This is a genomic window from Onishia taeanensis (genome assembly GCF_003268885.1).
GTDB lineage: Bacteria > Pseudomonadota > Gammaproteobacteria > Pseudomonadales > Halomonadaceae > Onishia > Onishia taeanensis_A.
Genome location: NZ_QLSX01000002.1, coordinates 327,290 through 384,960 on the forward strand (window position 1 = coordinate 327,290; position 57,671 = coordinate 384,960).

Annotated in this window: 47 protein-coding genes and 3 tRNA genes (2 of these 50 running past the window's edge); 19 read left to right on the forward strand and 31 right to left on the reverse strand. The window is 64.3% G+C overall.

All coding sequences use genetic code 11. The features are described 5' to 3' along the window. The 11 genes from pxpB to BCL93_RS04255 form a co-directional block, all read right to left on the reverse strand. Positions 1 to 17, reverse strand: the 5' portion of a protein-coding gene (pxpB, locus tag BCL93_RS04205; protein ID WP_112053855.1) for a 5-oxoprolinase subunit PxpB. It extends 706 nt beyond the left edge of the window; the window shows 17 of its 723 coding nt (coding positions 1-17); the start codon lies at positions 15 to 17; its stop codon lies off the left edge, out of view. Then, positions 14 to 769: a 5-oxoprolinase subunit PxpA gene (locus BCL93_RS04210; protein ID WP_112053856.1), complete on the reverse strand. Its 756-nt coding sequence runs from the start codon at positions 767 to 769 to the stop codon at positions 14 to 16. The genes pxpB and BCL93_RS04210 overlap by 4 nt, the downstream gene beginning before the upstream one ends. Before the next feature lie 574 nt (positions 770 to 1,343). Then, positions 1,344 to 1,420 (reverse strand) — tRNA-Arg (locus BCL93_RS04215). 87 nt (positions 1,421 to 1,507) lie between these two features. Further along, positions 1,508 to 1,584, reverse strand: a tRNA-Arg gene (locus tag BCL93_RS04220). 56 nt (positions 1,585 to 1,640) lie between these two features. After that, positions 1,641 to 1,733 (reverse strand) — tRNA-Ser (locus BCL93_RS04225). A gap of 264 nt (positions 1,734 to 1,997) precedes the next feature. Next, positions 1,998 to 2,198: a carbon storage regulator CsrA gene (gene csrA, locus BCL93_RS04230; protein WP_112053857.1), complete on the reverse strand. Its 201-nt coding sequence runs from the start codon at positions 2,196 to 2,198 to the stop codon at positions 1,998 to 2,000. Between the two features lie 199 nt (positions 2,199 to 2,397). Further along, positions 2,398 to 3,651: an aspartate kinase gene (locus tag BCL93_RS04235; protein WP_112053858.1), complete on the reverse strand. Its 1,254-nt coding sequence runs from the start codon at positions 3,649 to 3,651 to the stop codon at positions 2,398 to 2,400. A 106-nt stretch (positions 3,652 to 3,757) separates the two neighbouring features. Next, the gene (gene alaS, locus BCL93_RS04240) at positions 3,758 to 6,367 is read right to left on the reverse strand and encodes an alanine--tRNA ligase (protein ID WP_112053859.1); all 2,610 of its coding nucleotides are present in this window, start codon (positions 6,365 to 6,367) and stop codon (positions 3,758 to 3,760) included. A 135-nt stretch (positions 6,368 to 6,502) separates the two neighbouring features. After that, positions 6,503 to 7,000 (reverse strand): regulatory protein RecX, encoded by a 498-nt coding sequence (locus BCL93_RS04245; RefSeq protein ID WP_112053860.1) that lies wholly within the window; start codon positions 6,998 to 7,000, stop codon positions 6,503 to 6,505. 3 nt (positions 7,001 to 7,003) lie between these two features. After that, on the reverse strand, positions 7,004 to 8,065 hold the full coding sequence (recA, locus tag BCL93_RS04250; RefSeq protein ID WP_092523031.1) for a recombinase RecA: 1,062 nt from the start codon (positions 8,063 to 8,065) through the stop codon (positions 7,004 to 7,006). A 116-nt stretch (positions 8,066 to 8,181) separates the two neighbouring features. Continuing rightward, entirely contained in the window at positions 8,182 to 8,724 is a 543-nt protein-coding gene (locus BCL93_RS04255; protein ID WP_112053861.1) for a CinA family protein, read from the reverse strand. Between the two features lie 197 nt (positions 8,725 to 8,921). On the opposite strand from BCL93_RS04255, the gene mutS reads away from it, so the two are divergent. Next, the gene (mutS, locus tag BCL93_RS04260; RefSeq protein WP_112053862.1) at positions 8,922 to 11,531 is read left to right on the forward strand and encodes a DNA mismatch repair protein MutS; all 2,610 of its coding nucleotides are present in this window, start codon (positions 8,922 to 8,924) and stop codon (positions 11,529 to 11,531) included. A 326-nt stretch (positions 11,532 to 11,857) separates the two neighbouring features. Next, positions 11,858 to 12,181 carry a ferredoxin FdxA gene (gene fdxA, locus BCL93_RS04265; protein ID WP_092523025.1) on the forward strand — a complete coding sequence of 108 codons (324 nt, stop codon included), beginning with the start codon at positions 11,858 to 11,860 and terminating at the stop codon, positions 12,179 to 12,181. A 699-nt stretch (positions 12,182 to 12,880) separates the two neighbouring features. Here fdxA and eno read toward each other — a convergent pair. The 12 genes from eno to pilM all read right to left on the reverse strand — a co-directional run bounded on the left by eno (position 12,881) and on the right by pilM (position 30,454). Further along, positions 12,881 to 14,176 (reverse strand): phosphopyruvate hydratase, encoded by a 1,296-nt coding sequence (gene eno / locus BCL93_RS04275; RefSeq protein WP_112053864.1) that lies wholly within the window; start codon positions 14,174 to 14,176, stop codon positions 12,881 to 12,883. A gap of 183 nt (positions 14,177 to 14,359) precedes the next feature. Further along, complete coding sequence (kdsA, locus tag BCL93_RS04280; RefSeq protein WP_112053865.1) at positions 14,360 to 15,211, reverse strand: 3-deoxy-8-phosphooctulonate synthase; 852 nt, start codon at positions 15,209 to 15,211, stop codon at positions 14,360 to 14,362. 9 nt (positions 15,212 to 15,220) lie between these two features. After that, on the reverse strand, positions 15,221 to 16,882 hold the full coding sequence (locus tag BCL93_RS04285; RefSeq protein WP_112053866.1) for a CTP synthase: 1,662 nt from the start codon (positions 16,880 to 16,882) through the stop codon (positions 15,221 to 15,223). A 313-nt stretch (positions 16,883 to 17,195) separates the two neighbouring features. Then, on the reverse strand, positions 17,196 to 18,617 hold the full coding sequence (locus BCL93_RS04290; RefSeq protein WP_112053867.1) for an FAD-dependent oxidoreductase: 1,422 nt from the start codon (positions 18,615 to 18,617) through the stop codon (positions 17,196 to 17,198). Between the two features lie 93 nt (positions 18,618 to 18,710). Continuing rightward, positions 18,711 to 23,162 (reverse strand): glutamate synthase large subunit, encoded by a 4,452-nt coding sequence (gene gltB / locus BCL93_RS04295; protein ID WP_112053868.1) that lies wholly within the window; start codon positions 23,160 to 23,162, stop codon positions 18,711 to 18,713. Positions 23,163 to 23,695: 533 nt separating this feature from the next. After that, positions 23,696 to 24,799 (reverse strand): 3-dehydroquinate synthase, encoded by a 1,104-nt coding sequence (aroB, locus tag BCL93_RS04300; protein ID WP_112053869.1) that lies wholly within the window; start codon positions 24,797 to 24,799, stop codon positions 23,696 to 23,698. A 37-nt stretch (positions 24,800 to 24,836) separates the two neighbouring features. Then, on the reverse strand, positions 24,837 to 25,385 hold the full coding sequence (gene aroK / locus BCL93_RS04305) for a shikimate kinase AroK (RefSeq protein ID WP_112053870.1): 549 nt from the start codon (positions 25,383 to 25,385) through the stop codon (positions 24,837 to 24,839). Then, entirely contained in the window at positions 25,385 to 27,439 is a 2,055-nt protein-coding gene (pilQ, locus tag BCL93_RS04310) for a type IV pilus secretin PilQ family protein (RefSeq protein ID WP_112053871.1), read from the reverse strand. Before pilQ ends, aroK begins: the two co-directional genes overlap by 1 nt. Before the next feature lie 48 nt (positions 27,440 to 27,487). Further along, complete coding sequence (locus BCL93_RS04315) at positions 27,488 to 28,033, reverse strand: pilus assembly protein PilP (RefSeq protein WP_112053872.1); 546 nt, start codon at positions 28,031 to 28,033, stop codon at positions 27,488 to 27,490. 173 nt (positions 28,034 to 28,206) lie between these two features. Further along, on the reverse strand, positions 28,207 to 28,842 hold the full coding sequence (locus BCL93_RS04320) for a type 4a pilus biogenesis protein PilO (protein ID WP_112053873.1): 636 nt from the start codon (positions 28,840 to 28,842) through the stop codon (positions 28,207 to 28,209). Beyond that, entirely contained in the window at positions 28,839 to 29,396 is a 558-nt protein-coding gene (locus tag BCL93_RS04325) for a PilN domain-containing protein (protein WP_112053874.1), read from the reverse strand. Before BCL93_RS04325 ends, BCL93_RS04320 begins: the two co-directional genes overlap by 4 nt. Continuing rightward, positions 29,396 to 30,454 carry a type IV pilus assembly protein PilM gene (gene pilM, locus BCL93_RS04330; RefSeq protein ID WP_112053875.1) on the reverse strand — a complete coding sequence of 353 codons (1,059 nt, stop codon included), beginning with the start codon at positions 30,452 to 30,454 and terminating at the stop codon, positions 29,396 to 29,398. Before pilM ends, BCL93_RS04325 begins: the two co-directional genes overlap by 1 nt. A gap of 246 nt (positions 30,455 to 30,700) precedes the next feature. Between pilM and BCL93_RS04335 the strand changes: the two genes are divergently transcribed. Both BCL93_RS04335 and BCL93_RS04340 read left to right on the forward strand, forming a co-directional pair. Beyond that, positions 30,701 to 33,214, forward strand: coding sequence for a penicillin-binding protein 1A (locus BCL93_RS04335; protein WP_112053876.1), 2,514 nt, complete (start codon positions 30,701 to 30,703; stop codon positions 33,212 to 33,214). A gap of 42 nt (positions 33,215 to 33,256) precedes the next feature. Next, positions 33,257 to 34,117 (forward strand): DUF481 domain-containing protein, encoded by an 861-nt coding sequence (locus tag BCL93_RS04340; protein WP_425339111.1) that lies wholly within the window; start codon positions 33,257 to 33,259, stop codon positions 34,115 to 34,117. Positions 34,118 to 34,202: 85 nt separating this feature from the next. Here the strand turns inward: BCL93_RS04340 and BCL93_RS04345 are convergent, their stop codons facing one another. Together BCL93_RS04345 and rpmE are read right to left on the reverse strand one after the other, a co-directional pair. Next, complete coding sequence (locus BCL93_RS04345; RefSeq protein ID WP_112053877.1) at positions 34,203 to 35,471, reverse strand: malic enzyme-like NAD(P)-binding protein; 1,269 nt, start codon at positions 35,469 to 35,471, stop codon at positions 34,203 to 34,205. A gap of 281 nt (positions 35,472 to 35,752) precedes the next feature. Continuing rightward, positions 35,753 to 35,968 (reverse strand): 50S ribosomal protein L31, encoded by a 216-nt coding sequence (rpmE, locus tag BCL93_RS04350; protein WP_112053878.1) that lies wholly within the window; start codon positions 35,966 to 35,968, stop codon positions 35,753 to 35,755. Positions 35,969 to 36,179: 211 nt separating this feature from the next. Between rpmE and BCL93_RS04355 the strand changes: the two genes are divergently transcribed. The 15 genes from BCL93_RS04355 to ppk1 all read left to right on the forward strand — a co-directional run bounded on the left by BCL93_RS04355 (position 36,180) and on the right by ppk1 (position 52,274). Next, the gene (locus BCL93_RS04355) at positions 36,180 to 38,429 is read left to right on the forward strand and encodes a primosomal protein N' (protein ID WP_112053879.1); all 2,250 of its coding nucleotides are present in this window, start codon (positions 36,180 to 36,182) and stop codon (positions 38,427 to 38,429) included. A 213-nt stretch (positions 38,430 to 38,642) separates the two neighbouring features. Then, positions 38,643 to 40,328 carry an arginine--tRNA ligase gene (gene argS, locus BCL93_RS04360; protein WP_112053880.1) on the forward strand — a complete coding sequence of 562 codons (1,686 nt, stop codon included), beginning with the start codon at positions 38,643 to 38,645 and terminating at the stop codon, positions 40,326 to 40,328. Between the two features lie 3 nt (positions 40,329 to 40,331). Beyond that, entirely contained in the window at positions 40,332 to 41,018 is a 687-nt protein-coding gene (locus tag BCL93_RS04365; RefSeq protein WP_112053881.1) for an SPOR domain-containing protein, read from the forward strand. A gap of 211 nt (positions 41,019 to 41,229) precedes the next feature. Then, positions 41,230 to 41,748: an ATP-dependent protease subunit HslV gene (gene hslV / locus BCL93_RS04370; protein WP_112053882.1), complete on the forward strand. Its 519-nt coding sequence runs from the start codon at positions 41,230 to 41,232 to the stop codon at positions 41,746 to 41,748. 3 nt (positions 41,749 to 41,751) lie between these two features. After that, the gene (gene hslU / locus BCL93_RS04375; RefSeq protein WP_112053883.1) at positions 41,752 to 43,074 is read left to right on the forward strand and encodes an ATP-dependent protease ATPase subunit HslU; all 1,323 of its coding nucleotides are present in this window, start codon (positions 41,752 to 41,754) and stop codon (positions 43,072 to 43,074) included. Between the two features lie 78 nt (positions 43,075 to 43,152). Continuing rightward, positions 43,153 to 43,536: a gamma-butyrobetaine hydroxylase-like domain-containing protein gene (locus BCL93_RS04380; protein WP_112053884.1), complete on the forward strand. Its 384-nt coding sequence runs from the start codon at positions 43,153 to 43,155 to the stop codon at positions 43,534 to 43,536. A gap of 194 nt (positions 43,537 to 43,730) precedes the next feature. Then, a complete protein-coding gene (gene ubiE, locus BCL93_RS04385; protein WP_181463026.1) occupies positions 43,731 to 44,477 on the forward strand; it encodes a bifunctional demethylmenaquinone methyltransferase/2-methoxy-6-polyprenyl-1,4-benzoquinol methylase UbiE in 747 nt (248 codons plus the stop codon). Next, positions 44,477 to 45,139, forward strand: a complete 663-nt coding sequence (locus BCL93_RS04390) for a ubiquinone biosynthesis accessory factor UbiJ (RefSeq protein WP_112053886.1) — start codon at positions 44,477 to 44,479, stop codon at positions 45,137 to 45,139. Before ubiE ends, BCL93_RS04390 begins: the two co-directional genes overlap by 1 nt. Next, positions 45,136 to 46,755: a ubiquinone biosynthesis regulatory protein kinase UbiB gene (gene ubiB, locus BCL93_RS04395; RefSeq protein ID WP_112053887.1), complete on the forward strand. Its 1,620-nt coding sequence runs from the start codon at positions 45,136 to 45,138 to the stop codon at positions 46,753 to 46,755. Before BCL93_RS04390 ends, ubiB begins: the two co-directional genes overlap by 4 nt. 79 nt (positions 46,756 to 46,834) lie before the next feature. Further along, positions 46,835 to 47,176 (forward strand): phosphoribosyl-ATP diphosphatase, encoded by a 342-nt coding sequence (locus BCL93_RS04400; protein ID WP_112053888.1) that lies wholly within the window; start codon positions 46,835 to 46,837, stop codon positions 47,174 to 47,176. A gap of 30 nt (positions 47,177 to 47,206) precedes the next feature. Beyond that, a complete protein-coding gene (gene tatA / locus BCL93_RS04405; RefSeq protein WP_112053889.1) occupies positions 47,207 to 47,476 on the forward strand; it encodes a Sec-independent protein translocase subunit TatA in 270 nt (89 codons plus the stop codon). Between the two features lie 6 nt (positions 47,477 to 47,482). After that, a complete protein-coding gene (tatB, locus tag BCL93_RS04410) occupies positions 47,483 to 47,950 on the forward strand; it encodes a Sec-independent protein translocase protein TatB (protein ID WP_112053890.1) in 468 nt (155 codons plus the stop codon). Then, positions 47,947 to 48,747, forward strand: a complete 801-nt coding sequence (gene tatC, locus BCL93_RS04415; protein ID WP_112053891.1) for a twin-arginine translocase subunit TatC — start codon at positions 47,947 to 47,949, stop codon at positions 48,745 to 48,747. Before tatB ends, tatC begins: the two co-directional genes overlap by 4 nt. A 307-nt stretch (positions 48,748 to 49,054) precedes the next feature. Then, the gene (gene hemB / locus BCL93_RS04420) at positions 49,055 to 50,023 is read left to right on the forward strand and encodes a porphobilinogen synthase (protein ID WP_181463028.1); all 969 of its coding nucleotides are present in this window, start codon (positions 49,055 to 49,057) and stop codon (positions 50,021 to 50,023) included. A gap of 43 nt (positions 50,024 to 50,066) precedes the next feature. Beyond that, positions 50,067 to 52,274 carry a polyphosphate kinase 1 gene (ppk1, locus tag BCL93_RS04425; RefSeq protein ID WP_112053893.1) on the forward strand — a complete coding sequence of 736 codons (2,208 nt, stop codon included), beginning with the start codon at positions 50,067 to 50,069 and terminating at the stop codon, positions 52,272 to 52,274. A 123-nt stretch (positions 52,275 to 52,397) separates the two neighbouring features. Here ppk1 and BCL93_RS04430 read toward each other — a convergent pair whose 3' ends face one another. From BCL93_RS04430 to rho, 6 genes are all read right to left on the reverse strand, one after another. Next, positions 52,398 to 53,549 carry a 3-deoxy-7-phosphoheptulonate synthase gene (locus tag BCL93_RS04430; protein ID WP_112053894.1) on the reverse strand — a complete coding sequence of 384 codons (1,152 nt, stop codon included), beginning with the start codon at positions 53,547 to 53,549 and terminating at the stop codon, positions 52,398 to 52,400. 786 nt (positions 53,550 to 54,335) lie between these two features. After that, complete coding sequence (locus tag BCL93_RS17435; protein ID WP_258395967.1) at positions 54,336 to 54,461, reverse strand: hypothetical protein; 126 nt, start codon at positions 54,459 to 54,461, stop codon at positions 54,336 to 54,338. A 41-nt stretch (positions 54,462 to 54,502) separates the two neighbouring features. Next, the gene (gene folM, locus BCL93_RS04435) at positions 54,503 to 55,216 is read right to left on the reverse strand and encodes a dihydromonapterin reductase (protein WP_112053895.1); all 714 of its coding nucleotides are present in this window, start codon (positions 55,214 to 55,216) and stop codon (positions 54,503 to 54,505) included. Continuing rightward, positions 55,213 to 55,998 (reverse strand): NAD(P)H-flavin reductase, encoded by a 786-nt coding sequence (locus BCL93_RS04440; RefSeq protein WP_112053896.1) that lies wholly within the window; start codon positions 55,996 to 55,998, stop codon positions 55,213 to 55,215. Before BCL93_RS04440 ends, folM begins: the two co-directional genes overlap by 4 nt. 64 nt (positions 55,999 to 56,062) lie before the next feature. Beyond that, a complete protein-coding gene (ubiD, locus tag BCL93_RS04445; protein WP_112053985.1) occupies positions 56,063 to 57,556 on the reverse strand; it encodes a 4-hydroxy-3-polyprenylbenzoate decarboxylase in 1,494 nt (497 codons plus the stop codon). A gap of 103 nt (positions 57,557 to 57,659) precedes the next feature. Further along, positions 57,660 to 57,671 carry the end of a transcription termination factor Rho gene (gene rho, locus BCL93_RS04450; protein ID WP_092522964.1) on the reverse strand. Its footprint extends 1,248 nt past the window's final position, so the window shows 12 of its 1,260 coding nt (coding positions 1,249-1,260); the start codon falls outside the window, past its right edge; the stop codon is at positions 57,660 to 57,662.

The window sequence follows — 57,671 nt, forward strand, 5'->3', positions numbered from 1 at the left end:
AGACGAGGCCGCCTCATGAGGCCGCCTCGATATCCGTGAGGGCCTGGCGAATGGCCTTGACCGCGGCGATCGATTCCGGGTTGTCACCGTGAACGCAAAGGGTATCGGCTTCGAGCACCAGCTCACTGCCATCGGAGGCGGTGAGGGGCGAACCGGTAGCGATTCGCCGGGCCTGGTCGATGATCACCTTGGGATCGTGATGTACGGCCCCGGGCTCGCGGCGGCTGACCAGGCGCCCTTCGGCGTCGTAGGCGCGATCGGCGAAGGCTTCGAGCCACAGGGTGAGGCCGTGCTCGGCAGCCAGGGAGCGAGCCGCCGAGGGATCGCGGGTCGCCATTACCATCAACGGCAAGCCGGCATCGAAGGCCTTGAGGGCGCGCATCACGGCGGCGAGCTTGTCCGGATCGCGCATCATGTCGTTGTAGAGTGCACCGTGGGGCTTCACATAGCCCAGACGCGCACCCTCGGCGCGACACAGCGCGGCCAGCGCGCCGATCTGATAGAGCACCAGATTCTCGATTTCTTCGCTCGAGCAGGCAATCGAGCGGCGACCAAAACCGACCAGGTCGGGATAGGCCGGATGCGCCCCGACGGTAACGCCATGGGCAGCGGCCAGACGAACCGTTGCGCGGATGGTATCAGGGTCCGAGGCATGGAAACCGCAGGCCACGTTGGCCAGGTCGACTACCGGCATGACCTCATGATCGAGCCCCATTTTCCAGGGGCCGAAGCTTTCGCCCATATCGGCGTTGAGCAGCAGTCTGGTCATTGGAGTCCTCTCTTGTTGAATTCTTGTTGTGACAATTTATAGACAATTTATCGTCAAATTACCAGTAAAAGACAGAACAGCTCTAGACGAACACGCTTAGTTTCTGGGGTATGTAGCCTGTCTAAGCCGCCAGCCACAAAGCTCTCGCGCCCGATGGCTCTTGCGGACACCCACGACCGGGCATCACCAGGCGCCGGCCTGGCTCCACAACACTCAGCATGCGCCAAGGCCAGGGGGCATGGATAGGAATTTGGATAGGGATTTGGACAGGACTTTGAATAGCGGCATAGATAAGGCCGCCGTCGATAGCGCGGCCGCCAAGAGCGCACCAGGATAGGCCGATGGTCAGGACCAGGAGAGATAGGCAAAAAAGGCGCCGTTCGCGATTGCGACGACGCCCAAAAGACTCGCTCCGAAAACACTAGGCCAGAGCCACCAGACAGGGCTGGCAACGACGCGGCGATATCAAGAACAATATCAACAAATACGGGGGGGAGGTGGGGGGAGCCCGGACTACCAAAGGATAGCGAGGCCAGAAACACGAAACCCGCCCTCGAGAGGACGGGTTGAAATCTGGCGCGCCCGGGAGGATTCGAACCTCCGACCCTCTGATTCGTAGTCAGATACTCTATCCAGCTGAGCTACGGGCGCGTATTGGGTAGTGCTCGTGTTGGAAGGGCATCAAACTAAGCCACAACCAATACCCAGCGAGAAATTACTTTCACGCGGGGGAGAAGATGGCGCGCCCGGGAGGATTCGAACCTCCGACCCTCTGATTCGTAGTCAGATACTCTATCCAGCTGAGCTACGGGCGCGTGCTTTCGCGTTTCATCTTCGTTGTGCTGATGTTGCTGCGACGGATCGCAGTTAATGGCGGAGAGAGAGGGATTCGAACCCTCGATGAGGCTATAAACCCCATACTCCCTTAGCAGGGGAGCGCCTTCAGCCACTCGGCCACCTCTCCCTCATCAACACGGCGCGTATGTTACCGTTTCTGAAGGTGTTTGTCCAACCCTTCGGGCAACTTTTTTGCGCTTACCGTGATCAGAATACGCCTGAAACCCACAGCGAATGCCGAACCACGGCTAACCGGGCCTTAAGTGTTTTACAACCACCACTCCTGCAACCCAGCGGCGATAGCCTATCACACTTTATCGGCTATCGCTTCCCATATGCAGGTTTCTTACTTCACACCCGGCTCTAACAGCGGCACGGGTATCCCGGGGCGTTACGCCAACGGCTCCTGCTCGCCGTCTTCCTCGGTATTCTCGCGTTGGATACGCTGATAGATTTCTTCACGATGTACTGCGACATCCTTGGGAGCATTCACGCCAATGCGTACCTGATTCCCTTTGACGCCCAGCACAGTCACGGTGACTTCATCACCAATCATCAAGGTTTCGCCGACACGGCGGGTCAGGATGAGCATGACCGATCTCCTTCTCAGACTTCTTGCAACGGGATATGCACGCTTATGTCCAAGCGAGGCAAGAGTATGCGCGACACACGGCTTCAAGCCAAACGCCCCTTCCTTTGCGACGCCGTTCACGACCTATGAGTGTGGCCACCACCAAAGGCAGTGGCCACCACTATAGCGTAGTGAAAGTGGTCGACGTCACCAGCGACGATCACTCTTGCTCGATGTCATCCTTATCCAGACCGAAGGCCTTGTGCAGGGCACGTACCCCAAGCTCCATGTGCTTCTCGTCGATGACCACGGAGATCTTGATCTCGGAGGTAGAGACCATGCGGATGTTGATGTTCTCGTCAGCCAGTACGCGGAACATCTTGGAGGCGATGCCTGCGTGGGAACGCATGCCGACGCCGACCAGCGAGACCTTGGCGATGTTGTCATCGCCACGCAGCTCGCCGCCACCCAGATCCGGAATCACCTGTTCCTTGAGGATCTTCATGGTCTGCTTGTAGTCGCCCTTGCCGACCGTGAAGGTGAAATCGGTGTAGTCGCCGGCCGGCGCCACATTCTGCACGATCATGTCGATTTCGATGTTGGCATCGGCGATCGGCCCGAGGATCCGCGAGGCCACACCCGGCACGTCCGGGGTGTTGAGCAGGGTCAGCTTGGCTTCGTTGGCGGTGAAAGCGATACCGGAGATCAGCGGTTCTTCCATGGAATCCTCTTCGTCATCTGTGTCAGCAATGATCAGGGTGCCGTTGCCGCCGTCCTCGAAGCTCGAGAGCACGCGCAGCGGCACGTTGTACTTGCCGGCAAATTCGACGGCGCGAATCTGCAGGACCTTGGAGCCCAGGCTTGCAAGCTCGAGCATTTCCTCGACGGTGATGGTCTCCAGCCGGCGCGCCTTGGAGCAGACCCGTGGGTCGGTGGTGTATACCCCGTCCACGTCGGTGTAGATCTGACACTCATCGGCCTTCAGCGCGGCGGCCAGCGCCACCCCGGTGGTGTCGGAGCCGCCTCGGCCGAGGGTGGTGATATTGCCTTCTTCGTCGACGCCCTGGAAACCGGCCACCACGACCACCTGGCCGTCATTCAGGTCAGACTGGATGTCGTCGGTCTCGATGCGCTGGATGCGCGCCTTGGTATGGGCGCTGTCGGTCTGGATGCCGACCTGGGCCCCGGTGTAGGAGGTCGCCGGCACGCCCAGCTTTTGCAGAGCCATGGCCAGCAACGAGATGGTGACCTGCTCGCCGGTGGAGACCAGCATGTCCAGCTCGCGTGGCGTCGGCTCGTCGTTGATCTGGCTGGCCAGGTCGACCAGACGGTTGGTCTCGCCACTCATCGCCGAGACGACCACCACGATCTGATGACCGTTGTCGCGGAAGCGTTTGACCTTCTCGGCCACGGCCTTGATGCGCTCGACCGAGCCCACCGAGGTGCCACCGAATTTCTGTACGTATAGCGCCATATGCGATTGCCTTGAAGTGAAAGGATGAAGGAAAAGAACGCGATTGTCGGGCGAGAAACAAGAAGGGGGTCGGGGCAACACTGCCCACGACCCCCTTGATAGTAGCTTAGCCCAGCTGCTCCTCTACCCAGGCCGGCACACTGGCCAGGGCCTCCGGGAGGGCATCGGGCTCACTACCCCCGGCCTGCGCCATATCGGCACGTCCGCCGCCCTTGCCACCCACCTGGGCGGCAACGTGCTTGACTAGGTCGCCGGCCTTGAGACGCCCGGTCAGGTCGTTGGTGACACCGGCGATCAGGCTGACCTTGCCACTCTCGGCATCGGCCACCCCGAGAACCACCACGCCGGAACCCAGCTTTTGCTTGAGCTGATCCATCACGGTACGCAGCTCTTTGCCGGACACGCCCTCGAGCTGCTTGGCGAGCAGGCGGACACCGGCGATATCCTGCGCTTCGTTCAGCATGTCGTTGCCGGCGCTCGAGGCGAGCTTGGCCTTGAGGCGCTCGAGCTCTTTCTCGAGGCCACGGTTGCGCTCTAGCAGCGACTCGACGCGGCTTTCGACCTGCTCGGGCTTGGCCTTGAGACGCTCGCCGACTCGCGCCAGCTGTGCTTCCTGACCCTGGAAGTAGGCCAATGCCACCTCGCCGGTGATGGCTTCGATGCGGCGCACGCCGGAGGCGATACCAGTCTCGGTGACGATGTGGAAGCAACCGATGTCGCCGCTGCGCGCCACGTGGGTGCCGCCGCACAGCTCCACCGAGAAGTCGTCGGCGCCGATGGTCAGCACCCGCACATCGTCGGCGTACTTGGCCTCGAACAGCGCCGCGGCGCCCTTGGCCTTGGCCTCGTCGAGGGTCATGTTCTCGATCCGGGTCGGCGCATTGGCCAGCACCTGGGCGTTGACGATGGCCTCGACCTCGGCAAGCTCCTCGGCCGTCACGGCCTCCAGGTGGCTGAAGTCGAAACGCAGCCGCTCGGCGCTGACCAGCGAGCCCTTCTGCTGGACGTGCTCGCCGAGCACCATCCGCAGCGCCTTGTGCAGCAGGTGGGTCGCCGAGTGGTTGCGCACCGTGGCGGCCCGCAGGCTGGCATCGACGGTCGGCGTTACCGTGGCGCCCACCTCGAGGCGGCCCTCGACCATCACGCCCTGGTGCAGGTGGTGACCGGCCTGCTTTTGGGTGTCGGTGACCTGGAAGCGGCCGCCGTCGACCACGAGATAGCCGGTATCGCCGACCTGGCCGCCGGACTCGGCGTAGAAGGGCGTGCGGTCGAGCACCACCACGCCCTTCTGGCCGTCTTCCAGCGCCGCCAGTTCGTTGCCCTGCGTATCGACCAGCGCGGTGACCTTGGCCTGATCTTCGAGGCGATCATAGCCGGTGAAGGCGGTCTCGCCCTCGAGCTCCAGAGTCACGCCGTAATCGGCGCCGAACTGGCTGGCCGCGCGGGCCCGCTCACGCTGCGCCTCAAGCGCCGCCTTGAAGCCGGCCTCGTCGAGAGAGACGCCGCGCTCGCGGCAGACGTCGGCGGTCAGGTCGTAGGGGAAGCCGTAGGTGTCGTAGAGCTTGAACACCGTCTCGCCGGGCAGCACGTCGCCCTCGAGGGCGTCCAGCGCTTCGCTCAAAAGGCCCATGCCGTGATCCAGGGTGCGCGCGAACTGCGCCTCTTCCTTGGCCAGCACGGTCTCGATCTGGGCGCGCGCCTGGCGCAGTTCCGGGTAGGCCTCGCCCATCTCGGCATCCAGCGCCGCGACCAGGGCGTGGAAGAAGCTGCCCTCGGCGCCCAGCTTGTGGCCGTGGCGCACCGCGCGACGAATGATCCGGCGCAGCACGTAGCCGCGCCCCTCATTGGACGGCAGCACGCCGTCGACGATCAGGAAGGCGCAGGAGCGGATATGATCGGCGATCACGCGCAGCGATGGTGCGCTGGTGTCGGCGTGGCCGGTCGCCTCGGCGGCGGCCGCCAGCAGGTTCTGGAACAGGTCGATCTCGTAGTTCGAGTGCACGCCCTGCAGCACCGCCGCCACCCGTTCGAGGCCCATGCCGGTGTCGATGGACGGCTTGGGCAGCGGGTTCATGTTGCCGGCGGCGTCGCGATCGAACTGCATGAACACCAGGTTCCAGATCTCGATGTAGCGATCGCCGTCTTCTTCCGGGCTGCCCGGAGCCCCCCCCCAGACCTCGGGGCCATGATCGAAGAAGATTTCCGAGGACGGCCCGCAGGGACCGGTATCACCCATCTGCCAGAAATTGTCCTCGTCGAGCTTGGAGAAGCGCTCGGGGTCGATGCCAATCTCGTCCTTCCAGATTCGCTCGGCCTCGTCGTCGCTTATGTGGACGGTGACCCACAGCTTGTCTTTGGGCAGCCCCAGGCGCTCGGTCAGGAAGGTCCAGGCAAACTGGATGGCTTCGCGCTTGAAGTAGTCGCCAAAGCTGAAATTGCCCAGCATCTCGAAGAAGGTGTGGTGGCGCGCGGTGTAGCCGACGTTATCCAAGTCGTTGTGCTTGCCGCCGGCGCGCACGCAGCGCTGGGCGGAGGTGGCACGCACGTAGGGACGCGGGTCGCGCCCCAGGAAAACGTCCTTGAAGGGCACCATGCCGGCGTTGGTGAACAGCAAGGTCGGGTCGTTGTCCGGCACCAGCGAGCTGGACGGCACGATGGAATGTCCCTGCTCTTCGAAGAAGGTCAGAAAGGCCTGTCTGATCTCTGCGCTTTTCATATCAAGTCCGTGGCGATAAGCGTGTTGACGCTGCGGGCGAGCGGCCGCCGAGGCGGACCGACACGGCACGCCGGTGTCGTCGCAAACCTTGGAGTATAACGAGTCGGCGGGAAACTTTCAGGGGGGAAGCGCGGGCTAGTCGTCTTCGGGGGCATCCCAGGCGTGAGCCAGGGCATGTTTGATCTGATCGAACTCGAAGCCACGCCCGGCAAGAAACCGCTCGCGCTTGGCGCGCCCCTTGGGCGCATCACCGGGACCGCTGAAGCGCCGGGCGAGGGTCTCGGCGGCCAGCTGATACCAGTCGACCTCAGCATCTTCGAGGGCTTGAGTGGCGGTCTCGCGCGCCACACCCCGCTGATCCAGTTCGGCGCGCACCTTGCGTGGGCCTTGGCCCCGCTGGATGCGCGAGCGAACGAAGTGTTCGGCGAAACGCTCATCCGACTGCAGGCCCTGCTCGGCCAGAGCGTCGAGGCAAGCCGCCACGTCCTCGTGAGCATGCCCCTTGGCTGACAGGCGGCTCTCGATCTCGTGGCGGGAATACTCTCGCCGCGCCAGCAGCCGAATGGCGTCGTCACGGGATGACGGCCGATCGCCGTCACCGCCCTGTGTCGCCTTGCCGGACTCGAACGCCATGGATCAGGCCTTGTCGTCGAGCTCGTCGCTGGCCACGGCTTCGCTTTCGGCCTTGTCGTCCTTCGGTTCGGCCTTAGCCAGCAACTGGTCGCGGATCTGGCTCTCGATCTCTTCCATGATCGCCGGGTTGTCCTCGAGGTACTGGGCGGCATTGGCCTTGCCCTGACCGATCTTGCTGCCCTTGTAGCTGTACCAGGCGCCTGCCTTGTCGACCAGGTTGCACTGCACGCCCAGATCGACCACTTCACCGGCATGGTAGATGCCCTTGCCGTAGAGGATCTGGAACTCGGCCTGGCGGAACGGAGGCGCCGTCTTGTTCTTGACCACCTTGACGCGGGTCTCGTTGCCGGTCACCTCGTCGCCCTGCTTCACCGAGCCGGTGCGGCGAATATCCAGGCGCACGCTTGAGTAGAACTTCAGGGCGTTGCCGCCGGTGGTGGTCTCGGGGCTGCCGAACATCACGCCGATCTTCATGCGAATCTGGTTGATGAACACCACCATGCAGTTGGCATTCTTGATGTTGCCGGTGATCTTGCGCAGCGCCTGTGACATCAGGCGCGCCTGCAGGCCGACGTGGGAGTCGCCCATCTCGCCTTCGATCTCGGCCCGTGGCGTCAACGCCGCCACCGAGTCGACAATGATCACGTCGACACCGCCGGAACGCACCAGCATGTCGCAGATTTCCAGCGCCTGCTCGCCGTTATCCGGCTGGGAGACCAGCAGGTCGTCGAGATTGACGCCCAGCTTCTCGGCATAGCTCGGGTCCAGCGCATGCTCGGCGTCGACGAAGGCACAGGTCTTGCCTTGCTTCTGGGCCTGGGCGATCACCGACAGGGTCAGGGTGGTCTTGCCCGAGGATTCCGGCCCGTAGATCTCGACGACCCGGCCCAGCGGCAGCCCGCCGATGCCCAGCGCGATATCCAGGCCCAGCGAGCCGGTAGACACCGAAGGCATCACCACGCGCGGCGCGTCGCCCAGGCGCATCACGGTGCCCTTGCCGAACTGGCGATCGATCTGGGTAAGCGCCGCGTTCAATGCCTTGGAGCGATTGTCGTCCTGTGCCATGGATGGCCTCCTGGAGTCATCAAAGGGAAAACGATGAGTTCTGAATGCTGGATCTCGATACTGGAGCCAAGCACTGTATGACTGCACAGTATTATGGAGAAAAAAACCGGCCGCGCCTACCGCTCAGGCAACTTTTCCTGTATCGCCGGCTCACTCTCGAGCCGTTCGATCAGCCCGACCAGCGCCGCCCGCAGCGCCTGCTCGCGCACCGCGTGGCGATCACCGTCAAAGTGCCGGCATACGGCCTCCTGAGCCATACTGTCGCCCCAGGCCAGCCAGACCGTGCCCACCGGCTTGGCCTCGCTGCCGCCGCCGGGGCCGGCCACGCCGCTGATGGCGACGGCAAGGCTCGCGCCGCTATCGCGACAGGCCCCAGCGACCATCGCATTGACCACCTCGCGACTGACCGCACCGTGGCTGGCCAGGGTCGCCTCCGGCACGCCCAACTGGCGCGTCTTGGCGGCGTTCGAATAGGTCACGTAGCCGGTCTCGAAGTAGCCGGAGCTGCCACTGATCTCGGTGATGGCATGGGCGACACCGCCGCCGGTGCAGGACTCGGCGGCGGTCACGGACGCGCCACGAGCCCGGCAGGCTTCGCCAAGCCGAGTGGCGAGAGTGAGCGTGTCGAGGGCCTCGAGGGCCGCGGTATTCCCTTTCATCGTGCCTCCCTGACGGCTGGCGAAGCCATACGCGCGGCATGGCGGGTCAGCGCCTGACGAGGCGCGCGTGAGCGGGTAGAATATCGCCTTTTGACCGCCCCTGACGAGCCACCCGCGTCCGGGCGACGCCATGTCCTCGCTGTCACGTCCAGCCGCGCCCTACAGCGCCACGCACGCCAGAGCAATCAAGGAAGCCCATGACCCAGGCCAGCGCCCAGCACACCCCGATGATGAGCCAGTTCCTGAAGATCAAGCGCGAGCACCCCGAGGTGCTGCTGTTCTATCGGATGGGGGACTTCTATGAGCTGTTCTTCGACGACGCCAAGCGCGCCGCCGCCCTGCTCGACATTACCCTGACCCAGCGCGGCCAGTCGGCGGGCAAGCCCATTCCCATGGCCGGTGTGCCCTACCACAGCGCCGAGGGCTACCTGGCGCGGCTGGTCAAGGCCGGCGAGTCGGTGGCGATCTGCGAGCAAATCGGCGATCCGGCCACCAGCAAGGGTCCGGTGGAGCGAAAAGTGGTGCGCATCGTCACCCCCGGCACCCTCTATGACGAGGCGCTGCTCGATGCCAACCGCGACAACCTGGTGCTGGCCGCCTATCCGCGGGGCGAGACCTGGGGCATGGCCTGGCTGGAGCTTTCCAGCGGGCGCTTCAGTGTACTGGAGGTCGAGGGCGAGGCCGAGATGCTCGCCGAGGTGCAGCGCCTCGACCCCGCCGAACTGCTGATTGCCGATAGCCAGGACCTTCCACCCTCGATTGCCGAGCGCCGAGGCTTGCGCCGCCAGAGCGACTGGCTGTTCGATCTCGAATCCGCGACCCGCACTCTGTGCGACCAGTTCGCGGTACAGGACCTGCGCGGCTTCGGCTGCGCCCACCTCGAGGCCGCCATGACCGCCGCGGGGGTGCTGATCGACTATGCCCGTGACACTCAGCGCTCCCAGCTGCCCCACGTGACCGCCATCGGCGTCGAGAACCGGGACGACGCCGTGGTCATCGACGCCGCCAGCCGGCGCAACCTGGAGATCGACACCAACCTGGGCGGCAGCGGCGACAACACCCTGGCCAGCGTGCTCGACACCACCGCCACCGCCATGGGCTCGCGGCTGATGAAGCGCTGGTTGAACCGGCCGCTGCACGACCGCCCGCGGGTGCTGGCCCGCCAGGCCTCCGTGGCGCTGCTGCTCGACGACGAGGCCTTCGTGGCCCTGCGCGAAGACCTGAAGGCCATCGGCGACGTCGAGCGCATCCTGGCCCGGGTGGCGTTGCGCAGCGCGCGCCCCCGGGATCTGGCGCGGTTACGCGACGCCCTCAATGCCCTGCCCGGCCTCGAGGCGAGCCTCTCGGGCTTCGACGAGGGCACCGCGCTCGATGAGCTCAAGCGCCATATCCGCCCCTACCCTTCCCTTGCCGAGACGCTGACCCGGGCACTGGTCGAGAATCCGCCGGTGGTGATCCGCGATGGTGGCGTGATCGCCACCGGATATGACGAGGAGCTCGACGAGCAGCGGGGCCTGGCCGAAAACGCCGGTGACTACCTGATCCAATTGGAGGCTCGCGAGCGCGAGCGCACCGGCCTTGCCGGCCTCAAGGTCGGCTATAACCGCGTACACGGCTACTATATCGAGATTCCCCGCGCTCAGGCCCGAGAGGCACCGGCGGACTATATCCGCCGCCAGACGCTGAAGAACGCCGAGCGCTTTATCATTCCCGAGCTCAAGGAGTTCGAGGACAAGGCGCTGTCGGCCAAGTCCCGAGCGCTGGGTCGCGAGAAATTGCTTTATGAAGCACTGCTCGACACCCTAGGCGCCGAGCTCGACGCCCTGCAGCAGTCCGGCAGGGCGCTGGCCAGCCTCGACGTGCTGGCAAGCTTCGCCGAGCGCGCCCAGGCGCTGGACTTCGTGCGCCCGACCCTCACCGAGGCACCGGGCATCAATATTCAGGGCGGACGCCATCCGGTGGTCGAACATGTCAGCGAGGCGCCCTTCGTGCCCAACGACCTGGCCCTCGACGACAGCCGACGCATGCTGGTGATCACCGGCCCCAACATGGGCGGTAAGTCGACCTACATGCGTCAGGCCGCGCTGATCACCCTGCTGGCCCATACCGGCAGCTTCGTGCCCGCCGATGCGGCCGAGATCGGCCCGGTGGATCGCATCTTCACCCGCATCGGCTCCTCGGATGATCTGGCCGGTGGCCGCTCGACCTTCATGGTCGAGATGACCGAGACGGCCAACATCCTGCACAACGCCAGCGACAAGAGCCTGGTGCTGATGGACGAGATCGGTCGCGGCACCTCGACCTTCGACGGTCTGTCGCTGGCCTGGGCCAGCGCCGAGCACCTGACCCGCTCGCGAGCCTTCACGCTCTTTGCCACCCACTATTTCGAGATGACCGCCCTGCCCGATCAGGCGCCGGGCGTCGCCAACGTGCACCTGACCGCCGCCGAGCACAAGGACGGCATCGTCTTCATGCACCGGGTGGAAGATGGCCCGGCGAGCCAGAGCTATGGCCTGCAGGTGGCCCAACTGGCCGGGGTGCCCCAGCACGTGATCGCCCGGGCCCGCGAGAAGCTCGCCCTACTCGAACAGCAGGAAGTCGACCAGGGCCAGCGCCAGACGCCCCTGGCCGAGCCGGCAGCGGATAACGGTGCGAGTGTGGCGCCTTCGGCACCGGCGCCGCGCCAGGATGACCTGTTCGCCAGCACGCCGCACCCACTGCTCGACGAACTGGCCGGCCTGGATGTCGACGGTCTGAGCCCACGCCAGGCCCTGGAACTGCTTTATAGATGGCGCGAGAAGGTCTAGGGGCCTGGGCAGAGGCGCCCCAGGCGTGCACCGACCAAGGCACCAGGTCGATGATCCAGACAAGCCGACGGTCAGTTGAACGGGCCGACACGATCAACGGGTAAAGTGCCCGGAACGCAGCTCAACGGGCATGGATTAATGCCGAAACGTTCTGCCCGCCGGCCGCTGCGATGACTTGCTGGCCCTGCACGCCACGACTAGAATATTCGCCCATTAGAATGGCGGCTTCTAATGATCAAGCCGCTTATAACTAGACTAGTCAAACGACTCACTCAGAGGCCCGGCGAGTCATCGAGCCCCTGACAGCTAACGATCGAGGAAGCCCCATGACATTCGTCGTCACCGAAAACTGCATCAAGTGCAAGTACACCGACTGCGTGGAGGTCTGCCCGGTAGACTGCTTCTACGAAGGTCCCAACTTCCTGGTCATCCACCCCGACGAGTGCATCGATTGCGCTCTCTGTGAGCCGGAATGTCCTGCTGAGGCCATCTTCTCCGAGGACGAGCTCCCTGAGGGCCAGCAGGAGTTCATCGAGCTCAACGCCGAGCTGGCCGAGGTCTGGCCGAACATCGCCGAGAAGACAGACCCGCTGCCCGACGCCGAGGAGTGGGATGGCAAAAGCGGCAAGAAGGAACTGCTCGAGCGCTGAGACAGTGCCGTCAAGGCATGCTTCACGAAAAAGGGCCGGCGAGAAATCGCCGGCCCTTTTTCATGCTGCCCCGTCCCGAATAGCGCGGAGGGTGCAGGTGATTGGCGCATGCGCGTCTAAAAACACGGCTGCCGCGCCACCAGAAATCGGTTCGAGTCGTCAGCTGCTTGACTGGCACGCCTCAATTTGCGTGCAGACAAACGTATAAAAAACGGACACAAAAAAGGCGACCCGAAGGTCGCCCGCTCCTAGCCGTTCCTTGAGCATGTCCCTATGCTCGACTCCTGAGGTGACTTCCTTGCCCGGGAACGACCTCCTGTCGTACCAGGCGCACCCGACTACCATCCCGTTGCATCCTGCCGGGAAAGCATCCTGCTTTCCCACATCCCACGCACAGTGTGGCCGCTATGGCAGGGTTCTCAAGTCGGCCAATGGAGGAGAAGACACCCTGCTCCTTATGCATCAGTCATCTAAAAGATCATTAATTTCAAAATCTTAAATAAAAACAAGCGTTTCAAGAGCGATCATTTATTGATCAAAGTCATGTATATCGGGGGCAAGTTGTCGGTAATCTCTTACACGCAATGAGGACATGAGGCGCACTCGCTATAGCGCATAGCATCGCCAGACACAAAAAAAAGGCGCCCACGGGCGCCTTTTCGTCTTACCTTTCATGTCATGTCACTGAGCGTAGCGAGCTCATCCCTGCCCCTTGATGACCGCAAGACCCGGATAGCGCACCGCCTCACCCAGCTGTTGCTCGATTACCAGCAGGCGGTTGTACTTGGCGACGCGATCGGAGCGGCACAGCGAGCCGGTCTTGATCTGCCCCGCCGAGGTCGCCACGGCCAGATCGGCAATGGTGGTGTCCTCGGTCTCGCCGGAGCGGTGCGAGATGACCGCGGTGAAGCCGGCATCCTGCGCCATCTTGATCGCATCCAGCGTCTCGGACAGCGAGCCGATCTGGTTGAACTTGATCAGAATGGAGTTGCCGATCTTCTCGTCGATGCCGCGCTTGAGGATTTTGGTGTTGGTCACGAACAGGTCGTCACCGACCAGCTGCACCTTGTCACCGAGCTTGTCGGTGAGCGCCTTCCAGCCGGCCCAGTCGGACTCGTCCATGCCGTCTTCGATGGAAACGATCGGGTACTGGTCGGCAAGCTCGGCCAGGTAGTCGACAAAGCCCGCGGCGTCATAGCTCTTGCCTTCACCAGACAGGCTGTACTGGCCGTCCTTGAAGAACTCGCTGGAGGCGCAGTCGAGTGCCAGGGTGATATCGCTGCCCAGGGTGTAGCCGGCATCGGACACCGCCTGCTTGATCACCGCCAGGGCTTCGGCGTTGGAGGCGAGGTTAGGCGCGAAGCCGCCCTCGTCACCCACCGAGGTAGAAAGGCCACGGCCCGCCAGCACTTTCTTCAGGGCGTGGAAGATCTCGGCGCCCATGCGCAGGCCTTCACGGAAGGACGGCGCCCCCACCGGCTGGATCATGAATTCCTGGATGTCGACGTTGTTGTCGGCATGCTCGCCGCCGTTGAGGATGTTCATCATCGGCACCGGCATCAGGTACTGGCCCGGCTGGCCATAGAGCTCGGCGATATGCGCGTAGAGCTCGGTGCCCTTGGCGCTGGCGGCAGCCTTGGCGGCAGCCAGGGAAACGGCGAGGATGGCGTTGGCGCCGAGGCTTTCCTTGTTCTCGGTGCCGTCGAGTTCGAGCATGGCGTTGTCCAGGCCGCGCTGGTCGAGGGCGTCGAGCCCCGTCAGTCGCTCACGAATGGCGCCATTGACGGCCTCAACGGCCTTCAGCACGCCCTTGCCCAGATAGCGGCTCTTGTCGCCGTCACGCAGTTCCAGTGCCTCGCGAGAGCCGGTGGAGGCGCCACTCGGCGCACAGGCCACGCCCTTGGCGCCGCTGTCCAGCACCACCTCGGCCTGCACGGTGGGATTACCGCGGGAGTCCAGCACCTCAAGGGCGCGAATATCAACAATCTTGGTCATGATCTCGTCCTTATTATCGCTAAGCGTTGATCCAGTCGGCGTGCCTGGAGGGAGTCACGGCTCCGCTCGTAAAGGGTCTATCGACCACCATCTTGTCGAAAACAGACGTCTATCGGGAACTGCATGCAAGAGCGGATAGACGACCCGCCGGAACGCCGGACCGCCGGACCGCCTTTGCTTGGCTCAGGAAATCGTCAATGCCGGGAAGCCTTTGACCAGGTCATCCAGCGCCTTGAGCTGACTGAGGAACGGCTCCAGCTGATCCAGCGGCAGGGCACAGGGACCGTCGCACTTGGCATTGTCAGGGTCCGGATGCGCCTCGAGGAAGATCCCGGCCAGGCCCACGGCGACACCGGCACGGGCCAGTTCGGCGGCCTGGGCGCGACGTCCATCGGCGCTGTCGGCCCGACCACCGGGGCGCTGCAGGGCATGGGTAACGTCGAAGAACAGCGGATAGCCGGTGGCCTTCATGTCACCGAAGCCGAGCATGTCGACCACCAGATTGTTGTAGCCAAAGCTCGACCCACGCTCGCAGAGGATCAGACGATCGTTACCGGCTTCCTCGCACTTGCGCGTGATATGACGCATCTCGTGGGGCGCCAGGAACTGCGGCTTCTTGATATTGATCACCGCGCCGGTCTCGGCCATGGCCACCACCAGATCGGTCTGGCGGGCCAGGAACGCCGGCAGTTGAATGATGTCGGCAACCTCGGCCACCGGCGCGGCCTGCCAAGGCTCGTGAACGTCGGTGATCACCGGTACCTGGAAGCGCTCCTTGACCTCGGCGAGGATCTCGAGCCCCTTCTCGATCCCCGGCCCACGGTAGGAGTGGATCGAGCTGCGGTTAGCCTTGTCGAAGCTGGCCTTGAAGACGTAGGGCATGCCGAGCTTGCCGGTCACCTCCACGTAGCGCTCGGCGACTTCGAGGGCCATATCGCGGGACTCAAGCACGTTCATACCGCCAAACAGGGTCAGCGGCAGGGCGTTGCCGGCCCGTAGGCCGGCAACCTCGATGATCTTCTGTGGTTCGCTCATATGAGCTCCTTAGCCCTGCGGCTGAGCCTGCGCCTGTTGCCGGGCACGCGCCTGTTTCTGCTCGAGAGCCGCTTGTACGAAGCCCGAAAACAGCGGATGGCCATCGCGGGGCGTAGAGGTGAACTCGGGGTGGAACTGGCAGGCCACGAACCAGGGGTGGTCCGGCAGCTCGACCATTTCCACCAACGACTCATCGACGCTCTTGCCGGAGATCACCAGGCCGGCCTTCTCCAGCTCGCCAATGAACTGGTTGTTGACTTCGAAACGGTGGCGGTGGCGCTCGACGATCTCGTCGTTGCCGTAGGCCTCGCGAGCCTTGGAGCCCGGCTTCAGATGACACACCTGGCCACCGAGGCGCATGGTGCCGCCGAGATCGGAGGCCTCGTCGCGCAGCTCGATCTTGCCTTCGGCATTCAGCCACTCGGTGATCAGGCCGACCACCGGATGCTTGGTGTCGTGGGTAAATTCGGTGGAGTTGGCATCCGTCCAGCCAGCGACGTGACGCGCAAACTCGATCACCGCCACCTGCATGCCAAGGCAGATGCCCAAGTAGGGGATCTTCTGCTCGCGGGCGAAGCGGGCGGTGGCGATCTTGCCTTCCACGCCCCGCTCACCGAAACCGCCAGGTACCAGGATGGCATCCTTGCCGGCCAGTCGCTCCGGGCCATGGCGCTCGATGTCTTCGGAATCGATGTAGTCGATGTTGACCTTGATGCGGTTCTGGATGCCGGCGTGGATCAGCGCCTCATTCAGTGACTTGTAGGCATCCAGCAGTTCCATGTACTTGCCGACCATGGCGATGTTGACCGACTTGAGCGGATTGAGCTTGGCATCGAGCACGCGCACCCATTCATCCAGCTCGGCCTCATCGGCTTCCAGACGCAGCTTGTCACAGACGATCTCGTCGAGGCCGTGCTCGTGCAACATCAGCGGAATGCGATAGATGGTATCGGCATCCTGCAGCGGCACCACCGCCCGCTCTTCGACGTTGGTGAACAGGGCGATCTTGCGCCGCTCGGTCTCTTCGAGCTCGACTTCGCTGCGACAGATCAGGATATCCGGCTGGATACCGATCGAGCGCAGTTCCTTGACGCTGTGCTGGGTCGGCTTGGTCTTGGTCTCGCCAGCGGTCTGAATGTAGGGCACCAGGGTCAGATGCATGAAGATGGCGCGGTTGGCCCCCAGCTCGCTTCTGATCTGACGGATCGACTCGAGGAACGGCAGCGACTCGATGTCGCCAACGGTGCCGCCGATCTCGACCAGGGCCACATCGAAGCCCTCCCCGCCTTCATAGACCCGACGCTTGATCTCGTCGGTGATATGAGGAATCACCTGCACGGTGCCGCCCAGGTAGTCGCCGCGGCGCTCCTTGCGCAGCACGTGCTCGTAGACACGGCCGGTGGTGAAGTTGTTGCTCTGGGTCATCTTGGTACGAATGAAGCGCTCGTAGTGGCCCAGATCCAGGTCGGTCTCAGCGCCATCCTCGGTGACGAATACTTCGCCATGCTGGAAGGGGCTCATGGTGCCCGGATCAACGTTGATGTACGGATCCAGCTTGAGCATGGTGACCTTGAGGCCACGCGCCTCGAGAATCGCCGCCAGCGAAGCGGACGCGATGCCCTTGCCTAGAGAAGACACAACGCCGCCGGTCACGAAGATATATCGTGTCATGGAGAACCTGTCGAAACGTGATCAGAAGGCGCGGAAGGAAACCGCACCAGGATGGGACGACAGAATAGCAGAGTCGCCTTGGCGGCTCAATTTCGGCCCCTGCCTGGAAATGATGGACGCAGGACTGTCAGGCCAGGCGACGCCGCAAGGACGCTGACGGGGCCGCGACGCCGGGGACAGGCCGAAGAGGAGGTCCTCTGCCATGGATGGCAGAGGTAGCGCCCAGGGACGGGTTCACCGCGCCTCCTCGCGGGCCTGTCGCCGGAGACGCTCGCGACACTGGTCGCGCCCCTCGCCAGCATCGCCGCAGAAGCTACACCTCGAGATAATCGAGGATGCCCTCGCCGGCCTGGCGCCCCTCATAGACGGCGGTGACCACCAGGTCGGAGCCGCGCACCATATCGCCACCGGCAAAGACCTTGGCGTTGCTGGTCTGGAAGGGGTAGCGGCCGTGCTCTGGAGCGGTAATGCGGCCACGCTCATCGGTGCTGATGTTGTTCGGCTCGAGCCAGTCGATATCGGTCGGCTGGAAGCCGAAGGCGATCACCACCGCATCCGCTGGCAGGACTTCTTCGGAGCCCGGCACCACCTCGGGACGCCGACGGCCATTCTCGTCGGGCTCGCCCATGCGGGTACGCACGACCTTGATGCCTTCGACCCGCTCCTCGCCGACCACTGCCACCGGCTGGCGGTTGAACAGGAACTCCACGCCTTCCTCGCGGGCGTTGGCCACCTCACGCTTGGAGCCCGGCATGTTCTCCTCGTCACGACGGTAGGCGCAGGACACGCTGGCCGCCCCCTGGCGAATGGAGGTGCGGTTGCAGTCCATGGCCGTGTCGCCGCCGCCCAGCACGACCACCCGCTGGCCTTCGAAAGAGACGTAGTCGGCCGCATCCTTCTCGAAGCCCAGGCAGTGATTGACGTTGGCGATCAGGAAATCCAGCGCCTTGTGTACGCCCGGCAAATCCTCGCCCGGGAAGCCACCCTGCATGTACTTGTAGGTGCCCATGCCGAGGAAGACGGCGTCATAGTCTTCCATCAGGTCATCGATGGTGATGTCACGGCCGATCTCGGTATTGAGCTGGAATTCCACCCCCATCTCTTCGAAGACCGCCCGACGACGCTCCATCACGCTTTTCTCGAGCTTGAACTCCGGGATACCGAAGGTCAGCAGGCCGCCGATCTCGGGGTACTTGTCGAACACCACCGGCGTGACGCCGTTGCGCACCAGAATATCGGCGCAGCCAAGGCCCGCAGGGCCGGCGCCGACGATTGCCACCCGCTTGTCGGTCCGTTTGACTTGCGACATGTCGGGGCGCCAGCCCATGGCGAAGGCGGTATCGGTGATGTATTTCTCCACCGAGCCGATGGTCACCGCACCGAAGCCGTCATTGAGGGTACAGTCGCCCTCGCAGAGGCGGTCCTGCGGGCATACCCGGCCACACACTTCGGGCAGCGAGTTGGTCTCATGGGACAGCTCGGCGGCCTTGAGGATATTGCCCTCGGCCACTAGTTTCAGCCAGTTGGGAATATAGTTGTGGACCGGGCACTTCCACTCGCAATAGGGATTACCGCACCCCAGGCAGCGATCTGCCTGACTGGCGGCTTCGCCTGGCTGGAAGGGCTCATAGATCTCGGCAAACTCCCGCGAACGGGTGCGCGCTGCCTTCTTCTGCGGGTCCTGACGACCCACGTCGATAAACTGAAAATCGTTGTGCTGAAGACGCTCTGCCATGATCGTCTCTCCTCGAAAACTGGAAGGTCAGGGCGGGGCCGCTTGGCGCCCCCGCCGGGACGCGGCCCTTATTCAGGGCCGCCGGGACTCGGCTTACTCGGGTCGCCGCCGGGACTCGGCGAGCAAACTGCCAAGACTCGCGGCCTTGGGCTTCACCAGCCAGAAATGGCGGATGAAGTGGCCGAAGTCCTCGAGAATCGCCTCGCCCCGCGCCGAGCCGGTGGTGGCGACATAGTCCTCGATGACCTCCCTCAGGTGGCGCCGGTACGCCTCCATGGCTTCGGTATTGATCCGGTGGATCTCCACCAGTTCGTGGTTGTACTTGTCGACAAAGGTACGATCCTCGTCGATCACGTAAGCGAAACCGCCGGTCATGCCCGCGCCGAAGTTGACGCCGGTCTCGCCGAGCACCGTGACCAGGCCGCCTGTCATGTACTCGCAGCAGTGATCGCCGGCGCCTTCGATGACGGCAGTGGCGCCGGAGTTGCGCACCCCGAACCGCTCGCCGGCGGTACCGGCAGCGTACAGGGTGCCGCCGGTGGCGCCATACAGGCAGGTATTGCCGATGATCGCTGTCTGGTGGCTCTCGAAGTGGCTGCCTGCCGGCGGCACGATGGTGATCGAGCCCCCGTTCATGCCCTTGCCGACGTAGTCGTTGGCATCGCCCTCGAGATACAGGTTCAGACCGCGAGCGTTCCACACCCCGAAGCTCTGGCCGGCCACGCCGGTGAATCGCGCGGTGATCGGCGCGTCCTCGAGGCCGGCCTCGCCATAGCGCTTGGCAATGGCCCCGGAGGTCATGGCCGCCACGCTGCGATCGCAGTTAGTGATGGTGAAGTCGAACTCTCCGCCGGACTTGTCGTCGATCGCCGAACGCAGCGCCTCGAGCACTTCGAGGTTCTTGGCACCCGGATCATGGGGCACGTTGCGACTCACACGACAGAACTGCGGCGCATCGGCCGGCACGTGGTCGTTCTCAAGCAGCGGCGTCAGGTCGAGCTTGCGCTGAGCGCTGGTCTGGCCCTCGAGCACCTCGAGCAGGTCAGTACGCCCGATCAGGTCGGTGAGCTTGCGCACCCCGAGCAGCGCCATCAGCTCGCGCACTTCTTCGGCGATGAAGCGGAAGTAGTGCTTGACCATGTCCACGGTGCCGCGGAAATGCTCGTCGCGCAGGAACTGATCCTGGGTAGCCACACCGGTCGCGCAGTTGTTGAGGTGGCAGATACGCAGGTACTTGCAGCCCAGCGCGACCATCGGCGCGGTGCCGAAGCCGAAGCTCTCGGCGCCGAGAATCGCCGCCTTGACCACGTCGAGGCCGGTCTTCAGACCACCGTCGGTCTGCAGGCGGATCTTGTCGCGCAGGCCATTGATGCGCAGCGCCTGATGGACCTCGGGCAGGCCGAGCTCCCAGGGGCTGCCGGCATGCTTGATCGAGGTCAGCGGGCTCGCCGCGGTACCGCCGTCGTAACCGGACACCGTGATCAGGTCGGCATAGGCCTTGGCCACGCCCGTGGCGATGGTGCCGATGCCGGGCTCAGAGACCAGCTTCACCGAGACCTGGGCGTCCGGGTTGACCTGCTTGAGATCGAAGATCAGTTGGGCCAGATCCTCGATCGAATAGATGTCGTGGTGCGGCGGCGGCGAGATCAGGGTCACACCGGGCACGGCATAGCGCAGCCGAGCGATCAGCTCGTTGACCTTGCCACCCGGCAGTTGGCCGCCTTCGCCGGGTTTAGCGCCCTGGGCCACCTTGATCTGCAGCACTTCGGCATTGACCAGGTAGGCCGGAGTGACGCCGAAGCGCCCTGAGGCGATCTGCTTGATCTTCGATGAGCGGATGGTGCCGTAGCGCGCCGGATCCTCACCCCCCTCACCAGAGTTGGAGCGCCCGCCGGCCTCGTTCATGGCCTGGGCCAGAGCCTCGTGGGCCTCCGGCGACAGGGCACCCAGCGACATCCCGGCGCTGTCGAAGCGCGGGATCAAATCCTCGATGGCCTCGACTTCCTCGAGCGGCACCGGCTCGGCGGCGGGCTTCAAGGTCAGCAGGTCGCGGATGGTGGCCACCGGACGCTCGTTGACCAGTGCGGCAAATTTCTTCCACTTCTGGTAATCGCCCTGCTGCACCGCCTGCTGCAGGGTGGTCACCACGTCGGGGTTATAGGCGTGGTATTCCTTGCCGTGGACGTACTTGACCAGGCCGCCCTGACCGATGCCCTTGCGCGGGGTCCAGGCCCGGCGTGCCAGCAGCTCCTGCTGCATCTGCAGTTCGCTGAAGCCGGCGCCCTGAATGCGTGACGCCATGTGGGTAAAGCACAGGTCCATGACCTCGCTGCCAAGACCCACCGCCTCGAACAGTTGGGCGCCGCGGTAGGACGCCAGGGTCGAGATCCCCATCTTGGAGAGAATCTTGTAAAGCCCCTTCTGCAGGCCCTTGCGATAGTTCTCGCGGGCGTCCGCCGGGTTGCCGGTCAGCTCGCCGGTGCGGTGCATGTCGGCCATCACTTGGTAGGCGAGATAGGGGTAAACCGCGGTGGCACCGACGCCGAACAGCACCGCCATCTGATGCGCGTCGCGGGCGTAACCGGTCTCGACGACCAGGTTGACCCGCGGGCGCAGCGCCTCGCGACCCAGGTGGTGATGCACGGCGCCCACGGCCAGCGCCGCCTGAATCGGCAGCTGGCCCTTCTCGAGGCCGGCGTCACTCAGTACCAGGATCACCTTGCCGCTGCGGGCGGCGTCCTCGGCCTTCCTGCAGAGCAACTGAATGGCCTGCTTGAGCCCGGTGGTCTCGGGGTCGTAGGCAAGCGACAGATGCTGGCTCGCAAAGGCCGGGTCGTCTTGGCTGACTAGCGCGGTGAATTTGCGCGGCGACAGCACCGGGGTCGTCAGGATCAGCCGATGTGCGTGCTCGGGCGTGGCCTCGAAGACGTTGAGCTCGGCGCCGCAGATGGTCTCCAGCGACATCACGATCGCTTCGCGCAGCGGATCGATGGGCGGGTTGGTGACCTGGGCGAACTTCTGGCGGAAGTGATCGGTGAGCAGGCGCTCATGGCGCGACAGCACCGCCATGGGGGTGTCATCGCCCATCGAGCCCACCGCCTCCTGGCCACTCTCGGCCAGCGGGCGCAGCAGCTGATCGCGCTCTTCGAAGGTGATCTGGAAGAGTTTCTGGTGAACGTTGAGCTCGTCGGTGTCCATGGGCTGGAAGCGGGCCAGCTCGGTCAGCGCCGATTCCAGATAGCTGGCCTCGTCCTTGAGCCAGCGACGATAGGGGTAGGCCGACTTCAGGCGGTTGTCGATATCTTCGGTGTGCAGGATCTCACCGGTCTGGGTGTCGATACCGAGCACCTGGCCGGGGCCGACACGGCCCTTGGCCACCACGTCTTCGGGCCGATAGTTGTAGGTGCCGATCTCGGAAGCCAGGGTGATATAGCCGTTCTTGGTAATCACCCAGCGGGCGGGGCGCAGGCCATTGCGGTCCAGCATGCAAACGGCATGACGACCGTCGGTCATCACCATGCCGGCGGGCCCATCCCAAGGCTCCATGTGCATGGAGTTGTACTCATAGAAGGCGCGCAGGTCACCGTCCATGGTTTCCACGTTCTGCCAGGCCGGCGGCACCATCATGCGCACGGCGTTGTAGATGTCCATGCCCCCGGCCATCAACACCTCTAGCATGTTGTCCATGCTGGAGGAGTCAGACCCTGAGGTATTGACGATCTCGTCGAGTTCAGCGATTTCGGTGAGCCGGTCGTTGACGAAGTTTTCCTTGCGCGAGTTCGCCCAGCCACGGTTGGCCTCGATGGTGTTGATCTCACCGTTGTGTGCCAGCAGACGGAACGGCTGGGCCAGCGGCCAGCGCGGCGCGGTATTGGTCGAGAAACGCTGGTGGAAGACGCAGATCGCGGTCTCGAGGCGCTCGTCTCCCAGGTCCTGATAGAAGGTGGGCAGATCCACCGGCATCATCAGGCCCTTGTAGGACACCACCTGGGAGGAAAGCGAGCAGACATAGAACTCTGGCTCGCCGGCCAGCTTTTCCTCGGCGCGGCGGCGCGCCATAAACAGGTCGACGCCCAGCTCAGCCTCGAGGCGATCGTCACCGGCAGTGATGAAGACCTGACGGATGCGCGGCAGGCAGTCCAGCGCCATGGGGCCACAGACGCTTGCGTCGGTAGGCACGTCGCGCCAGCCATGCACGGTCAGGCCACGGGCCTCGAGCTCGCCGCTGAGCACCTCACGAGCGGCCTGCTCGCGAGCGTCGTCATCCGGCAGAAAGATGCTGCCGACGGCAAAGCCCTCACCGAGCTCGACGCCCAGTGACTCCCGGGCGACAGCCCGCATGAAGTCGGTGGGCATCTTCAGCAGGAGGCCGCAGCCATCGCCGGTCTTGCCGTCGGCGGCGATGCCGCCACGGTGGGTCATGCAGGTCAGCGACTCGATGGCCGTCTTCAGCAGGTCATGGCTGGCCTGCCCTTCCATATGCGCAATCAGGCCGAAGCCGCAGTTGTCGCGAAATTCACCGGGCTGGTGGAGACCTTGTCTCATGGGCGCGCCTCATCAATATTCAGTAGTCTTGTGTCCAGACGGCATTAACGATATATTTATCGGTTTTTCGTTATTTGCATATCGTTGCCAAGTGCCGTTTTCTGGCGCCGAAAAAGGCTAACCAGCATAGCCAGCCCCCTCTTCCGGCGCAATTCCCCACCCGCCTCGACGCCTAAAAAACCGCCGCAAAACGGCACCTTAGCGCATCTTTTGGGCAAAAAACCCTGACAGGTCAACCACTTGGCCCCAGTCCGCACGACAAGCTCATCAACATAGACTTTGGTCGCAAAAAGCCGCACAAGGGCATGCCAATCATGCATAAGGCATGCGAGTTACTTTCTGCTTGTCGACAGTCTGTCATCGTTGGAGCGGTACTCCAGGCCGTTCACTGCCCAAGCCTTGCCGATCATTTTTGTCGCCGATACAGCACAGGTCCAGCTACGAGCCCAGCCACAAAAAAGGCGCCCGTGAAACACGGACGCCTGATCATCAGCGTGGCGATAGACGCCCGCAGCCTCTGGCAGCGGCACCCCCTAGCGACGGGGGAAGTCCGCCAGCAGCCTCTCGAGCATCTCGGCCGGGGTCGCATCGTGCAGGCAGGCATCACCGAGGCTTCGCAACAGCACCAGACGAAGCCGGGCGTCGATGTTCTTCTTGTCCAGTCGCATCACGGCCAGGAAGTCCTCCACGCCCATGTCCTCGGGCGCCGCCAGCGGAAGGCCGGCAGCGGCGATGACCGCCGCCGCCCTCTCCACTTCGTCCTGGGTTAACCAGCCCAGACGCTGCGAGAGCTCGGCGGCCATCAGCATGCCGGTACCCACCGCCTCGCCGTGCAGCCAGGCGCCATAACCCTGGTGCGCCTCGATAGCATGGCCGAAGGTGTGCCCCAAATTGAGCAGCGCTCGGGCGCCCTGCTCGGTCTCATCAGCAGCCACCACCTCGGCCTTGATGGCGCAGCTTCTATAGATCGCTTCGCGCAGTGCGCCGCCGTCAAGGCCACGCAGCGCATCCATCCGCGCCTCGAGCCAGGCCAGGAACTCGAGATCGCGAATCAGGCCGTACTTGATCACCTCGGCGAGCCCCGCCGAGAGTTCCCGGGATGGCAGGGTAGCGAGAGTATCGGTATCGATCAGCACCGCCTTGGGCTGCCAAAAGGCGCCGATCATGTTCTTGCCTCGAGGGTGGTTCACCCCGGTCTTGCCCCCGACCGAGGAATCGACCTGAGAGAGCAGCGTCGTCGGGACCTGAATGAAGGCGACGCCGCGCTGATAGCAGGCCGCGGCATAGCCCGTCATGTCGCCGATCACACCGCCCCCCAGGGCAATCAGGGTGCAGCGACGGTTGAAGCCGGCGGCCAGCAGGGCATCCCAGATGCGGGCCACCGACTCCAGGGTCTTGGTGTGTTCACCGTCCGGCAGTATCACCTCATCGACCTCGAGATCCTCGGGCAGTCCCCGCTTGAAGGCCTCGAGATAGAGCGGTGCGACCGTCTCGTTGGTGACGATCATCACCTGGCGACCGGCGAGATAAGGGGTGAGGGCATCGGGGCGACCCAGCAGGCCGGGGCCGATATGGATCGGGTAACTGCGCTCGTCGAGCGCCACGCTGAGGGTGCGAATAGCGGCGGATTGGGGCATGGAAAAGACTCGGTTAAGAGGTGCAGCAAGGGCCCCGTCAGGCCTTGCAGGACATCAGCGGGTCGAGCTGGCGACTCACGCGGCGCACGATTTCGCCAACCACCGCCTTGGGGCCGCGGCGATCGGTGCGCACCACCAGATCAGCGGTCGCCCGATACAGCGGGTCGCGGCGGGTGAACAGGGTGCGTAGCACCTCTTCGCGATCGTCTCGCTGCAACAGCGGCCGATTGCGGTCGCGCGCGGTGCGCTTCAACTGCTGCTCGACGGTCGTATAGAGATAGATCACCGTGCCACGCTCGCGCAGCGCGCGGCGATTGGCCTCGCGCATCACCGCGCCGCCACCGGTGGCCATGACCACACCGCGATACTGTGTCAGCTCACCGATCACCTGCTGCTCACGCTCGCGAAAGCCGGCTTCACCTTCCACATCGAAGATCCAGGGGATATCGGCACCGCAGCGGGCCTGAATCTCGTGGTCGCTATCGAAGAACTCACGGCGCAGCTCGGCCGCCAGCAGGCGGCCGATGGTGCTTTTACCGGCCCCCATGGGGCCGATCAGAAAGAAGTTGGGGAGATCGTCCTGCATCAGCGAAGGGCCAGCCTGTCCTCGAGAATCCTTGGAGTAATGAATACCAGCAACTCTACCTTCTCGTTCTGCTCTTGGGTATAGCGGAACAGCTGGCCGAGCACCGGCAGATCACCCAGGAAAGGGGTCTTGGCCAGACTGCGCAGCTCCTCGGTGGTGAGGATGCCGCCCAGCACCACCGTTTCGCCGTTATCGACCAGCACCTGAGTCTCGATCTGGTTGGTATCGATAGCCGGCGCACCGTCATAGCTCTGATCGGAGACGGTATCGTTGTTGATGGCCAGATCCATGATCACACGATTGTCCGGAGTGATCTGCGGCGTGACCTCAAGTGACAGCACCGCCTCCTTGAACTCGGTGTTGGTGGCGCCGCTGGAGGTCGCCTCCTGATAGGGGATCTCCTGACCCTGCTTGATGATCGCGGTGCGCTGATTGGCGGTGATCACCCGTGGCTGGGAGATGGTCTGGCTCTTGTTCTCGGTTTCCAGCGCATTGAGCTCTAGATCGAGCAGCACGTCACCGGACAGGTAGCCAAAGGAGAAGCTGGTCGAGGCGGTATTGGTGCTGCCCATATCGACCGCCAGGCCACCGTTGCTGGCGACGCCGGTAGAGGCCCCGCTCAGGTTGGCGCTGCTGCCGTTGCCGAGCACGCCATTGATGCTATCGGTCGACGACATTCCCCAGTTGACGCCCAACTCCTGGGTGACGCCATCCCTCGCGATGACGATTCGCGCTTCGATCTGGACCTGGCGCACGGCGACGTCCAGCTTCTCGACGGTGCGCAGGATCTCGCGGATCTGTTCGGCGGTGTCTTGGATCAGCAGGGTATTGGTGCGCGCATCGACGCTGACGCGGCCACGCTCGGTGAGCAGGCCGAAGCCTTCGCCGCCACGTAGCAACTTGGCCAGATCGGCGGCCTTGGCGTACTTAACCTCCACGTATTCCGTGGTCAGCGGGGCGAGCACCTGCATCTGCTTTCGGGCCTCGATCTCCTGGCGCTCGATGTTGGCAAGCTCACTGGCGGGTGCCACCACGATCACATTGCCCTCGCGACGACTGGCGAGACCATGGCTCTTGAGCACCAGCTCAAGAGCCTGGTCCCAGGGCACATCATCGAGATTGAGGGTGACCCGGCCGCTGACGCTGTCGCTTGCCACCAGATTGAGACCACTGACATCGGAGATGATGGCCAACACGGCGCGCACTTCGATGTCCTGGAAGTTCAGGCTGATACGCTCGCCCTGATAGCTGGTACGCGCCTCTTCGCGACCCGCCTGCTCCTCTCGCGTGACGGGACGCGCTTCGACGATCAACTGGCGGCCCTGGAGCGTCGAGAACATCGCATAATTGCCCCGCGTGTCGATCGCCAGGCGCACGCCATTGGCGACCCGGCTCGGCACGACACGCGTCATCGGCGTGCCGAAATCAGTGACATCGAGCACCTGATCCTGAGCCTCAGGCAAGTCGACATCGGGAAGCTCGGCAATGATGCTATTACCCGACTCACGCACCTGGGAGGCAACCCCGGCCCGATCGAAGTTGACCACCAGTCTTCCTGCACCTTCGACGCCGCGTTGGAAGTCGAAGCTGGAGATTTGCGGCTCACTGCTGACATCGTCAGACGCAGAGGCCGATGAGGCTTGTTCATTCGCCGCGGCGGCCGCTGGCGAGGCATCACCGCCGATCACCAACTCGAGACGATTCCCGACCTGTCGGGTGCGATAGGCCAGCGGCGCGTCGAGATCGAACACCAGCCGCGTACGCGAACCTGCCTCCAGCGTGATCAGCCGATCGACGCCGGCCAGACCGATCTCACGACGGCGCTCGGCGAGGCCATTGGCGGTCTCGACCAGATCGATGCTCAACCGGGGGGGCGAGTCGAGTCGATAGCCGCGCACCTGGGGCACGTCGCCATCGAAGCGCATGTCGACTTCCAGCTCACCGGCACTGCCCTGGCGAACCTCGAGCCCGGTCAGCGTCGACGCGGCCATAGCCGTGGCCGGAAGCCCCCAGGCCAGCATGAATGCCAGCAATACGCGCATCATGATTTGCATCGTCGTGTCCCTTGTTTCCTGCGTGGCACGGTCGTGTCTTCAGCCGGCCTATTTCGTTGTAGGATCATCCAGCGTTAACTGACGCGTATGTTCGATCCAGCTGCCGCGCCCATTGTTGACGACTTCGACAAGCTGCACGGTACGCTCGGTGATACTGACGATGCGGCCATAATCGGTGCCCATATGATCGCCGTTGGTCAGCCGGTGCACTTCACCACCGGGAGCCCGCACCAGCGCCGAGGGCCGGTTACCCACACTCAAGGTACCCACCAAGCTCAGCTTGTCGAGCGGATAGGCCTCCAGTGGCTCCAGGGGGCGATCCGAATCAGGCGCCAGATCGATGGAACCTTCGGGTGCCGCCTCGGGCGCCGGCTGGCGAGCGAGGAAGGGACTTCGGCGGCTCGACTGATCGTAGTCTACGGTGTCGTAATGAGGCAGATCGGGCACTGGCGGCAACTCAAGCCCACTGGGGTCAGCTCGCAGGTCGCCCAGTTTGTTATCCAGCCCGGAGAGGTCGGGTTCGCCACACCCCGTCAACGACAAGCCGAGAGCCAGCGACACCGCGAAAGCCCGAGGCTTGAAAGCTCGGAGCATGAAAGCCCGGGATGCCAAAGCCCGAGGAAAACATTCTCGCAACAACAGGCCCGCCCCTGAACGCTGCTGCCCACACCGCTGCGACCGCCTCAGCACTGCTCGCCCCTGCTGAAAGGATAAACGGTGAAAGAGGGCGCGAAAGAAGGAAGTGGCATCAATATCCATGCATTGGCTCATTGCGCCGCCTCCTTGTCACTCGCGTTTGCGTTAGGCGCATAGCTGTAGGTGCGGGCCAGCATCGATAGCTCCAGCTGCTCGCCACCGTCGACCGGTGACAGGCTGAAGTCATGCAGCGTGACGATACGTGGCAGTGCCGCCACCCCGGCCAGGAAAGCGCCGATGCGGTGATACTCACCGCGCACGCGAATGTCGAAGGGTCGCTCGATGTAGTGCTCCTTGGGCACCGGCTCACGAAGGCGAATCGCCTCGATGGAGAGCTGATTGTCCAAGGCGGTCTTGCTGATATCGTCGATCAGCGCAGGAATCTCGGCACCGCTGGGCAGCATTTCCAGCAGGCTATCGAGACGGGCATTGAGGGTGGCCACCTGCTCTTCCATGGCCGGCAGCCTCGCCGCTTGCGCGGCCTCTCGACCATAGGCAGTCAGCAGCTGCGTCTCTTCACGACGCGCTTGCTCAAGAGCCTCCACCTTGGGAGCCGCCAGATACCAGTCCATGGCAAAGCAGGTCACCCCCAACACCAACAGGCAGCAGGCCAGCTGCAGTGACCAGGGCCAGCCACCCGCTTCCTTTATATCCAGCTCGCGCCAATCCAGCTCACGCAGGCGACGCCATTCGGCTGACAGGTTCATGGCGCCTCCTCGACCGCCGCGGGCAAGCGCTGATCCACACTCAGCGAAAAGCGCCGGCTTCCCTGCTCATCGCCCTCGACCTGCGACAGCACCGGCACGCCCAGCACCGGCGCGGCCTCCAGGGCGCGCAGTTGATCGGAAACCTGGTAGTTATCCTCGGCCACGCCATTCAGGCTAAGCCGCTGCCCGGCACGGGACAGTTTCGAGTAGTACACACCTTTCTGGAGACTGGCGCTGAGGGCATTGAAGACACGCACGGTCTGGCCGCGCCCCTGTTGGAGCTGACTGAAGACATCGATCTTGTCCCGTATGATGTCACGGCTTTCTTCGTCATCGTGCATGTCCTGAATATCCTGCTTGAGCAGTACAGACTCAGAGCGGATATGTTCATTGCGCTGCTGCTGCACGGCCAGCTGGTGATCGTAGTAGAACGTCATCACATAGCCGCCGCCCAGTCCAAGGACCGCCATCAGCCCCAATGCCAGATTGAAACGCTTGCCGCGGCGTTCACGCTGCGCCTGACGCCAGGGCAGCAGGTTGATTTCGATCCCCATCAGCGCCCCCTCATGGCAAGCCCACAGGCGGTCAGCATGGCCGGTGCATCATTGGCCAGCGTCTGGGCATTGATGCGTGGGTTGACCTGCATGCGCCGAAACGGGTTGGCGTTCAGCACCTCCATGCCGGTTTCCTCGACTAGACGCTCCTTGAGTCCAGGAATCACGCTGGACCCACCGGCCAGCATCAAGCGATGCACTTTTTCCTTGCGCCCCGCGGTATAATAAAGCTGCAGAGAGCGCCCGACCTGCTGGACCAGCGTCTCGATGAAGGGCATCAAGACGCTCCCGGCGTAATCCTCGGGCAATCCGCCGCGCTTCTTGGCAAGCCCCGCTTCTTCTAGGGTAAGCTCGTAGCGGCTGGCAATCTCATCGGTCAGACGCCGGCCGCCGAAGACGGTGTCACGGCTATAGACGATGCGCCCGCCCTTGAGCACATGGAAGGCGTTCATGTTGGCCCCGATATCGACCAGCGCCACGCACTCCTCGTCGCTGCTCGCCACCATTTGCTGCTGGAGCTCGCTAAAGGCGCGCTCCATGGCGAAGGTCTCGACATCGACCGCTGCGGGAGTCAGGCCGGCTTGAAGCAGCGCCTCGGTCAACTGGTTGACGTCTCGGTTGCGACAGGCCACCAGCAGCACGTCCTGCTGATCGGTATAGCGCTCATTGATGCCCAGGCGCTGAAAGTCGAAGGAGACCTCGCTGAACGGAAAGGGGATATGCTTGTCAGACTCGAGTTCGATGCGGGCCTCGACTTCCTCATCATTGAGGGAGGCAGGCAGGATCAGTGTCTTGGTGATGGCGGCGCTGGCAGGCACGGCGACGCAGGCGTCACGCGTGCCAGGCTGAGCCTGGACGACGGCGCGCTGCAGCGCTTCGGCGACGGCACCCATGTCACGAATGCGCCGCTCGACCACGGTGCCCTCACGCAAAGGCCGCACCGCATAACTTTCCACCCGGCGCTGACCGCGGACGTGCTTGAGCTCAATCAGCTTTACGGTCGCCGAGGAAATATCCACCCCGATCAACCCTTTTCCGGACTTTTTGAGCCTTTTCAAGGCCTCACCCCCAACTCAAGCCTACGTTGTCATCGTACCCATGCATTAGTTGACTGCGCTGCACTTAGGTTAAAAAGCTCATACAGGCCAGACTACATGATTCTGCGAATGCTAACACTTTAGGCGTCGTTCCAGGCCTTCAACGCTGGTGACCTGACGCCCGGGTTCCTATAATACTGCCCTCCATGGAAGTCTCGCTCTCAGCACCATCGCCCAGCCACCGTTCATCATGAGTACTACGTTTTCATGAAGCTATTCAAAACGCTTGCCGCATCGGCGATATGGATCACGCTATCCCTGAGCGTATCCGGCGTCCTGGCCTTGGTCGGCGCCGCCCTGTATTTCGCCCCTGGCCTTCCCGACGTGCGCCAATTGCAGGACTTCGAACTGCAGACCCCTCTGCGTATCTACACTCGCGACGACAAGCTGATCGGCGAGTTCGGCGAGGAACGTCGTCTGCCAGTGAGCTATGACGAAATACCCAAGGACATGATCGATGCCCTGCTCTCCGCAGAAGATGCCGGGTTCTTCGAGCATCCCGGCGTCGATCCCAAGGGCCTGCTGCGCGCCGCCACCGAGCTGGTCGCCAGCGGCGGCGACATTCAGTCCGGCGGTAGCACCATCACCATGCAGGTGGCCCGCAACTATCTGCTGACCCTTGATCGGACCTTTACCCGCAAGATCCGCGAGATCCTGCTGGCTCTGCAGATGGAACAGGTGCTGAGCAAGGAAGAGATCCTCACCCTCTACGTCAACAAGATCTTCCTCGGCCACCGCTCCTACGGCATCGGTGCCGCCGCCGAGACGTACTATGGCAAGCCGCTCTCCGAGCTGAGCCTGGCCCAGACCGCGATGATTGCCGGCCTGCCCAAGGCGCCCTCGAACTTCAACCCGCTGACCAACCCCGAGCGCTCGCTGATCCGCCGCAACTGGATCCTCTATCGCATGCGCGAGCTTGGCCACATCGATGCCGAGCGCTACGAGGCCGCCGTAAAGGCGCCGATCACTGCTCGTCGCTTCGCCACTCAGCTCGATGTCGACGCCGACTACGTGGCTGAAATGGCCCGCCAGTTCGTCGTCGATCACTATGACGACGCCTATACCGGCGGCTACAAGGTCACCACGACCCTCGACAGCCAACTGCAGCCGCTGGCCCGTCAGGCGCTGACCCAGGGACTGATCGAATACGATACCCGCCACGGCTGGCGAGGTGCCGAGGAAACCGACATCCCGGCAAGCCTGGTCGAAGCCCAGAATCGCACCCAGCGCAGCGGCCTCGAGGAAGAGTTATCTGAATCCGAGGTGCGCGAGACAGCTCGCCAAGCCGCCGAACGCAGTCAGACTCAGGTCAGCGGTATCGACGGCGACGTCAGCAACTGGCTGCGAGTCCTCGAGCGCACGCCGGCCTATGGGCCTTTGGAACCGGCCATCGTGGTCAAGAGTGAGGACCGCGAGATGCGCGTGCTCAGCCGCGACGGCAAGGCCATCACCCTGCCCTGGAGTGGCCTCGAGTGGGCAGACCCCTACCTGAGCCCCTACAGCCGCGGTCAGCCGCCGAGCTCAGCAGGCGATATTGCCGATCGCGGCTCACTGGTCCGCATCCTCGAGCAGGACGATGGCAGCTGGCGTCTCTCTCAGCTTCCCGCCGCCGAGGGATCGATCATCGTTCAGGACCCTGACAGCGGCGCCGTACTGGCCCTGCAAGGCGGCTTCAGCTTTGCCTCCAGCAAGTTCAACCGTGCCACTCAGGCCAAGCGCCAGCCTGGCTCAACCTTCAAGCCGTTCATCTACCTGGCTGCCCTGCAGCAGGGCGGCATGACGCCAGCCACGGTGATCAACGACGCCCCGGTGGTCATGGAGTCCAATGACGGCCTGTGGCGGCCGGCCAACTCCGGCGGCGAGTTCCGCGGCCCCACCCGGCTACGCGAAGCGCTGGCGCAGTCACGCAACCTAGTGACCATCCGCATCCTGCGCACCATGGGGCTCGATAGCACCATCGATTTTCTGACCGGCTTCGGCTTCACCAAGGACCAGCTGCCCAACGGGCTGTCACTGGCGCTGGGCAGCGCCAGCCTGACCCCCTTGACCATGACCAACGCCTATTCGACGCTAGCCAATGGTGGTTTCCAGGTCTCGCCCTGGTTCATCAAGGAAGTCACCCGCGATGGCAAGGTCATCGAGAAGGCCGAACCGGCGGTTGCATGCCGCGACTGCTCGCCAGACGCCGAGCACGTCGAACGCGACGGCGAGAGCTATCCGCTGGCGCAGCGCGTCGCCGAGGAAAGCTCTGTCTATCTGCTGCGCAGCATATTGCGTGACGTCATCGAGCACGGCACCGGCCGCCGCGCCCTGGCCCTCAACCGCGGCGATATCGTCGGCAAGACCGGCACCACCAACGACCGCCGCGATGCCTGGTTCGCCGGTTTCAATGACGAGCTGGTGACCACCGTCTGGGTCGGCAAGGACAACTACGACACCATCGCCGAGTATGGCGGCCAGGCCGCCCTGCCCATCTGGATGGATTTCATGGGCCAGGCCCTGGATGGCCACGCCGAGAAGCAGCCCGAGCGCCCGGATAACATCGTGACCGCGCGCATCGACCCTGCCACCGGCCAGCGGCTTCGCGACGACCAGTCCGGCGGCATCCAGGAGATGTTCGTGGCCGGCAAGCTGCCGACGCTTGCGCCACGCAGCATCGACCAGGAGCTCGAATCACAGAGCGGCTCTCAGGGCACCGGCTCCTTCGACGCCATTTTCTGACCTCCAGCGACCCGGGGCGCCCCGCCCCGGGCATCGAGCATCATGATTCCGCACTTCCCCCACAGCGACCGGCATTGCCCGGACGGTCAAGCCCCGCGCCGCGCCGGTCAGCCAGCGGGCGCAATACAGGAGCTGGCTGCGTCGCGGCCGTCCCGCCTACTGCAGCTCGTCCTGCTGGCCGGCACCCTGGGAGCCGCTATCGCCAGCAGTCCTGTCATGGCTTATCCCTTTTACGCGCCGCCGAAAGCCAAGCCGGATGCACCGACCCTCAGCGGCGATGCTGAACTGGGCTATACGCGCCTGAGCGGCAACACCAACAGCCAAACGCTGATCGCCAAGACACGGCTGGCCTGGCTCACCGACGACTGGTTGCACACCCTTCGCCTGGAGGCCCGCACCGTCAGCGAAGACGAGGAAACCGAAGATGAGCACTACCTGGCCTCGTGGCGCGAACGCTACGACCTTAGCGGACCGCACTACCTGTTCGGCTTCACCCGCTGGGAGCGAGAGCGCGACAGCGGCTATGACCGTCAGCTGACCGCCATCGGCGGCTATGGGCGCCAGCTGCTCGATGACCCCGCTCATCAGCTGTCCCTGGAAGCCGGCCCCGGCTATCGCGATGACCGCGTCGAGGATCAGGCAAGCCAGCAGCTGCCGGTAGCCTATGGCGCCATGGACTATCGCTTCACCCTGTCAGACACCGGCTACTTTGAGCAGCAGATGTCGGTGGAAACCACCAGCGAGAACACCACCGTGCGCTCGCTGAGCGCCATCACCAGCAAGCTCACCTCACGCCTGGCACTGCGCCTGTCCCACGAGATCAAGCACAACTCCCAGCCGCCGGATAGCGCAGAAACACGCACCGACACCACCACCAGCGCCTCGCTGCAGCTGAGCTGGTAGTCGCTTTTTCCACGACCTCATCCCCCCCAAACGCAACACGCCGGCCCAAGGGCCGGCGTGTGGTGAGCAGGGCGCGTCCTGTCAATCAGTCGCCGTAGACGCCTTCCACGCTGGTCAGCGGATAGTGCGCCGGGTAGGGCTTACGCGCCACGCCGGTATCCACCGCCGCCTGAGCGACCGCCGAAGACACCCGGTCCAGCAGACGAGAATCCATCGGCGTGGGGATGATGTAGCCGCGACCGAACTCAAGGTGATCGATGTCGTAAGCCTTGAGCACCTCCTCGGTGACCGGCTCCCGGGCCAGGTCCTTGAGAGCGTGAACCGCCGCGACCTTCATTTCCTCGTTGATCCCGGTGGCACGCACGTCGAGGGCGCCGCGGAAAATGAACGGGAAGCCCAGCACGTTGTTGACCTGGTTCGGGAAATCCGAGCGACCGGTGGCAATAATCACATCGTCGCGGGCGGCCTTGGCGTCTGCAGGGTGAATTTCCGGATCCGGGTTGGAACAGGCGAAGACCACCGGGTTCGGGGCCATGGTCTTGAGCAGTTCAGGCGACAGCAGGTTGGGGCCGGACAGGCCCACGAAGACATCGGCGCCATCGATGGCATCACCCAGGGTGCGACGCTCGGTCTCGGTGGCGAACATCGCCTTGTACTGATTGAGGTCCTCGCGGCCGCTGTGAATTACGCCCTTGCGGTCGAGCATGAAGATGTTCTCGGCCCGCGCGCCGCAGGCGACCAACAGCTTCATGCAGGCGATAGCCGCCGCACCGGCGCCCAGGCAGACGATGCGGGCGCTGTCCAGTGACTTGCCGGCGATATCCAGCGCGTTGAGCATGCCCGCGGCCGTGACAATGGCCGTGCCGTGCTGATCGTCATGGAATACCGGGATGCTACAGCGCTCGACCAACGCCCGCTCGATCTCAAAGCACTCTGGCGCCTTGATGTCCTCGAGGTTGATACCGCCCCAGGTATTGGCGATACGCGCCACGGTATCGATAAAGGCCTGCGGACTTTCGGCATCGACCTCGATATCCACCGAATTGATGCCGGCGAACTTCTTGAACAGTACGCCCTTGCCTTCCATCACCGGCTTGCTGGCCAGCGGCCCCAGGTTACCCAGGCCGAGAATCGCCGAACCATCGGAGACCACGGCTACCAGGTTGCCCTTACCGGTATAGAGGTAGGCGTTTTCCGGATCCTTGGCGATTTCACGACAGGGCTCCGCCACGCCCGGGCTGTAGGCCAGCGCCAGATGCTTCGCCGAGGTCGTCGGCTTGGTCAGCTCAACGGACAGCTTGCCGGGAATCGGATGGGAGTGGTAATCCAGTGCCGCTTGCTTCGGATCAGTCATGTCGCGTCCAGTGATGTCATGTGAAGTGGCGCAAGAATATAGAAAAACGCCCGCCCCCACAACGCAAACCAAGTTGGCCTATTTTTCCAACTTTTATTGCGCGTTTGGTGCCAATCCCATCCATTTGCTGCAGTTTATACCTGACCTCTTACCCATAATGCACAGCTTATCTTTGACGACCCGCCGGCGACCCGCCATAAAAAAGCCCGCCGCGGGACATCCCGGGCGGGCTCTGGTCCAGCTGGCGACCCAAAGGGTCGCCAGCCTGGCGGCGTAAGCGCTTAGCCGCGCTTGACGGCAGCACCGAAACGCTTGTTGAAGCGCTCGACGCGGCCACCAGTGGTCGCCTGCTTCTGCTTGCCGGTGTAGAACGGGTGGCACTGCGAGCAGACGTCCAGAGAGAACTCGTGGTTCGCGGTGGAGCCCACTTCAAAGGTCGCGCCGCAGCTGCAAGTGGCGGAGACCTTCTTGTAATCGGGATGGATACCTTGTTTCATCTTGAAGCCTCATTAAACGGTATGCCGCCACCTGATCTGCTGCCAGGCACCGCATACGGGTTATGATCGCCCGCGGCCAAGTGGCCACGTCAACGAACCGGAATCCGCCGACTCTCTCACATGTCCTGGATCAACCCGCAATGGGTGGACAGGAAACGAGAGCGAGGCTGCGGAGGGCGGTGATTCTAGCAGACCCAATCTCGGAGGCCAATTGTCCGCCAGTGCTTCGTCGCTTCCCGACGCTCCCCGCGTGCTGGGGGTTGCCGTACCCACCCCGCTGCGCCGCCTGTTTGACTACCTGCCCGGTCCCGAGACACCGCCCGGCGGCTGGCGGCCCGGCCTGCGCGTCCAGGTCGCCCTGGGGCGACGCTCGGTCGTCGGCATCGTCATCGAATGTCGCGCCACCAGCGAGGTGGCGCTCGACCGCCTCAAGCCCATAGAGGCCTGCCTGGATGAAAGCCCGCTGCCCGCTGACTGGCTGTGGCTGACGCGCTTCACCGCCCGCTACTATCAGCATCCGCTCGGCGATACCCTGCAGCAGGCGCTGCCGGTGCTGCTACGCCAGGGGCGTCCGCTCGAGGCCCGCACCCTGGAGCGCTGGCGGCTAAGCGCACATGGCCAGGCGACCCAGGCCGCCGACCTTGGCCGGGCGCGACGCCAGGCCGAGCTGCTGGAACTCTTGCGCCAGCACCCCCGGGGCCTGCCCACCGCCGCCGTCACCGCCCAGCAGTTCAGCCGCGCCCAGCTCACGGCGCTGCGCGACAAGGGGCTCGTCGACTGCCTCGAGGAGCCACGCCTGGCCAGCGAGCCACCGCGCCCGAAGACCCTGCTCGCCGAACCGGCGCTCAACCTCAACCGCGAGCAGGCGGCGGCCCTTTCGACCCTGCACGACGGCCTCGACCGCTATCACCCCTGCCTGCTGCATGGCGTCACCGGCAGCGGTAAGACCGAGGTCTATCTACAGCTGATCGAGGCAGTCATCCAGCGTGGCCGCCAGGCCCTGATCCTGGTACCCGAGATTGGCCTTACCCCCCAGACCCTTGAGCGGTTTCGCCGCCGCTTTCGGGTACCGGTGGTGGCCCTTCACTCAGGCCTCACCGACCACGAGCGCCTGGATGCCTGGCTGGCCGCCATGAGCGGGCGCGCACCGATCGTCATCGGCACCCGCTCGGCGATCTTCACGCCGCTGGCCGCCCCCGGAGTGATCATTGTCGACGAGGAGCACGACGGTTCGCTCAAGCAGCAGGAAGGCCTTCGCTACCACGCCCGGGACCTGGCCGTGGCGCGGGCCCACCACCATGGCATCCCGGTGGTGCTGGGCACCGCCACTCCGGCACTGGAAAGTCTGGCCCAGGCCAGGAGCGGACGCTATGCGCATCTGCGCCTGACCCAGCGTGCCAGCCGCCATCCGCCGGCCAAGCTCGAACTGATTGACCTGCGCGGCCGCCCCCGCCAGGGCGGACTGATTCCCTCGGCCATCGACGCCATCCGCCAAACGCTCGCCGCCGGCCACCAGGTGCTGGTGTTCATCAACCGGCGCGGCTTCGCGCCGACCCTTGCCTGCCATGCCTGCGGCTGGCTCGCCGAATGCGACCACTGTGACGCCCGCATGACGCTGCATCGTCAGCCGCCGCTGCTGGCCTGCCACCACTGCGAGCGCCAGCAGCCGCTACCGCCGGCCTGCCCGACGTGCAAAAGCGGCGACCTGCGCCCGCTGGGGGCCGGCACCGAGCGCGCCGAGGAAAGCCTGGCCGCGCTCTTCCCGGAGGTGCCGGTACACCGCATCGACCGCGACAGCACGCGGCGCAAGGATGCCTTCGGCGAGGTGCTCGCCGAGATCAAACGCGGCGAGCCGAGCCTTTTGGTCGGCACCCAGATGCTCGCCAAGGGTCACCACCTGCCCCACGTCACCCTGGTGGTCGTAGTCAACGCCGATGCCGGCCTCTATGCCAGCGATTTCCGGGCCCTCGAGCACTCGGCGCAGCTACTGACTCAGGTGGCCGGCCGCGCCGGCCGCGCCGCCCACCCGGGCCGAGTGCTGGTGCAGACCCTGCACAGCGACGACCCGCACCTGCGCCTGCTCGCCGAACGCGGCTACGATGCCCTGGCCGAGGCGCTGCTAGAGGAGCGCCGCGGCGCGGCCCTGCCGCCCTTCCGCTTCCTGGCCCTGACGCGTTTCGAGAGTGCCCGAGAGGCCGAGGCCATGGGGCTCGCCAAGGAGGCCGGGGAGGCGTTGCGCGAGTGGCTGGCGACGCGGGGTAACGCCGTGACGTGCCTGGGCCCCGTGCCGGCTCCCATGGAGCGTCGTCAGAACCGCTATCATGTACAGCTGTTGCTCTCTGCCACGCAGCGCAGCCAGTTGCACGAAGCCAGCGCCTGGCTCGTGGCCTGGCTGGAGGCCTGCCGCGACGCCCGGCGGGTGCGCTGGTCGCTGGATATCGACCCCCAGACCCTGGCCTAGGCCCAGGCTCGGACTGGGTGCTGGGCCAGGGGCGCTGCGGGAATGCGCGCCCTGGTGCAGCGCTTAATCTGTGAATTCAGGTTTAAAGCGCGGCGGCAATTGCCGATAATGCGCCATCACGCTGAGTTGAGCGACGCTAACTCGCCGGCCGGCGGCACGCTCCTCGCCGTCATTCACGCCTGCCGGGCCAGGCAACAGGACATCAGGTTTTTCATGAAAGACACCATCATTGCACTGCTCGAAGAGGCTCTGAGCGCCCTTCAGCAGCAGGGCGAACTGCCCCAGGACATCGCCCCGACCATCAAAGTCGACCCCACCAAGGACAAGGCCCACGGTGACTTCGCCACCAACCTAGCGCTGATGCTGGCCAAGCCGGCTGGCAAGAAGCCCCGTGAGCTGGCCGAGGCGCTGGTCGCGGCGCTGCCGGCCTCTCCGGCGGTCAGCAAGACCGAGATCGCCGGCCCGGGCTTCATCAACTTCTTCGCCGCCACCGACGCCCTCGCCCAGGTGGTGTCGACCATCCTCGACAGCGGCGACGCCTATGGCCGCTGCCTCGACGGCAAGGGCGAGAAGGTGCAGGTCGAGTTCGTCTCCGCCAACCCGACCGGCCCGCTGCACGTCGGCCACGGCCGTGGCGCGGCGATCGGCGACAGCCTGTGCCGCCTGCTCGAAGCGACCGGCTACGACGTGACCCGCGAGTTCTACTACAACGATGCCGGCGCCCAGATCAGCAACCTGGCGCGCTCAGTGCAGTCCCGCGCCAAGGGGCTGACCCCGGACGACCCGAGCTGGCCGGCCGACGGCTACCGCGGCGATTACATCCGCGATGTGGCAGAGAGCTACCTGGCCGGCGAAACCGTGCACGCCGATGACCGCCACGTCACCGGCGCCGCCGACCCCGACGATCTGGACGCGATCCGCGACTTCGCGGTGGCCTATCTGCGTCGCGAGCAGGACCTGGACCTCAAGGCCTTCGGCGTCGCCTTCGACGTCTACTTCCTCGAGTCCTCGCTCTACGAAGAGGCCAAGGTCGAATCCACCGTCAATACGCTGATCGAGGGCGGCCATACCTACGAGCAGGACGGCGCCCTTTGGCTGCGCACCACCGACTTCGGTGACGACAAGGACCGGGTGATGCGCAAGCAGGACGGCGGCTACACCTACTTCCTGCCCGACGTCGCCTACCACCTCGACAAGTGGCAGCGCGGCTTCACCCAGGTGATCAACGAGCAGGGCGCCGACCACCACTCCACGGTGACCCGGGTACGCGCCGGCCTGCAGGCCCTCGAAGCGGGCATTCCCAAGGGCTGGCCGGACTACGTGCTGCACCAGATGGTGCTGGTCACCCGCTCGGGCGTCGAGGTCAAGCTCTCCAAGCGCGCCGGCAGCTACGTGACCCTGCGCGACCTGATCGACGAAGTCGGCCGTGACGCCACCCGCTACTTCCTGGCCGCGCGGCGTGCCGACTCTCAGTTGACCTTCGATATCGACCTGGCCCGCTCGCAGTCCAACGACAACCCGGTCTATTACATCCAGTATGCCCACGCCCGGGTATGCAGCGTGCTGCGCAAGGCCGCCGCCGAAGACCGCGACTTCCAGCACGACCTGGCGCTCGACAACTTGGCCGTGCTCGACACCGATCAGGAAAAGGCGCTGATGAACCGCCTGGCCCGCTACCCGGAGGTGGTGCGTATCGCCGCCGGCAATCGCGAGCCGCAGCAGGTCGCCCAATACCTGCAGGACCTGGCCGCCGATTTCCACACCTGCTACAACGCGGTGAAGGTGATGGTCGACGACGATGCCCAGCGCAACGCGCGCCTGGCACTGGGTATCGCGACCCGCCAGGTGATCCGCAACGGCCTCGACCTGCTGGGCGTCAGCGCCCCCGAGGAGATGTAAGCCATGGCCGCACGCCAAGCCGCTAAACCCGCCAGCCGCAAGGGGGCGACGACCCGCAAGCGCGCCACACAGGCCAAGCGCCAAGCGCCCCGCGTGCCCGGTTGGCTGTGGGGGCTGGGTGGCCTGGTGGCCGGTTTCTTCCTCTCCCAGTACCTGCAGGATTCAGCGCCGGCACCACTGGCCAAGGTATTCAGCCGTCCCGCGGCCGAGCAGGCCGCACCGTCGGCCGACGCATCGAAGGGTGAAACAGGAGGCCAGGCGACCGGGGCCAGCGAGCCCCGCATGCCGACCTTCGAGTTCTATACCCTGCTGCCGGAATCCGAGGTCATCGCCCCGGGCGGCGAGTCTCAGGGCAACGCCTCGGCGGCGGCCAAAGACCCCATCGCCGAGCAGATCTCGCGCCAGCAGGCGCAGAGTGCCGAGAACCGCCGGCCCACCGAGATTGCCGACGACGAGCGCTACATGCTGCAGGCCGCATCGTTTCGCGACGCCTCGGATGCCCAGCGCCTGGCAGGAAAGCTGAGCGACTTCGGGCTGATGGCCAGCATCAGCAAGGTCCAGACCGGAGACGGCGCCACCTGGCACCGAGTTCAGGTCGGCCCCTACGGCGACGCCCGCGAGCTCAACCGCGCCCAGGATCTGATGATCACCCAGGGCATTGAGCCGCTGACCATCCGCCTGCAGAACTGAGCCGATCCGCGCAGCCGCAACGCCGCGCGTGGCCGCGGCGGCAGGCATCCACCTGCCGCCGCCTGGCCAAGGTTGAATTCCCCCTCCCCCGCCCACACCTTTCCTTCACGTTACCAACGACAGCTTTCATGGCGTCCGTCCGACCGCTCACCGCATCCCGGACGCCCAAGTCACCGGGAGTGTCATCGCTCCCACTACGGAGTCCTTCTCCATGACCACGATCGTATCCGTACGCCGCGGCGACCAGGTCGCCCTGGCCGGTGATGGCCAGGTCTCACTGGGCAACACCGTCATGAAAGGCAACGCCAGCAAGGTGCGTCGCCTCTATCGCGGCCAGGTGCTGGCCGGTTTCGCCGGCGGCACTGCCGACGCCTTCACCCTGTTCGAGCGCTTCGAAGCACAGCTCGAGAAATACCAGGGCCACCTCACCAAGGCCGCTGTCGAACTCGCCAAGGAATGGCGCACCGACCGCGCCCTGCGCCGTCTCGAGGCGCTGCTGGCGGTGGCCGACAAGAACGCTTCGCTGATCATCACCGGCAACGGCGATGTCGTGGAACCCGAGCGCGGCATCATTGCCATCGGCTCGGGCGGCAACTATGCACTGTCCTCGGCCCGCGCCCTGCTCGAGAACACCGAGCTGTCGGCCCGTGACATTACCGAGAAGTCCCTGGAGATCGCCGGCGACATCTGCGTCTTCACCAACCACCACATCACGCTGGAAGAGCTCTGAGCCATGACCCAGATGACCCCCCGCGAGATCGTTCACGCCCTCGACCAGTTCATCATCGGCCAGCAGGACGCCAAGCGCGCCGTGGCCGTGGCGCTGCGCAACCGCTGGCGCCGCATGCAGCTCGATGAAGAGCTGCGCCAGGAAGTCACACCCAAGAATATCCTGATGATCGGGCCGACCGGCGTGGGCAAGACCGAAATCGCCCGTCGCCTGGCCAAACTGGCCCGTGCGCCCTTCCTCAAAGTCGAGGCCACCAAGTTCACCGAAGTGGGCTATGTGGGTCGTGACGTCGAGTCGATCATCCGTGATCTGACCGAGGCGGCGATCAAGATGGTTCGCGAGCAGGCCAAGGAAGAGGTCGGTCACAAGGCCGACGATGCCGCCGAGGAGCGCATCCTCGACGCCCTGCTGCCGCGGCCGAGGGGCAGCGAGTACGACAGTGCCCGGGACGACACCTCGACCCGCCAGGTCTTCCGCAAGAAGCTGCGCGAGGGTCAGCTCGATGACAAGGAAATCGACATCGAGATCACCCCGCAGAGCGGTGGCATGGACTTCAATACCCCGCCGGGCATGGAGGAGATGGCAAGCCAGCTGCAGAGCATGTTCTCCAACATGAACAAGCAGAAGACCGAGACCCAGCGGGTCGCGGTCAAGGATGCCTGGAAGCTCCTGCGCGACGAGGAAGCCGCCAAGCTGGTCAACGAGGACGACATCAAGCATCGCGCCATCGAGGCGGTGGAGCAGCACGGCATCGTCTTCCTCGACGAGATCGACAAGGTCGCCAAGGGCCAGCAGGGCAGCGGCGGCGAGGTATCCCGCGAGGGCGTGCAGCGCGACCTGCTGCCGCTGATCGAGGGCTCGACGGTCTCCACCAAGCACGGCATGGTCAAAACCGACCACATCCTGTTCATCGCCTCCGGCGCCTTCCACCTGGCCAAGCCCTCGGACCTGATTCCGGAGCTACAGGGCCGACTGCCGATCCGGGTCGAGCTCAACGCCCTGTCACCGGAGGACTTCCAGCGCATCCTCACCGAGCCGTCCGCCGCCCTGACCAAGCAGTATCAGGCGCTGATGGCCACCGACGGCCTCGAGATCGCCTTTACCGACGATGGCATCAAGCGCATCGCCGAGATTGCCTGGCGGGTCAACGAAGGCACCGAGAACATCGGCGCCCGTCGCCTGCATACCGTCATGGAGCGCTTGCTCGAAGATGCGTCCTTCAAGGGTGGCGACATGGAAGGCCCGCTGACCATCGACGCCGCTTACGTCGACTCCCAGCTCGGCGAACTGGCCATGGACGAGGACCTGTCGCGCTACATCCTCTGACCTGGCACGCTGGCCGTGGCCACGCCCTCGCGGCGGGCCGCGGCCAGCCCGCTTTGTGGATTCCTACAGGAGGCCGCCATGAGCGTCCCGATTCCCTCACGCGTTCACTACCACAAGTCCGCCCGCGAGCTGGAGCTTGGCTACCCGAACGGCGACACCTACCGGTTGTCGATCGAGTATCTGCGCGTCTTCTCGCCCTCCGCCGAGGTGCGCGGCCACGGCCCCGACACCGCCGTGCTGCAGGTCGGCAAGAAGAACGTGGGCCTTGCCAACATTACCCAGGCCGGGCGCTATGCCCTGAAGCTCTCCTTCGATGACGGCCACGACAGCGGCCTCTTCAGCTGGGACTACCTGTACGCCCTGGCGACCAACGCCGAGATCAACTGGGCGGACTATCTCAAGCGACTCGAGGCGGCCGGCGAGTCCCGCGAGCCGAAGAGCATCCAGTTCAAGGAGCTGTGAGGCAACCGCCGACCCGCAGCGCCGGTCGGCAGAACACCGTCGCCTATCGGGCACCGCTCGAGTCCGTGACGGCAAAGACAAGGCCATCGCGGTGACGCTACAATGGCGTCACCGCCGGCCTCTTGCCGGCTCTCTTATTATTGTGCGTGCCGCACCACGGGCACGGACTGATGTACTGACTGATAGGGATGCCCATGGACAAGCGCACCACTCACTTCGGCTATCAGGAAGTCCCGGTCGACGAAAAAGCCTCGCGGGTCGCCGACGTCTTCCACTCGGTGGCGGCGCGCTATGACGTGATGAACGACCTGATGTCCTTCGGCATCCACCGGGTCTGGAAGCGCCTGACCCTGGAGCGTGCCGGCGTGCGTCCCGGCCACCGGGTGCTCGACATCGCCGGCGGCACCGGTGATCTGACCCTGAAGTTCTCGCGCCAGGTCGGCCCTCGCGGCCAGGTGATCCTCGCCGACATCAACGCCTCCATGCTGCGGGTCGGCCGCGACAAGCTGCTCGACCATGGCGTCGGCGGCAACGTCGAGTACGTCCAGGCCAACGCCGAGTGCCTGCCCTTCCCTGACAACAGCTTCGACTGCATCACCATCGCCTTCGGCCTGCGCAACGTCACCGACAAGGATGCCGCCCTGCGCTCGATGGCAAGGGTACTCAAGCCCGGCGGTCGCCTTTTGGTGCTGGAGTTCTCCAAGCCCGATAACCCGCTGCTGTCGAAGGCCTACGACGACTACTCCTTCCATCTGCTGCCGAAGATGGGCCAGTGGGTGGCCGGTGACGCCGACAGCTACCGCTACCTGGCCGAGTCAATTCGCATGCACCCGGACCAGGAGACCCTCAAGGGCATGATGGAAGCGGCCGGGCTCGAGCGCGTCGAGTACACCAACCTGACCGGCGGCATCGTCGCCCTGCACCGAGGCATCAAGCTCTGATGATGGTCCTCGCCGGTTTCGAACGCACCCTGAACGCCCTGCTCGCCCGGGACCCTGCAGCGGCCACGCGGTTGGCCTCGCTCGCCGGCTCGCGCCTGCTGGTGCGCCTGGAGCGCCCGGCCTATGCGCTGCTGGTGACCTTCGATGCACATGGCCTGTCGCTCTCCCGGGGCGAGGGTCTGAGCGATGAAGACGCCGATGTGATCGTCGAGGCCGACAGCGAGGCCCTGGGTGAGCTGATCGGCGGCGAATCCGCCGAGCGTCTGATGTTCCGAGGACGCCTGGCGGTGCGCGGACGCGCCCAGGTACTCGAACAGGCCCGGGACCTGCTGCTCGACCTGGACTTCGACTGGGAGGGCGAGCTCGCCCACTGGCTTGGCGATAGGCCGGCCCACAGCCTGGCCGAGGGCATGCGCCGCCTGGCCCGCTGGGGCCTGCGCACCCGCCAGGAGCTGACCGCCGACATCGGCGAGTACGTCTTCGAAGAGGCCAAGCTGCTGCCCGGCCGCCATCAGCTCGAGGTGATGCGCGACCAGCTTACCGCGCTCGAGATCGCAAGCGATCGCCTCGAGGCCCGGCTCGAGCGCCTCAGGCGACGCCTGGAAGCGCGCGGCCTGCCTGACGACAGGCGCGACGGATCGGCTGAGGAGCCCTGCCCATGAGCCTGCGCCTGGCAAGGATTGGCTGGGTCATCACCCGATATCGCCTCGACACCCTGATCCCACGGGAGCGACTGCCCTGGCCGCTGCGGGCGCTGCTCGCCCTCTCGCCGCTGCGGCTCTTCCCGGTGCGCGGCGAGCGCGCCGAGCGGCTGCGCCTGGCCCTCGAGGCGCTGGGCCCGATATTCGTCAAGTTCGGCCAGATGCTCTCGACCCGCCGCGATCTGCTACCCCCGGATATCGCCGACGAGCTGAGGCGCCTTCAGGATCAGGTGCCGCCCTTCCCCGGCGATCAGGCCGCGGCCCTGGTCGAGGAGGAGCTCGAGTGCCCGCTCGACGAGGCCTTCGCCCACTTCGATAAAACGCCGCTGGCGTCGGCCTCGATCGCTCAGGTACATGCCGCCCGGCTGCCCGATGGTCAGGAGGTAGTGGTCAAGATCATCCGCCCCGGCATCGAACGGGTCATGCGCCAGGACATGTCATTGCTCTACGCCGCGGCGCGCCTGCTGGCGAAGGTCCCTGAGGCCCGTCGCCTGCGGCCCCGCGAAGTGGTGGCCGACTACGAAGCCACCCTCTTCGACGAACTGAACCTGCATCGGGAAGCCGCCAACACCTCGCAGCTCAAGCGCAACTTCAAGGACTCGCCGCTTCTCTACGTGCCGGCAATCCACTGGCCGCTGACCCGGCGCCGGGTGATGGTCCAGGAGCGCATCCACGGCATTCCGGTGGCCGACATGGCCGCCCTCGAGGCCCAGGGCACCGATCTCAAGAAGCTCGCCGAACGCGGGGTGGAAATCTTCTTCACCCAGGTATTTCGCGACAACTTCTTCCATGCCGACATGCACCCGGGCAACATCTTCGTCGCCCACGGCAAGCCCCACGATCCTCAGTACATCGCCATCGACTGCGGCATCGTCGGCAGCCTGACCCGCGAGGACCAGGACTACCTGGCACGCAACCTGCTGGCCTTCTTCCATCAGGACTACTACGAGGTCGCGGCGCTGCATATCGAATCCGGCTGGGTCGGCGAGGGCACCCGCGCCAACGAGTTCGCCTCGGCGATCCGCTCGGTCTGCGAGCCCATTCTCGAGAAGCCGCTCAAGGACATCTCCTTCGGCCAGGTGCTGCTGGGGCTCTTCCAGACTGCGCGGCGCTTCAACATGGAGGTCCAGCCGCAGTTGGTGCTGCTGCAGAAGACCCTGCTCAACATCGAGGGCCTTGGGCGCCAGCTCTATCCGGACCTGGACCTGTGGCATACCGCCAAGCCGTATCTGGAGCGCTGGATGAAAGAGCGCGCCGGCCCCCGCGGGCTCTGGGAGTCGCTGCAGCGCCAGGCGCCGGAGCTGTCGCGCCAGCTGCCAGAACTGCCGGTGCTCGCCCACCAGGCACTTTCCCGGGTCGAGGCCGAACACAAGCAGCGCCACCGCCAGAGCGAGTCGCTCTCAGGCCTGCGCCGCCATGTGGCCGCCTCTGCCCGCGGCGCCCGGCGGCTGCGCCTAGGCGCGCTGCTGGTGGGCCTGGCCGTTGCCTGGCAGCCGCTGCTCGACTGGGCCGGCGAACAGCCCTGGCCGGTGCTGGTGGCGGCCGGCCTTGGCGTCCTGCTGCTCGCCTGGCAATAAGCCCCGCCGCGGACCAAAAGAGCATCACAGGCCACTGAATAATAAGATTTTTCGATCCACTGACCCAGGAATGTCATCGATGAGCGATATTCTCAACCAGCTCGCCGAGGTGCTCGACCAGCGCCGCCAGGCGGACCCCGGCACCAGCTATGTGGCCTCACTGCATCACAAGGGGCTCAACAAGATACTCGAGAAAGTTGGCGAGGAAGCCACCGAGACCCTGCTGGCAGCCAAGGATGCGGCTAATGGCTCAGAGAAGAACCGCGAGGCAGTAGTCGCTGAAACGGCCGACCTGTGGTTTCATAGCCTAGTGATGCTGTCGCATCTCGGGATTGACCATCAGGACGTGCTTGATGAACTGGCACGTCGCTTCGGAATATCAGGGCTGGACGAGAAAGCCGCCCGCCCGACGGACGCTTAGGCCCAAGGGCCCATTGAAGGGAGAGACTCCATGTTAGGTGGCATCAGTATCTGGCAACTCTTGATCGTGCTGGGCATCATCATCCTGGTCTTCGGCACCAAGAAGCTGCGCAACGTCGGCGGGGATCTTGGCGGCGCCGTGAAGGGCTTCAAGAAAGCCATGAACGACGGCGAGAAGGGCGAAGACGAGAAAAAGGAACAGGAAGACGCCACTCAACAGCGCGTCGCCCATGACGAGACCGGCAAGACCTATGACGTCGAAGCCGAGACCAAGACGCAGGAACCGGACGAGCGCAAGTAACCGCCCATGTTCGATATCGGTTTCCTCGAACTGCTGATCATCGGCGTAGTCGGTCTGCTGGTCCTCGGCCCCGAGCGTTTGCCCAGGGCAGCGCGCACCGCGGGCCTGTGGATCGGCAAGATCAAGCGCACGGTCTCTGGCATGCAGCGAGATATCTCCGCCCAGCTAGAGGCCGAGGAGCTGCGCCAGAAGCTCGACGACCAGCAGAAAAAGCTCGACGCCAGCCTCAACAAGGTCAAGCAGGATGTCGAGCGTTACGCCGAGCCTGACAGGGTCGACGCTGGCCGCGCCAGTCCTGACAATGCCACGAACAATGCCACGGACGACGCCACAGACAAGCCCAAAGGCCAGCAGACCGACGACAGGGCTCGCCTGGACGCCGCCCCGGCTCAACGCCGTGACGAGGCCACAGCGACCTCAGAGGCCCCCCGTGAGGCGTCCGCGGACAGCGACAAGGACCAAAGCACCCGATGAGCGCCACTCCCGACCCGCAGGACAGTCAGCCTCATGACAGCCAGAAGAGCGGCCAGGAAGCTAACCAGGCGCCCCTGATCGAGCATCTGATCGAGCTGCGTTCGCGATTGATGCACGCGGTGCTGGCGATCCTGGTGATTTTCCTGGCCCTGTACGCCTTTTCCAACGATATCTATACCTTCGTCGCCAAGCCGCTGATGGCGCTGCTGCCGGAAGGCTCGCAGATGATTGCCACCGAGGTCGCCTCGCCCTTCCTGGCGCCCTTCAAGCTGACGCTGGTCGTATCGGTGTTTATCGCCGTGCCCTTCGTGCTGCACCAGGCCTGGGCCTTCATCGCGCCCGGCCTCTACGACAACGAGAAGCGCCTCGCCGTGCCGTTGCTGGCCTCGAGCGTTGCGCTCTTCTACGGCGGTGCGGCCTTCGCCTATTACGTCGTCTTCCCTCTGCTGTTCGAGTTCTTCACCCAGACCGGCCCGGCTGGGGTCACGGTGATGACCGACATCAACCAGTACCTGAACTTCGTACTCAAGCTGTTCTTCGCCTTCGGCGTCGCCTTCGAGATTCCGATCGCCACCTTCCTGCTGATCTTCTCCGGCGCCACCACGGTGGAGAGCCTGTCGAAGAAGCGTCCCTATGTCGTACTGGGCTGCTTCGTGGTCGGCATGCTGATGACGCCGCCGGACGTGATCTCCCAGAGCCTGCTCGCCGTGCCGATGTATCTGCTCTATGAGGTGGGCATTCTGTTCGGACGCCTGGTCAAGCGCCAGCCACGCCCCACGGACGACGGCGACGTCTGAGACGTCCTTCCCGCCTACCGCTCTGATCAACCCCGCTGAGGCGGGGTTTTTCATGGGCGACGGCAAGCCACCACGCGCATCAATGCCGGTCGGGCGGGGTGCGACAAGTCAACGCTTCCGGCACTCGTGCACACTGAATATACTCGAAGGACATGCATGGGCACTCGCCCGAGCTGTAACCGGTTGTCATCTTGTCGTCATCATCGCCTGCCATTATCTGCGCCAAGGTAACCAGGCACCGATGGCGAGTCCTGATTGGAGACAGAGATTGAGTTTCACCATCCCTCGCCAGTATCCCGGTACCCGCATGCGTCGCATGCGCAAAGACGACTTCTCGCGTCGCCTGATGGCCGAAAACACCCTGACAGCAGCCGACCTGATCTGGCCGGTGTTTGTGCTTGAGGGCAGCAATCGCCGCGAAGCCGTGCCCTCGATGCCCGGCGTCGAGCGCCTGTCGATCGATCTATTGATCGAAGAAGCCCGCGAAGCACAGGCGCTGGGCATTCCAGCGCTGGCACTGTTTCCGGTGATCGACTCAGAGCTCAAGAACGAGCTGGCCGAAGAGGCCTATAACGCCAGCGGCCTGGTGCAACGCTGCGTGCGTGAGCTCAAGGCGGCGTGCCCGGCACTTGGCATCATCACCGATGTGGCGCTAGACCCTTACACCAGCCACGGCCAGGACGGCATTTTGGATGAGGCGGGTTACGTTCAAAATGACCGCACCGTCGAGGTCCTGATCAAGCAGGCGCTGTCACATGCCGAGGCCGGCGCCGACGTAGTGGCTCCCTCGGACATGATGGACGGGCGTATCGGCGAGATTCGCCAGATGCTTGAACAGGAACAGCTGCATAACACACGTATCATGGCCTACAGCGCCAAGTATGCCTCGCGCTATTACGGCCCCTTCCGCGATGCGGTGGGCTCGGCAGGCAACCTTGGCAAGGCGGACAAGAGCACCTACCAGATGGACCCGGCCAACAGCGACGAGGCCCTCCAGGAGGTGGCGATGGATCTTGCCGAAGGCGCCGATATGGTCATGATCAAACCCGGCATGCCTTATCTGGACGTGGTTCGGCGGGTCAAGGACGAGCTGCGTGTCCCGACCTACGCCTACCAGGTCAGCGGTGAGTATGCCATGCACATGGCGGCCTTCGAACGTGGTTGGCTCGAGGATGATAGGGTCATTCTAGAATCGCTGATGTGTTTCAAGCGCGCAGGTGCCGACGCCGTTCTGACCTACTTCGCCAAACGCGCGGCGCGACTGCTAGCAAAATAACAGGAAGGGCGAGAGTGCCCTTCCTTGGCTTCCCGGAGGCAAGATGGAAGACTCTCGCACCCCTGATACCGGCAGCACACTGCCCGAGGCGCCTTTCGACGAGAACAGCTCCGCCGAAGCGCCACCGCTGCGGGTCAACCGGACCCGCACCGGCATTCAGGCCAAGGTGGTGCCGGACCCCGAGGCCGACCTCAGCGATCCGCGTCTGTACTTCAACCGCGAGCTGTCGCATCTGCAGTTCAACATCCGAGTGCTCGAACAGGCCCTCGATCCGTCGCACCCGCTGCTCAACCGGGTGATGTTCCTGCTGATCTTCTCGTCCAATATGGACGAGTTCTTCGAGATTCGCGTCGCGGGCCTCAAGCATCAGCTGATGCTGGGCAACGACGATACCGGCGCTGACAGCCGCCTGCCCCGCTCGATCCTCGACGAGATTTCTCAGGTCGCCCATGCCCAGGTTGAGCGCCAGTACCAGATACTCAACGAACAGCTGATCCCGGCGCTGGAAGAAAAAGGCCTGCGTTTCCGTCGCCGAGGCGACTGGAGCGAAGCACAGGCCAACTGGGTCAAGGACTACTTCGAGGAAGAAATCGTGCCGGTGATCAGTCCGATCGGGCTGGACCCCTCTCACCCCTTCCCGCGACTGGTCAACAAGAGCCTCAACTTCATCGTCGAGCTGGAGGGCAAGGATGCCTTCGGTCGCGAGGGAGGGCTCGCCATACTGCCGGCACCGCGCTCGCTGCCGCGCGTGATCGGCCTGCCCGACGGGCTCTGCGCGGAAGGTTTCAACGAGTATGTTTTTCTTTCCTCGATGATCCACGCCCATGCCCAGGAGGTCTTCCCGGGCATGAAGGTGCGCGGCTGCTACCAGTTCCGCCTGACCCGCAACGCCGACCTGGCGGTCGATCCGGAAGAGGTCTCCGACCTGGCCACGGCGCTGCGCGGCGAGCTGCTGGCCCGGCGCTATGGCAGTGGCGTGCGCCTGGAAGTCGCCGACAACTGCCCGGATGACCTGGCCGGCTTTCTGCTCAAGCAGTTCGAGCTGGAGGAAGCCGACCTGTATCGGGTCAACGGTCCGGTCAACCTGACTCGCATGATGGCGGTGCTGAGTGATATCGATCGTCCCGAGCTCAGCTATCGCCCCTTCACACCCGGCGTGCCCAAGCCCCTCAACAAGAGCGGTAGCCTGTTCGACGCTATTCGCGAGCAGGACATTCTGCTTCACCACCCCTTCCAGTCCTTCAAGCCGATCGAAGACCTGCTCGCCGAGGCCGCCCGGGACTCGGCGGTACTGGCCATCAAGCAGACCCTTTATCGCACCGGCGCCGACTCACCGGTGGTCAGCGCTCTAGTCGAGGCGGCGCGCAACGGCAAAGAGGTCACGGTGGTCATCGAGCTGCGGGCCCGTTTCGACGAGGCCGATAACCTGACCCTGGCCTCAAGGCTGCAGGAGGCCGGCGCCATCGTCATCTACGGCGTGATGGCCTACAAGACCCACGCCAAGATGATTCACATCGTGCGCCGCGAGAAGGGCGATCTTCGCTACTACGCGCACCTGGGGACCGGCAACTATCACTCCAAGACCGCCAAGCTCTACACCGACTACAGCCTGCTGACCGCCAACCCGACGCTCTGCGAGGACGTGCACAAGGTCTTCCAGCAGCTCTCCGGCATGGGGCAAGCTCGAAAGATCGAGACGCTACTGCACGCGCCCTTCACCCTGCATCCCAAAATGGTGGAGATGATCGACCGGGAAGCCAAGAACGCCGAGAAAGGCAAGCGCGGCCACCTGATCATCAAGTGCAACTCGCTGACCGAGCCGCAGCTGATCCGCGCGCTCTACCGCGCCTCACAAGCAGGCGTCGAGTGCGACCTGATCATCCGCGGCATGTGCTGCCTGCGCCCCGGCATTCCGGGTATTTCCGACAACATCCGGGTCCGCTCGGTGATCGGACGCTTCCTCGAGCACACCCGAGTGTTCTACTTCCACAACGGTGGTAAGCCAGAGGTATGGGGCTCGAGCGCAGACTTCATGGCCCGCAACATGTTCCACCGTGTCGAGACCTGCTTCCCCTTCCTCGACAAGAAGATTGCTGCCCGAGTGCGCAAGGATCTGGAGACCTACCTGGTCGACAACTGCCAGAGCTGGCTGTTGCAGTCAGACGGCAGCTACATCAAGCAGGAAGTCGGCGACAGCGCTCCGATCAGCGTCCAGGAGACCCTGCTCTACGCCTACGCGACCAAAGCGTAACCAACGCAAACGAGCATCACGACAAGGCAGATGCCTTTCACTGATACAGCGACGCCGGGCCCTGGCCCGGCGTCGTGGTATCTGCCATCCCATCACCGTATTACGTCAGCACGGTGAGGTGACTCAAGCGTCCCGCAGTCGCTCGGCGGCGGTCGCCAGCAAGTGTTCGGTGGTATCCCAGCCCAGGCAGGCATCGGTGACCGAGACGCCATAGCGCAGCGCGCCAGGCTTCAACGGCTGCTTGCCCTCGTAAAGGTGGCTCTCGAGCATCACCCCGACCAGACCGGTATCCCCGGCCAGGCGCTGGCCCAGCACATCGAGCAGCACCTCGCCCTGACGCCGGTGATCCTTGCGCGAATTGGCATGACTGCAGTCGACCATGATCCGTGGCGCCAGCCCCGCCTCCTGAAGCGCCCGGCGACAGGCCGCCACTTCCGGCGCCCGGAAGTTGGGCTCGCCATGACCGCCGCGCAACACCACGTGGGTGTGGGGGTTACCCGGCGTGCGGCGCATCACCGGCCGGCCGTCGGCGGCGATGGCCGGATGATGATGAGGGTGGGCACTGGCGCGAATGGCATCGATGGCCACCTGAACGCCGCCGTCGGTGCCGTTCTTGAAGCCGACCACGGCGCCCAGGCCGCTGGCCAGTTCACGGTGGATCTGGGATTCGGTGGTGCGCGCGCCGATCGCTGTCCAGGCCAGCAGATCATCGAGGTAAGGCGCGACCATCGGCTGCAGGAGCTCAGTCGCGACCGGCAGGCCCAGTTCCACGATCTCACGCATCAACGAGCGGGACAGGGTCAGGCCGGTGGCCATGTCATCGGCACCCTCGAGGCCAGGATCGTAGGCGAGCCCCTTCCAGCCCACCGTCGTGCGAGGCTTCTCGACATAGACCCGCATCACCAACAGCAGCCGGTCTTCGACCTGATGGGCCAACGCCGCGAGGCGCTCGGCGTAGTCACGGGCGGCCTTGGGATCATGGATCGAACAGGGGCCCACCACGACCAGCAGACGATCGTCGCGGCCATCGAGAATGGCGCGAATGGCCTCGCGCTGCCCCTCGACCCGCTCGGCCAAGGCCTGCGACAGCGGCAGCTCACGACGCAGCTCGTCGGGGGTCGGCAGGGGGCTCTCTTCAAGCGTCAGGGCCGTGGCGGCATCGCCTTGGGTAGCAGTGTCCTGAGCACTGTCAGAAGTACCGTCAGCGACACTTTGGCAACTAGCTTCAGCACGACGTTCGGCAACAGGGTCAAGGGCAGAAAGACTGGCATTCATGGGGTAAGGCTCCGGCTAGGCGATTGGCGTCGAGTCGTATGGCCACCAAGAGCATGCCGGCCGGAGGTGGCGAATTGTGCCGACCGGGCGTCGCTAAATCGCCAATAGCCATACGCGCTCGCGTAGCGGGGCGATAGGGTCATGGCAAAAGCTGCGTGGCGGTCGAACATCGCGTGTCTTCCTTGTGGGCCTGAGGCCCGATGTATGAGTGACAAAGCGTCCAGAAACGAAAACCCCCGGTCGGGTTGCCGACCGGGGGTTTCAAGACATCGGAGGCAACCCTGAGTGGGGCGTACCTCGCGGCGCGGGTCAGTGAGACCAGGCCGCCGGCACGCCGGCGCTAAACCAATAGCTCCAGAACCGTTGCCAACCGGCTGTTTCAATGCCTGCCTCGGTCTTGCACGCCAAGCACCGCACATCGCCTGAGAAGGCGAAGCGGGCAGTGTTGGAAGCAAGCGAGAGATGGGTCATGGTTATTCGGCTGTCTGTTGAGAGTTCTGATCAACGTGTCTAGTGAGCACGTTTCTAATGACTGAGTTTCTAATGACTGAGCTTCAATGACTTGCTTCATCCTACACACCCTGACGGGCTTGGCAAGCCCGTCAGGGCGGGATACAGGCCTTGGTCACTCGCCTTAGTTATTTGCCCCTTAGCCATTACGCTGTGCCGCTGGCCTGAGCCACTCGTCTAGCCAGCTGAGCCTGGATGCCTGGCGTCAGTGCTTAGCCAACATAGTGCATAGCCAAAATAGTGCTTAGCCAGAATAGTACGTAGCTTAAATAGCGCTTAGCCAAAATACTGAACCCAGCCAATGGTCGCCGGCAGGCCGGCCATGCCGACCAGCACAACGACTCCGAGGAACAGGGTCAGAAACCCCGACTCGTCTTTGAAGTTAGGATCATGCTCAGCCATGAGTGACCTCACGGGATAGGGCGTCAGCCGATAGACAGAGTCTAGCGCAGGTGTCGCCCGCCATCGACCGGCAGGGTCACACCGGTCACAAAGCGGTTGTCGAGCAGGTAGCGCAGGCTCTCGTAGATCACCCCCGGCCCGGGGATCATCTGCATCGCCGACTTGGCTCGGGCCTTCTCGGCGTAGGCCTCATCGTCGCCCTCGTTGAGCATGATCATCGCCGGCGCGATACCGTTGACTTGGATGCGCGGCGCGTACATGGCGGCGAATGACAGCGTCAGGTTGTCGAGCCCGGCCTTGGTCGCCGCATAGGCGGCGTGCTTCTTCGAGCCCTTGACCGCCACATAGTCGGTCATGTGCACGATATCGGCGAGCGGCTCGTCGCCGGCCTCAAGCAGGGCCTGAGCATGCAGGTTGAGCAGGTAAGGCGCCTGCATGTGTACCCGGAACAGGCGCTCGAAGTTGGCACCGGCATCGTCGCCGCGGCTGTCCGGGGCCCAGTCGCTGGCGTTGTGGACGATCGCCCGCAGCGCAGGCGTCGTTGCCTTGAGCCGTGAGATGAAATCGAGGATACCGGCTTCGCTCGAAAAGTCTGCCGCCAGTGTGACGATGCCCTTCTCGCGCAGGGCCTCGAGCTCGGGGCGCTCACGCCGATAGCTGATGATGACGGGGTGACCGTCATCGATCAGTCGCTCGGCACAGTGGCGCCCCAGCCGCTGGGCGCCACCGGTGATCAGGATCGGGGCCGCACTCATGTCTCGCCAGCCCTCACCAGGCTGCCCACGGTGGGCACCAGAGGATCACGCGGCGCATAGGCGAAGACATCAGAGAACACCCGCGAGGGCTCGAGCCCCAGCGAGGCCAGCACATCGACGCAGGCATAAACCATGCCCGGCGAGCCGGACAGGTAAACGTCGTGGCCTGAGACGTCGACATCGTCCAGCGCCTCACCCAGTGCGGCGTCGATGCGACCGACATGTCCCTGGATACGCGGGGCCGCAAAGTCGTCGCTCATGCCCTGCTCGCTGACCCCGTGGAAGGTCACGTTAGGGTGCCGGGTGACCCACTCCCGGGCCTGACTCTCAAGATAGAACTCGCGGCGCTCCTTGGCCGCCCACCACAGGTCGATCTCGCGCCCGGGGTCGGCGTGCAGCGCCGCCTCGACGATTGCCTTCATCTGAGCGAAGCCGGTGCCGGCGGCAACCAGCAGCAAAGGACGGCTGCTGTCGGGATCAAGCACACAGTCACCACCCGGCAGGCGCAGAGTCAGTTGGGCGGCGTGCTGCATGAGCTCACGCAGGCGCGCCGAATTGGAGCGCTCGGGCCAGTGTTGGATATGCAGCTCGAGGGAGCCGTCATCGACATGGGCATTGGCGATCGAGAACGGCACCCAGGTGTCGTCGTCCAGCTCAAGCTCCAGGTACTGGCCCGGGGCATGTGCCATGGCCTCGGGGCGCCCTTCCAGGCGTACCCGGAAGACATCGGGATTGAGATCCTCCACCGCCGTTACTTGGCAGGTCAGGGTCCTTGCGGTCATAAGCGCCTCTCGTGGTCAGGAGCATAAGTCAGGAGCGTGGGCGTAGTCAGCAGCTTGGAAGAAGTCAGGAGCGTGGGGCGGGGCCCGCCGGCAGGGTGATCCCGAGCTCGGCCCAGCGATCATCGACCCGCGACTTGACGGCCTCGTCCATGACAATCGGCTCACCCCACTCGCGGTCGGTCTCGCCCGGCCACTTGTTGGTGGCATCCATGCCCATCTTGGAGCCAAGCCCGGCGGTGGGCGAGGCAAAGTCCAGGTAGTCGATGGGCGTGTTCTCGACCATTACCGTATCACGGGCCGGGTCCATGCGAGTGGTGATGGCCCAGATCACGTCTTCCCAGTTGCGGGCATCGATGTCGTCATCGAGCACCACCACAAACTTGGTGTACATGAACTGGCGCAGGAAGCTCCACACGCCCATCATCACCCGCTTGGCATGGCCCGGGTACTGCTTCTTCATCGTCACCACCGCCATGCGGTAGGAACAGCCCTCGGGCGGCAGATAGAAGTCGACGATTTCCGGGAACTGCTTGCGCAGGATCGGCACGAAGACCTCGTTGAGGGCCAGGCCGAGGATCGCCGGCTCGTCGGGCGGCCGGCCAGTGTAGGTCGAGTGGTAGATAGGGTCGCGGCGATGGGTAATGCGCTCGACGGTGAATACCGGGAAGTGCTCGACTTCGTTGTAATAGCCGGTGTGATCGCCGTAGGGGCCCTCGGGCGCCATGTCGTCGGGGTAGATGAAGCCCTCGAGGATGATCTCGCTGGAGGCCGGCACCTCGAGATCGGCATGGCCACACTTGACGAGTTCGGTGCGCGAGCCCCGCAGCAGACCGGCGAAGGCATACTCGGAGAGGGTATCCGGCACCGGCGTCACCGCGCCCAGGATGGTGGCCGGGTCGGCGCCCAGCGCCACCGCGACCGGGAAGGGTTCGCCGGGATGGGCGGCCTGCCACTCCTTGAAGTCCAGCGCCCCGCCACGATGAGAGAGCCAGCGCATGATCAGGCGGTTCTTGCCCAGCTTTTGCTGACGATAGATGCCGAGATTCTGGCGCTCCTTGTGGGGCCCCTTGGTGACCACCAGCGCCCAGGTGACCAGCGGCGCGGCATCGCCAGGCCAGCAGTGCTGGATGGGAATGCGATCGAGATCCACCGCCTCGCCTTCGAGCACCACCTCCTGCACCGGCGCCTTGCGGAGCACCTTAGGCCCCATGCTCATCACCTGCTTGAAGATCGGCAGCTTCTCCCAGGCATCACGAAAGCCCTTGGGCGGATCGGGTTCCTTGAGGAAGGCCAGTAGCTTGCCAACCTCGCGCAGGGCACTCACCGACTCCTGCCCCATGCCCAGCGCTACACGCCGCGGGGTGCCGAATAGATTGCCCAGCAGCGGCATGTCATGGCCCTTGACGTTCTCGAACAGGAGCGCCGGACCGCCGGCCTTGAGGGTGCGATCACAGATCTCGGTGATCTCGAGGTAGGGGTCCACCTCGGCAGTCACCCGCTGGAGTTCTCCCTGCGCCTCCAGGGCGGCGATAAACTCACGCAAGTCCTTATACTTCATGCGGTTGTTGCGCTCCCAACACGACAAAAGGGGCAGCATAGCATGCCGCCCCTTGGACTGATTAACGGATCATGCCCGATTCACGTCGAGCGCAGCGGCAGAATCAGCGCCGCTT

Excerpts from the sequence above, each read along its gene's own strand:
- recA (WP_092523031.1), bottom strand. The coding sequence starts at position 8,065 with ATGGCACAGGACGACAATCGCTCCAAGGCATTGAACGCGGCGCTTACC.
- gltB (WP_112053868.1), bottom strand. The coding sequence starts at position 23,162 with ATGAGACAAGGTCTCCACCAGCCCGGTGAATTTCGCGACAACTGCGGC.
- tatA (WP_112053889.1), top strand. The coding sequence starts at position 47,207 with ATGTTAGGTGGCATCAGTATCTGGCAACTCTTGATCGTGCTGGGCATC.
- BCL93_RS17435 (WP_258395967.1), bottom strand. The coding sequence starts at position 54,461 with ATGGCTGAGCATGATCCTAACTTCAAAGACGAGTCGGGGTTTCTGACC.
- BCL93_RS04255 (WP_112053861.1), bottom strand. The coding sequence starts at position 8,724 with ATGAAAGGGAATACCGCGGCCCTCGAGGCCCTCGACACGCTCACTCTC.
- aroB (WP_112053869.1), bottom strand. The coding sequence starts at position 24,799 with ATGCCCCAATCCGCCGCTATTCGCACCCTCAGCGTGGCGCTCGACGAG.
- BCL93_RS04365 (WP_112053881.1), top strand. The coding sequence starts at position 40,332 with ATGGCCGCACGCCAAGCCGCTAAACCCGCCAGCCGCAAGGGGGCGACG.
- pilQ (WP_112053871.1), bottom strand. The coding sequence starts at position 27,439 with ATGCAAATCATGATGCGCGTATTGCTGGCATTCATGCTGGCCTGGGGG.
- BCL93_RS04325 (WP_112053874.1), bottom strand. The coding sequence starts at position 29,396 with ATGGGGATCGAAATCAACCTGCTGCCCTGGCGTCAGGCGCAGCGTGAA.
- BCL93_RS04285 (WP_112053866.1), bottom strand. The coding sequence starts at position 16,882 with ATGACACGATATATCTTCGTGACCGGCGGCGTTGTGTCTTCTCTAGGC.
- eno (WP_112053864.1), bottom strand. The coding sequence starts at position 14,176 with ATGACCAAGATTGTTGATATTCGCGCCCTTGAGGTGCTGGACTCCCGC.
- hslU (WP_112053883.1), top strand. The coding sequence starts at position 41,752 with ATGACCCAGATGACCCCCCGCGAGATCGTTCACGCCCTCGACCAGTTC.
- tatC (WP_112053891.1), top strand. The coding sequence starts at position 47,947 with ATGAGCGCCACTCCCGACCCGCAGGACAGTCAGCCTCATGACAGCCAG.
- BCL93_RS04345 (WP_112053877.1), bottom strand. The coding sequence starts at position 35,471 with ATGACTGATCCGAAGCAAGCGGCACTGGATTACCACTCCCATCCGATT.
- BCL93_RS04390 (WP_112053886.1), top strand. The coding sequence starts at position 44,477 with ATGATGGTCCTCGCCGGTTTCGAACGCACCCTGAACGCCCTGCTCGCC.
- argS (WP_112053880.1), top strand. The coding sequence starts at position 38,643 with ATGAAAGACACCATCATTGCACTGCTCGAAGAGGCTCTGAGCGCCCTT.
- aroK (WP_112053870.1), bottom strand. The coding sequence starts at position 25,385 with ATGCAGGACGATCTCCCCAACTTCTTTCTGATCGGCCCCATGGGGGCC.
- BCL93_RS04210 (WP_112053856.1), bottom strand. The coding sequence starts at position 769 with ATGACCAGACTGCTGCTCAACGCCGATATGGGCGAAAGCTTCGGCCCC.
- BCL93_RS04440 (WP_112053896.1), bottom strand. The coding sequence starts at position 55,998 with ATGACCGCAAGGACCCTGACCTGCCAAGTAACGGCGGTGGAGGATCTC.
- alaS (WP_112053859.1), bottom strand. The coding sequence starts at position 6,367 with ATGAAAAGCGCAGAGATCAGACAGGCCTTTCTGACCTTCTTCGAAGAG.
- fdxA (WP_092523025.1), top strand. The coding sequence starts at position 11,858 with ATGACATTCGTCGTCACCGAAAACTGCATCAAGTGCAAGTACACCGAC.
- tatB (WP_112053890.1), top strand. The coding sequence starts at position 47,483 with ATGTTCGATATCGGTTTCCTCGAACTGCTGATCATCGGCGTAGTCGGT.
- mutS (WP_112053862.1), top strand. The coding sequence starts at position 8,922 with ATGACCCAGGCCAGCGCCCAGCACACCCCGATGATGAGCCAGTTCCTG.
- hemB (WP_181463028.1), top strand. The coding sequence starts at position 49,055 with ATGCGTCGCATGCGCAAAGACGACTTCTCGCGTCGCCTGATGGCCGAA.
- rpmE (WP_112053878.1), bottom strand. The coding sequence starts at position 35,968 with ATGAAACAAGGTATCCATCCCGATTACAAGAAGGTCTCCGCCACTTGC.
- BCL93_RS04245 (WP_112053860.1), bottom strand. The coding sequence starts at position 7,000 with ATGGCGTTCGAGTCCGGCAAGGCGACACAGGGCGGTGACGGCGATCGG.
- folM (WP_112053895.1), bottom strand. The coding sequence starts at position 55,216 with ATGAGTGCGGCCCCGATCCTGATCACCGGTGGCGCCCAGCGGCTGGGG.
- kdsA (WP_112053865.1), bottom strand. The coding sequence starts at position 15,211 with ATGAGCGAACCACAGAAGATCATCGAGGTTGCCGGCCTACGGGCCGGC.
- ppk1 (WP_112053893.1), top strand. The coding sequence starts at position 50,067 with ATGGAAGACTCTCGCACCCCTGATACCGGCAGCACACTGCCCGAGGCG.
- BCL93_RS04315 (WP_112053872.1), bottom strand. The coding sequence starts at position 28,033 with ATGCTCCGAGCTTTCAAGCCTCGGGCTTTCGCGGTGTCGCTGGCTCTC.
- BCL93_RS04380 (WP_112053884.1), top strand. The coding sequence starts at position 43,153 with ATGAGCGTCCCGATTCCCTCACGCGTTCACTACCACAAGTCCGCCCGC.
- BCL93_RS04400 (WP_112053888.1), top strand. The coding sequence starts at position 46,835 with ATGAGCGATATTCTCAACCAGCTCGCCGAGGTGCTCGACCAGCGCCGC.
- ubiB (WP_112053887.1), top strand. The coding sequence starts at position 45,136 with ATGAGCCTGCGCCTGGCAAGGATTGGCTGGGTCATCACCCGATATCGC.
- ubiE (WP_181463026.1), top strand. The coding sequence starts at position 43,731 with ATGGACAAGCGCACCACTCACTTCGGCTATCAGGAAGTCCCGGTCGAC.
- BCL93_RS04235 (WP_112053858.1), bottom strand. The coding sequence starts at position 3,651 with ATGGCGCTATACGTACAGAAATTCGGTGGCACCTCGGTGGGCTCGGTC.
- BCL93_RS04430 (WP_112053894.1), bottom strand. The coding sequence starts at position 53,549 with ATGAATGCCAGTCTTTCTGCCCTTGACCCTGTTGCCGAACGTCGTGCT.
- BCL93_RS04335 (WP_112053876.1), top strand. The coding sequence starts at position 30,701 with ATGAAGCTATTCAAAACGCTTGCCGCATCGGCGATATGGATCACGCTA.
- BCL93_RS04320 (WP_112053873.1), bottom strand. The coding sequence starts at position 28,842 with ATGAACCTGTCAGCCGAATGGCGTCGCCTGCGTGAGCTGGATTGGCGC.
- BCL93_RS04290 (WP_112053867.1), bottom strand. The coding sequence starts at position 18,617 with ATGGCAGAGCGTCTTCAGCACAACGATTTTCAGTTTATCGACGTGGGT.
- csrA (WP_112053857.1), bottom strand. The coding sequence starts at position 2,198 with ATGCTCATCCTGACCCGCCGTGTCGGCGAAACCTTGATGATTGGTGAT.
- hslV (WP_112053882.1), top strand. The coding sequence starts at position 41,230 with ATGACCACGATCGTATCCGTACGCCGCGGCGACCAGGTCGCCCTGGCC.
- BCL93_RS04340 (WP_425339111.1), top strand. The coding sequence starts at position 33,257 with ATGATTCCGCACTTCCCCCACAGCGACCGGCATTGCCCGGACGGTCAA.
- ubiD (WP_112053985.1), bottom strand. The coding sequence starts at position 57,556 with ATGAAGTATAAGGACTTGCGTGAGTTTATCGCCGCCCTGGAGGCGCAG.